Origin of the sequence: Roseateles flavus, from assembly GCF_039872765.1 — a bacterium.
GTDB classification, from domain to species: domain Bacteria; phylum Pseudomonadota; class Gammaproteobacteria; order Burkholderiales; family Burkholderiaceae_C; genus Roseateles_B; species Roseateles_B flavus.
Genome location: NZ_JBDPZC010000006.1, coordinates 1 through 56169, shown reverse-complemented (window position 1 = coordinate 56169; position 56169 = coordinate 1). Strand labels below are relative to the sequence as shown.

Genomic DNA, 56169 nt, shown 5'->3' with positions numbered 1-56169 from the left:
TGCCTTCAAGTTCCCGTGCTGGACCTTCGCGTCCTTGGACCGTACGAGGCCAAGCTGCGCACCGCCTGGCGCACTCGCAGCGACAAAAGCCGACCGTCGTATAGGCCGCGTGGCCTCAACGACAGAATGATCCCGACACCAGAAATGCAGACGAACAGGCGCTGGCCAGGCCTGAGGTCGGCGAAGTTTGGTGGCAGTGCCACCTTGCCACCACGCCCTACGTAGCTGAAGGACCAGTCGCACTGTGTTGCTCGCGACGACTTGCCTCTCACCGTCCGTCCGTCTTCCAAACCACGTGCGTTGATGGGGCTGACCGGTTTCTGTTTAGGAGTAGTCATAGCCCAGTGCAGTTCGGACGTAGGCGGCAACAGCCGTGGAAACTGCGGGATCACCGCGGCGCAGCACCTCAATTGGCGGAAGGCCTGCAAACAGGGGCGCTGAATTCGGTCCCCGCAGCCAGCGCTTGGCGAAGAACGGGTCGTTTGCAAACAGCTGGAGATCTGTGTGAGTTCGAGATAGTGCTGCAAGGCATTCCCGAGCGGCTTCGGAATCTGGCCTGGAGAGTGCCTCGATCGACTCACCCGGGGCTAGCCCCAGCATTTCCGACACCTCTGCGGGAGTCAGTTCCCAGTCTGGAATGACGTGGTCACGAAAGTACTCGAGTGGTGTCATTTTGCTTGTGCCTAGCTGGATATACGGCATATGAGCCGTGGTCAGTAATTCTATGGGCGGCGATTCTCTGCCGCCGTGAAACCCAGCGCCCCATCAATTGCTCCGCCGGCCAAACGCTCGACGTCGTTCGATCCCGACGTCGCCGCCGCCATGGGCCAAGTGATTCGGGCGACGCGGGAGGCGCTGGGGCATTCTCAGGATGGCTTTGCGCTCTTGGCGGGCGTCGACCGCTCCTACTACGGCAAGCTGGAGCGCGGTGAACGCCAGCCCACGGTGGGTCTGCTCTTGCGCGTTGCCAAAGCTCTGGGCGTTTCGGGTTCGGCCTTGCTGGCCGAAGCGGAAGCCCTCTTGGCCGCTCCGCCCAAACGCCGGCGATCATCAATTCGTTGATCCTGGATGCCGCCCGGCGGCGCCGTTCTGGCGCTGCACATGCGAAGTTGGATTCTCAAGCTGGCTCTTGAGTTGCTCCAGAAAGCTCAGAAAGTCCACGTCCATGGCCTGCAGCCAGGCCCAAAGCTCAACGACGTCCAGGCGGCGTTCGCCAGACTCCACCCGGCTGACAACGGCCTGAGACCGGCCCAAGCGGGCTGCTAGATCGGCTTGCCGCAAACGGCGGGACTGCCGCGTTCTGCGCAGCAGATTGAGTAGTGCGTCGTTGGACCGGCTATGGAGGGACTTGTGCATCGTTGACCTTCGGCGGCACCGTAGGCCCAGCGGGCAAATATCCAGAAAGCGCATCTATTGACAGCGCGGGCGCTGCGTCAATGGGCCTAGATTTGTCCCGTAGCAACTGACTGGGCAGAATTTTGACGGCATATGAGCCGTGTCCATCTCTACTCCCTTGCAACCGCCCCGTCCGAGGCGAGTGGCACACCTTGCCATCCCGGTCCGTGGTGACATTCGTAAGTGAGCTGTGGCGCTCCCAGGATTCCACCCCCGAGAGACCTCAAGGCTTGTCAACGTGGAGCTTGATGGCTCGGTTCTCGAGTTCGCCTTGGCTTGCATTGGAGGTCTACAACGGGCGCACTGTGGAGTCCATCCATAGCAGTGACCCTGACGATTTCCCAGGATGGATCCGTGTGATTGGCTCCAGGCAGGTCAGGAAGGTTTCCTTGTTGATGCCTGATCAACAGATGCCTCACAAGCAGTGGGCGCACGTACATGTTGTTGCTGTCTGGCAGGCCAGCGACACCCACGAGATCTACTTCGAAGACGCAGAAGGGGCCGCATGGCTTTCCTCCGGCGTGCGGTGTACCCCGCCCAAGCAGCATCGCGTTCAATGCCTGTGGAAGCGTGCTGTGCAAGTCAATCGCAAGAAGGTCCTTCAAGACACTTGACCTTCCCATGGTGTCAAGGAAGACATTGGAACCCTGTATCGGGAAGCCATAGGAGTCCAAGATGATTGCCTTTGAGGTGAACGACATGACTTGCGGCCACTGCGTCAGCACCATTACGAAGGCGCTGAAGGCCGTGGATCCCAGCGCGGAGCTGCGATTTGATCTTGCTGTCCATCGCGTGGAGATCGAATCAGGCGATGGTGAGGCCGAAGCATTTCTACAAGCCATAGAAGCATCGGGCTACTCGCCCGTCAGTGCAAAGGGGCCTGCCACTCGAACCCCTGCGCCCACTGGCGGCTGCTGTTGCCGTCGTTGAAGTGGCCCCGCTCGGCATAGGCATGCTGGCGGGATGCACATTCAATACAGTTGATTCCTCACGTACACTTTTGGGCATGAGCAAGTTCTGGCGGATCGTGTTGGCATGGTTGCTGGCCGCGGCGCTACCCATTCAGGGGTACGCCGCGCAGACCATGCTGCTTTGCGGTCCGGCCAATCATTCAAGCCGTCAGGTCTCTGGCTCCGATCATGTGACTGAGGAAGCTGCCGTCGTAGCCGGCGGTGCCCCTGACTGCCATCCGCAAGCTGGAACGGAGCAGGTCAGCCCGCATTGCGACAAGGCCTCACAGAACCACAGCAAGCATTCGGGCAAATGCAGTGTTTGCTCCTCGTGCTGCAGTGCTGCGGCGATCGTCTCCAGCGTCGTGACGATTGCCGTCGTGCATCCTGACTTGCTCGACGTTCCGACCGTCAAGGTCATCCGCGACCGCGTCATGGTCAGCGGGCTGGAACGACCTCCTCGAAGCCCACTACTCTGATGGGCCAGGGCCTCGCGCCCGCTCACCAACGCCTTGCCTCTTTTGCGTTGCGGCAAAACCGCTTTGCAGTGGCTTGGCATGGTGCGCCGCCTCGCCACCTCTGGCATTCCGGATCTCCTGTTTAGGGCTCGATCCCCGGCGAATCGCCCGTGGCCTAGGCGACCGCAAGTCACGTCCCCTCCCGGCTTTTGAAGCGCCGCCAGCTGCGACCAGTGTCTGCGCACTGGTATCGCGAGCCGCGCATTCCTCATGCAGTAACAGCAGGAACGACCTATGAATTTGAACCCCATTTCCATCTCTGCGGCTCTGACGCTGTCCCTCTTGGCCGGACTCAGCCACGCGGACGGCAAGCATGAAGACGAAATTGGCAAACCTGGTAGCGCGAGTCAGGTTGGCCGCACTGTGCAGATCGACATGAGCGACGCCATGCGTTTCACCCCCTCGAGCGTTGATGTGAGGCAGGGCGAAACGGTTCGCTTTGTCGTGAAGAACTCCGGTCAGGTCAAGCACGAGATGGTGCTTGGCACGGAGAAGGAGCTCAAGGAGCACTACGAGCTCATGAAGAAGACCCCCGGCATGGAGCACGCCGACGAGAACATGGTCACCGTGGCCCCCGGCAAGACCGGAGAGATCGTGTGGCAGTTCACCAAGGCGGGCCGGATTGAGTTTGCCTGCCTGCAGCCGGGTCACCTGGAGGCCGGCATGAAGGGGGTGGTCACGGTGGCCGGCAAAACCTCAACGCCCAAGGACGGCGGCCATGCTGATCACAAGCACTGAACGGAACTCCCCCTTGACGCGGCGCCAACTGCTGGCTGGAGGCGCCGCCTTGGCGCTCGCAGCCCCAGTTGGGGCTAAGGCGGAACCGGCCAGTGATGGGCCTCACCAGGTCCAGATCTGGAAAGGACCGAACTGCGGCTGCTGCAAGGACTGGATCAGGCATCTGGAGGCCAATGGATTCCAGGTGGTTTCGGTCAATGACAGCGGCAACACCGAAGCACGCAAACGTCTGGGCGTCGACCTCAGGTTCGGCTCCTGCCACACCGCCTTGGTGGGGGGCTATGCCATCGAGGGCCACGTGCCCGCGAAGGACATTCGCCGACTGCTGCGCGAGCGACCCAAGGCTGTTGGCCTGGCTGTGCCCGCCATGCCGCTCGGTTCCCCCGGAATGGACGGCCCGGAGTACGGCCGCAAGGATCCCTACGACGTGCTGTTGCTCGCCCAGGAGGGCGGCGCCCGCGTCTATCAAAGCTACCGTTGAAGGAGTACGACATGAATGCAATCAAGACAGTTGTTCTGGCCTCTTTGCTGGCGCTGGGCGGCACTTTCTCCGCTTCGGCGAGCGCCCAAACCATGGATCACAGTGCAATGCACGCAGGGGGCGCCTCAGCCCCCGCCGCGGACATGACCGATGGCGAGATTCGCAAGATCGACAAGGAAAGCAAGAAGCTCACCATCCGCCATGGCGAGATCAAGAACTTGCAGATGCCAGGCATGACCATGGTGTTTCAGGTCAGAGACCCCGCGATGCTCGATCAGGTGAAGGTTGGCGACAAGGTCCGCTTCAAGGTGGAGCGCCTCTCAGGCGGCCTTGTCGTCATGGAGCTGCAGGCGGCTGCCAATTGAAGTCCGCCGAGCGGTCCTTTGCTGCGGCGCAGAGATTGATGCGTGTCAATGTAGCGACGAGGCGCCCGGCGCAACATCGGCTTAGAGACAAGCGACTCGCTGGAGCATTCATTCCATGATGACCACGATTCAACGGACAACTAAGCGGCGGCTTGCGGCCGCGATGCTGTTCGTCTGGCTGTTCGCGCTGGTCTCCGGCATGGCCAATGCTTGCGCCTTGGGCGGCAGCAGTGCGGTTCTGGTGCTCGGTGAAGCGGTTTCACACCATCACGACGGTGCCGCGTCGTCACATGGGCATCACGATCATGACGACGACGAGATCGCCGTCGAGTCGAATGCTCCCGAACCGCAGGATCACGGCGAGGCCTGCCAGAAGTTCTGTGATGACGAACGCTCCACGGTCAACGTCGTTGCCAAGGATCTGGGCTCGCCGGGCAGTCTGCTGCCAGTGCTGATCCAGTTCACGACCTTAGCCTGGACACCTGGCGTCGCGCAGATCGCCGAGGTCTTGCCCGCAGATGTGCCCCCCTGCGTGACGGGGCCACCCATCCCGATCCGCCTGCTCAGGCTGACCATCTAGCCATCCGCCACCCAGCCTCTCGCATTCGTCGGGAGGCATTTGAAACCGCACGCTGTGACGCGCGTGCTGGTGGCGGGGCAGCACGCGTGCCTTCGACTTGGACCCCAGTCGGTCTTCCTCGCCGCAACCTTTCGGAGAGCACCATGAACAAGATTGCATTGATCACTCCTGCGCTGGTTTTGGCGGCAGGTCTCGCCGTCGCACAGAAACCTGTGGCCGCGAATGAACAGGATCACCAGGCGCACCATCCCGAGGGCACAGCCTCGTCTGCAGCGCAGCCGCCTGCCAAGCCGGTGCCAAAGGCCGCCGCAGCCCCTGGCAAGGAGTCGATGGCCGGGGACATGGGCGCCAAGATGAAGGCCATGCAGGAGATGCACCAGAAGATGATGGCCGCGAAGACGCCTGAGGAGCGTCAGGCGCTGATGGCCGAGCACATGAAGGCAATGCAAGGCGGCATGGGGATGATGAAGCAGATGTCCGGCAAGGGCGCAGGCGATGGCATGAAAGGCATGCCAACGGATCCGAAGGCTCGCATGGAGGCCATGGAGCAGCGCATGGACATGATGCAGATGATGATGGAAATGATGATGGACCGCATGCCCGCCGGTCCGGCCGCGATGACCAAGTAACCGGAGGGCTGTCGCCATGGAACACAACCATCAGCGTGCGCCCTTCTGGCGCTCCCGCTTCGGTTTGGGTTGGCTCGTGCTGGCCGGTGTGGCTGGCTGGTTCCTCTGGGAGGAGCACCGAGCCCACCTGCTGGGCGTCCTGCCCTATCTCTTTTTGCTGGCTTGCCCGCTGATGCATGTCTTCATGCACGGCGGCCATCACCACGGAGGTGGGCACCACCAGCATGGTGAGGATCGCGACGAAAGGAAGACGCCATGACACACGACGCTCCTGCCTACGGCTTGTGGTCCCTGGTGATCCTCAATTCGGCCGTCTTCGTGATGTTCGCGTTCAGCTTCTTCAAGCCCCAGACGGCGCGGGACTGGCGCAGCTTCAGCGCCTTCGCCGCCTTCATCGTCGCGTTGTTCGTCGAGATGTATGGCTTCCCATTGACCATCTATCTGCTGTCGGGCTGGCTGCAAACGCGCTACCCGGGGCTTGACCTTCTGTCCCACAACTCAGGGCATCTCTGGTCGACGTTGTTGGGCGAGAAGGGCGACCCGCACTTCGGCGCCCTGCACATCGCCAGCTACCTCCTCCTGGGCGGCGGGTTCTGGCTGCTGTCCGAGGCCTGGCATGTGCTCTATCACGCGCAGCGCCGCCACGCACTGGCCACCGTCGGACCGTATGCCAGGGTCCGACATCCGCAGTACGTGGCTTTCGTGCTGATCCTGCTGGGCTTCCTCGCTCAGTGGCCCACGTTGCTGACGCTGCTGATGTTCCCCATCCTGCTAGTGATGTACGGACGCCTGGCCATCACCGAGGAGCGGGAAATGGAGCAGCAGTTCGGCGCCGAGTACCGCCGTTGGGCAGCGCAGACGCCGCGCTTCATCCCACGCTGGTCAGCCAGCACCGCGCCGCCGAATCCGGAGGGCTGATCCAGCCAACCGTGGCCGGGCCGTCATGAGATGGGCCCGGCCGTGCATCGATCAAGGCCCAATCCAAGAGAGCCGCATGAATCACGAACACGAAATGAAATCAGACGCTGCCGCCCCGGCAGAGATGTACGTCTGCCCGATGCATTCGCAGATCCGGCAAGCGCAGCCTGGGAAATGCCCACTGTGCGGGATGACGTTGGTCTTGGCGGGGGCAACACCAGCAGCCGGCCATGATGCGCATGAGCACCGCCAAGGTCACCACCATGAGCACAAGCAGCCGGAAGCCGCGACGAAGCCTGCGCCTGCTTCGTCAGGCTCCGCCGAGCCCGCCGCACCCAGTTCACCCGGGCAGACAATCTACACCTGCCCCATGCACCCGGAAATCCGGCAAGATCATCCCGGCAATTGTCCGAAGTGCGGCATGACCTTGGAACCGCTCTTGCCTGAATTGGAGGAGGAAGAGAACCCGGAGCTCCTGGACTTCCAGCGACGGTTCTGGTGGACGCTCCCCTTCACGGTGGTGGTCACCTTGCTCGCCATGGTGGGGCACAGGCTGCAGTTGTTTGAAATGGCAACGCAGAGCTGGGTCGAGATGATCCTCACCTTGCCGGTGGCGCTTTGGGCCGGCTGGCCGTTCTTTGACCGCGGCTTGCAGTCGGTGGTGAACCGCAGTCCGAACATGTGGACCCTGATTGGCCTGGGAACCGGCGCTGCCTTCGTGTACAGCGTCGTAGCGACTGTAGCCCCGCAAGTGTTCCCAGCATCATTCCAGGCCATGGGTCGCGTGGCGGTCTACTTCGAAGCCGCTGCGGTCATCATCTCGTTGACGCTGCTGGGCCAGATCCTGGAATTGAAGGCGCGCTCCCAGACCTCAGCAGCCATCAAATCGCTGCTGGGTCTGGCGCCCAAGACCGCACGGCGCATCGACGAGCATGGCGCGGAGTCTGATGTGCCGCTGACCCATGTCCATGTGGGCGATCTGCTTCGCGTGCGGCCTGGCGAAAAGGTGCCGGTCGATGGCGTGGTCATCGAAGGGCGCAGCGCTGTCGACGAAGCCATGCTGACTGGAGAGCCAGTGCCGGTGGTCAAGGGCCCCGGCGACAAGGTGATCGGTGCGACCTTGAACACGAATGGCGCCCTGGTCATGCGCTCAGAGCGAGTGGGATCCGCCACGATGCTGGCTCAGATCGTGCAGATGGTGGCCCAGGCCCAGCGCTCGCGAGCACCGATGCAGCGCATGGCGGACCAAGTCGCTGGCTACTTCGTCGTGGCCGTGGTGGGGATCGCGTTGCTGACGTTGGTGGTCTGGGGTCTGTTTGGACCCGAGCCGAGCTGGGTCTATGGGCTGGTCAACGCCGTCGCTGTGTTGATCATTGCCTGCCCCTGCGCGTTAGGACTCGCCACCCCCATGTCGATCATGGTGGCCACCGGGCGTGGGGCGACCAGCGGGGTGCTCTTCCGGGATGCAGCGGCCATCGAGAACCTGCGCAAGATCGATGCCCTGATCATCGACAAGACGGGGACACTGACTGAGGGCCGACCTGCCTTTGATCGACTGATCGCCGCTCCTGGCGTCCAGGAAACTGAGCTTCTTCGCCTGGCCGCCAGCCTGGACCAGGGCAGCGAGCATCCGCTGGCGGAGGCCATCGTCAAGGAGGCGCGCACGAGAGGTCTGGTGCTGTCCAAGCCGGAGAGCTTCGAATCTGGCACCGGCATCGGCGTACGCGGCGTGGTCGAGGGTCGCCAACTGGCGCTGGGCAATACGGCGCTGATGGCGCAGTGTGGTGTCGACGTGAAGGTCCTGCTTCCCGCTGCCGAAGCGCTTCGGGCGGAAGGTGCCAGCGTCATGCATCTCGCGGCGGATGGGAAGCTGATGGGGCTGTTGGCGGTCTCCGACCCGATCAAGTCCAGTACGCCTGAGGCACTGACAGCGCTACGAGAAGCCGGCATTCTCATCGTCATGGCGACGGGGGATGGACTCACTACCGCCAAGGCTGTCGGCGCACGCCTGGGCATTGATGTGGTCCACGGCGAGGTCAAGCCTGCAGACAAGCTGGCCCTGGTGCAGAGCCTTCAGGACCAGGGGCGCGTGGTGGCCATGGCAGGGGACGGCATCAACGATGCACCGGCCCTGGCCAAGGCGGATGTAGGGGTCGCGATGGGGACCGGCACTGATGTTGCCATGAACAGCGCGCAGGTCACGCTGGTCAAAGGTGACCTGCGCGGCATCTCGACGGCGCGCGCACTGTCCGAGGCGACGGTGGGCAACATGAAGCAGAACCTCATGTTCGCCTTCGTCTACAACGCGCTGGGCATCCCCATCGCTTCGGGCCTTCTGTATCCGTTCACCGGATGGCTGCTGTCACCCATGATCGCGGCGCTGGCCATGAGCCTCAGCTCGGCCTCGGTCATCACCAACGCCTTGAGGCTGCGCCGCGGGTGAGGACCTTGTCCTACGGCGAGCACTACCAGGCCCAGACGGTGCTGTCTGCACCGGCCGAGGCCGTGTTCGCCTTCCTGGACGATCCCTTGCGTCTGGTGGCCCATATGTCGAAGCCAACGTTGATGATGGGCTATTCCACGATGCGCATGGAACTGGATGCAGCCGGTGGTCGCGCAGTGGGAAGCGTGATGCGGCTTCGTGGTCGCTTTCTTGCTTGGCCGCTGGCTGTTGACGAGGCGGTGATTGAGCGCAGGGAGCCCTGGGGCAAGGCTTGGGAGACGTCCGGTATTCCGAAGCTCATTTTGCTGGCCGGGTACAGAATGGGTTTCAAGGTCCAGGTTCAGGAAGGAAGAACGCATGTCACGATCTGGATCGACTACGCCTTGCCCACTCGTGGCCTACCGGCCTTCGCCGGGCGTTGCCTCGGAGCGGCCTACGCACGCTGGTGCGTCGACCATATGCTTCAGGATACCGCCAAGCACTTTGAACGGCCCCTTGCTGCTTGACCCAGCAGATCTCTGTTGTTGGAGCTAAAAAATGGAAAGACCAATTCACCGATTCTCGGAGCTGTTCAAGCAACTGGGGCTGCTGGCGGACGATGCGAGCATCGCGAGCTTCCTGATGCAGCATGCACCACTGCCTGGCGCCGTGGCCCTTGAGGATGCCCCGTTCTGGACGCCCGCACAGGCTACGCTGTTGCGCGAGGAGATCCTTCGAGACGCAGATTGGGCCGAGGTGGTGGATCAACTCAACAAGGCATTGCGTGCCGAGGAATGACATGATGAGACGTAGTATGGTGAGCATTGCCCTGGCTCTCGTCGGTGCTGCGGCGGTGCACGCCGCGGTGGCCGACGTGGTCGACATCCGCTGGGACTCGACGGGACGCTTCGAGCATTCCCAGCCCATCGCCGCCGGCAAGTTCGCAGAGGTGTGCGCCAAGCTCAGCAAGGGGCAGCGCGTCGCCTGGGCCTTCAAGTCCACCCAGCCCACCGCTTTCAACGTCCATTTCCACGAGGGAAAGAACGTGGAGTTCGCCGCCAAGGTGGAGGGTGCCAAATCTGCCGATGCGGTGCTGGAAGTGGCACAAGATCAGGACTACTGCTGGATGTGGTCCAACAAGAGCGGCGATAGTGTGAATCTGACCTTCTCAGTTCAAAAGCAGCCCTGAAATTCGTGCCCTCCTGAGGTGCGGAAGCCCATGGGCTGCCAGTGCCCAGTAGCCGCGCGAAGCCGCAGTTCAGCGAGTTCGCTTGACATAGCGCAATTGCGGCAGTTCTCTCCGAACTATTCTTGCACCCATGACCATTACGAGGCGTCTGCGTCGCTGGGTTTGCACCAGCGTCCTGATGGCGATGCTCTTCATGCAGCTCGCCACAGCCGCCTACGCCTGCCCACAGCTGGAGAAGGCCCGTCAGCATGCGGCCATGGTCATGGCCATGCCCGATTGCGATGGCATGCCTGGCTCGATGGATGACGAACAGCCGCAGCTCTGCAAGGCCCATTGCGACAAGGATGCTCAGACCACCCCGCTGACAACAGCGCCCGATCTGCAGCCGAACCCTGCAGCTGTCACCCTCATCTTGGGCATCGTGCAGCCGGTCCTGCCGGAGCTGCCGGCGAGTGTCCGCACTGGGCAGGCGGCACTTGCTCATCGGCCAGTTGGTGAGCCACCGCTGTATCTCAGCCTCTTGGTCCTCAGGAATTGAGCTGATCGCATGCCGCGCGCGCTCTGAGCGCGTGCCCCTTGCTGCGATTGCGACTTTTCTTGAGGACTCCCATGTCTACATGCCACATTGGCCGCCCCCTGGGGCTGCACTCTGCCTTCACACCTTGCCGGATCAGCGCGCTGCTGAGCCTTTGTCTGAGCTTTGTGCTGCCAGCTCATGCGCTGAGCTACGCAGAAGCGCGCCAGCTCGCCGAGCGCCAAAACCCCGGGCTTCATGCCCAACAATCGGCATTGGATGGTGCATCCGCGGCCCAGCCCGCGGCCGGCACGTTGCCAGACCCGCGCCTGTCCCTGGGCATCGAGAACCTGCCGACCAGCGGCATGGATCGGTGGAGCCTCACCCGGGACTTCATGACCATGCAGCGCATTGCCTTGATGCAGGAGGTCCCCAACCAGGCCAAGCGCGCTGCCCGGCTTGAGGGGGCCCAGGCCCGCACCGAGCGGGAGCGCGCAATGCTGCAGGTGCAGCGGCTGCAAGTGCGCCAGGCGCTGGATCTGGCTTGGATCACGGCACGAAGCATCGAGGACAAGCGGGCACTCCTGCGTGAGCTGCAGGCAGAGAACCAGCGCCTGCAGGACACACTGCCTGCCCGCATCGCTGGGGGCGCACCGGTCGCAGACCTGCTGATGGCGCGCCAGGAGGCGCTGGCACTGGCCGATCGCGCGGACGAACTTCAGCGTGATGCCGAGAAGGCACGGGCAGCACTGCGCCGCCTGCTGGGGCCACAGGGCGACGAAGTGCTGGAGGGCGACATCCCCCTGACGGAGCTACCGGCCGAGGAGTTCCGGACCCGGCTGAGCCACCATGCTGAGCTGGCCGTCTATCCCGCCATGCTGGCCATGGCCCGTGCAGAGTTGAACGAAGCCAATGCCGAGTCGAAGGGCGACTGGGCGTGGGAGCTGGCCTACAGCCGCCGCGGCGCGCAGTGGGGCGACATGCTCTCCTTCCAGCTGAGCTTTGAGCTGCCCTGGCAGAAGGACCGGCGCCAGCGCCCCATGACCACGGCCAAGCAGCGCGATCTGGAGCGCATTGAAGCCGAGCGCGAGGAGACCGAACGCCGCCATCGCCAGGAACTGGAGGAGGAACTGGCGGAGCTCCAGTCCCTGGGACGGCAGATCGAGCGGCTGGACGGCCACGCACTGCCGCTGGCTCAGGACCGCGTCGCGCTGGCGCTCAGCAACTACCAGGCAGGCCGCGCTGATTTGGCCGCCGTCCTTGCCGTGCGAAGCCAGGTGCTGGAGCAGCGCCTGCGCCGTATCGACCTGCAGGCGCAACGCAGCGGCTTGCTTGCCCGTTTGCACAGCCTGATCGCCGACTGAGGAAGGACACCCCATGAACACCAAGAACTTCATTGCAGGGCTCACTTTGCTTGCTGCTGGCATCGCCGCGGGCTGGGGTCTTTCAAGCTGGCGCGCCAGCTCCGTCAGCCACGACAACGTCTCGAAAGAGGCCAACGTGCCCGCCGCGAAGGCCGAGCGCAAGGTGCTGTACTGGTACGACCCGATGAGTCCGACGCAGCGTTTCGACAAACCGGGCAAGTCACCCTTCATGGACATGCAGTTGCAGCCCAAGTATGCCGACGAGGTCTCGGACCAGTCGCCTGGCTTGAGCGTGTCCGCGCAAACGGTGCAGTCCCTGGGCCTGCGGGTGGCTTCGGTCCAGGAGCGGCCGACGGCCGCGCGCGTCGAGGCGGTGGGGACCGTACAGCTCAATGAGCGCGACGTGAGCATCGTGCAGGCTCGCACCGGCGGCTTTGTCGAGCGCGTCTATGCGCGCGCCCCAGGGGACGTGATTGCCGCTGGCGCGCCGCTGGTCGACCTCCTGCTGCCCGAGTGGGTGGCGGCGCAGCGTGAGTACCTGGCCGTCAGGGCGCTTGGAGACGCCACGCTGACACAAGCCGCTCGGCAGCGCCTGCTGCTGCTGGGCATGAGCGAAGCGCTGGTGGCGCGTCTGGATCAGACCCACGAACCCAGCGCCCGCATCACCGTCACCGCACCGCAAGGCGGCCTGATCGCCGAACTGATGGTGAGGCAAGGCATGACGGTCGGCGCGGGCATGAGCCTGGCCCGCATCAACGGCCTGGGCAGTGTATGGGTGGAGGTCGCGGTGCCCGAGTCTCAGGGCGGGCGCGTCGCGGTGGGCCAGGCGGCTGAGATGCGATTTGCCGCCTACGGCGCCGAAATATTCAAGGCACGGGTGGTCAGCATCCTGCCGGAATCCAGCAAAGACACCCGAACGCTGCGCGTGCGACTGGAGCTGCCCAATCCCGGGCAGCGCTTCAAGGCCGGCATGTTTGCTCAAGTCAGCCTGCAGGGAGCACCTCAACCGCGCCTGCTGGTGCCCAGCGAGGCTGTGATCCGGACGGGCAAGCGTGCCTTGGCCTATGTAGTGGACGGCCCTGGTCGATTCCATCCGGTCAGCGTGGAGGTGGGCGAAGAGATCGAGGATCAGTTGGTGGTGCTCAGCGGCCTGAGCGCCGGACAGCAGGTCGTGGCATCGGCCCAATTCCTGATCGATTCCGAGGCCAGTCTCAAAGGGGTGACGCCTCCGATGGAGGCAGCCTCAGCCTCGCCGAAGACAGCCCCTGCTTCTTCTGCTGCCACGACAGCCGTAGATCACACCGCTCACGCAAGCTACAGCGCTATGGGCACCATCGAGGAAATCAGCAAGGACGAGGTCACCCTGTCTCACGGCGCGATCGAGGCCTTGAAGTGGCCAGCCATGACTATGGGCTTCAAGCTCGACAAGCCGGCCTTGGCGGTGGGGCTGAAGACCAAGCAGGCCGTGAAGTTCAGCTTCGTCAGGCGGGGTGATGACTACGTGATCGTGTCAATGGAGCCGGCGAGCCACGCCACTTCGGGAGCCCAGCGATGATTGCCCAACTCATCCGATGGTCGGTCGGCAACCGATTCCTGGTCCTGCTCAGCACCGTGTTTCTGCTCGCCTGGGGTGTCTGGGCCGTGCGCAGCACGCCCATCGACGCCTTGCCGGACCTCTCCGATGTGCAGGTCATCATCCGCACCAACTATCCGGGCCAGGCGCCTCAGATCGTCGAGAACCAGGTCACCTATCCCCTGGCCACCACCATGCTTTCGGTGCCTGGGGCCAAGACGGTGCGAGGCTTCTCCTTCTTCGGGGACTCCTTCGTCTACGTGCTCTTTGAGGATGGCACGGACCTGTATTGGGCCCGCTCGCGGGTGCTGGAGTACCTGAACCAGGTGCAGGGGCGGCTGCCGGCCTCCGCCAAGTCGGCGCTGGGGCCTGACGCGACGGGCGTCGGCTGGATCTTTCAGTACGCCCTCGTGGATCGGACAGGCAAGACGGACCTCGCCGGTCTGCGCGCATTGCAGGACTGGTTCCTCAAGTTCGAGCTCAAGAGCCTGCCCAATGTGGCGGAGGTGGCCTCGGTCGGGGGCATGGTCAAGCAGTACCAGGTGGTGCTGGATCCGGCCAGGTTGACGGCCTATGGCATCACGCAGGCGCAGGTCCGCGAGGCCCTCATGTCGGCCAACCAGGAGACGGGCGGTTCCGTGCTGGAGATGAGCGGCGCCGAATACATGGTGCGGGCCAGCGGCTATCTGAAGTCGCTGGAGGATTTCCGGTCCATTGCCCTGGCAGCGCGAGGCGGCATCCCGGTACGGCTGGGCGATGTGGCCACGCTGCAGATCGGCCCCGAGATGCGCCGCGGCATTGCTGAGCTCGATGGAGAGGGCGAAGTCGCTGGCGGCGTCGTGATCCTGCGCTCCGGCAAGAACGCGCAGGAGACCATCGCTGGGGTCAAGAAGAAGCTGGGCGAACTGCAGGCCAGCCTGCCCAAGGGCGTGGAGATCGTCACCACCTACGACCGCAGCGCGCTGATCGAGCGCGCCATCGAGAACCTGACGCACAAGCTGGGTGAGGAATTCCTGGTCGTGGCGCTGGTCTGCGCGGTCTTCCTGTGGCATCTGCGCTCGGCCCTGGTGGCCATCATCTCGCTGCCGCTGGGCGTGCTGGCAGCCTTCATCGTGATGCGCTACCAGGGCATCAACGCCAACATGATGTCCCTGGGTGGCATCGCCATCGCCATCGGCGCCATGGTGGATGCGGCCGTGGTGATGATCGAGAACGCGCACAAGAAGCTGGAGGCCTGGCAGCATGCCAATTCCGGCGGGACCTTGGCTGGCGCAGAGCGCTGGCGCGTGATCACCGAGGCGGCCGAGGAAGTGGGCCCGGCCTTGTTCTTCTCGCTGCTGATCATCACGCTGTCCTTCATCCCCGTCTTCACGCTGGAGGCGCAGGAAGGCCGGCTTTTCGGTCCGCTGGCCTTCACGAAGACCTATGCGATGGCGGCCGCGGCGGGGCTCTCGGTCACGCTGATCCCGGTGCTGATGGGCTACTGGATCCGCGGCCGCATTCCGGACGAGCAGAAGAATCCCATCACCCGCGCGCTGATCGCCATCTACCGCCCCGCGCTGGAATGGGTGCTGCGCCGGCCCAAAGCCACTCTGGCCATCGCCGTGGCAGCCCTGGCAACGACGATCTGGCCCCTGGCACGCCTGGGTGGCGAGTTCCTGCCCAGTCTGGACGAAGGCGACCTGCTGTACATGCCCTCGGCGCTGCCCGGGCTCTCGGCCCAGCGGGCGACCGAGCTGCTGCAGCTGAGCAATCGCATGATCAAGACCGTGCCCGAAGTGGAACGCGTGTTCGGCAAGGCGGGGAGGGCGGAGACGGCCACCGACCCTGCACCGCTGGAGATGTTCGAGACCACCGTCAAGCTCAAGCCGCGTGATCACTGGCGGCCGGGCATGACGCCGGAGAAGCTCGTCGAGGCGCTGGACCAGGCCGTCAAGATTCCGGGGCTGTCCAACATCTGGATTCCGCCCATCCGCAACCGCATCGACATGCTGGCCACCGGCATCAAGAGCCCCATCGGCGTGAAGGTGACGGGCAGCGACCTGAAGGTGATCGACCGGATCGCGTCGGAAGTGGAGCAGGTGGCCAAGACTGTGCCCGGTGTCAGCTCGGCGCTGGCGGAGCGGCTCACCGGCGGACGCTACGTCGACGTGGACATCGATCGCAACGCAGTGGCCCGCTACGGGCTCAGCGTGGCCGAGGTCCAGGCTATCGTGGCGGGCGCGATCGGCGGAGAGAACATCGGCGAAACTGTCGAGGGCTTGGCCCGCTTCCCTATCAATCTGCGCTATCCGCGCGAGTGGAGAGACTCTCCGGAGAAGCTGCGCCAGTTGCCCATACAGACCGCCATGGGCCAGCAGGTCACCTTGGGCGCCTTGGCCCAGGTGAACATCAGCGACGGCCCACCCATGCTCAAGAGCGAGAACGCGCGGCCCTCAGGCTGGGTCTATGTGGATGTGCGGGGTCGCGATCTGGCGTCGGTCGCCAACGATCTTCGCCAGGAGGTGGCCAAGAAGATCAAGCTGGAGCCCGGCATCAGCATTGCCTATTCCGGGCAGTTCGAGTACCTGGAGCGCGCCAATGCCAAGCTCAAGGTGGTGGTGCCAGCCACGCTGTTGATCATCTTCGTGCTGCTGTACCTGACCTTCAAACGCCTGGACGAGGCGGCCCTCATCATGGCGACGATGCCCTTTGCGCTCACCGGCGGCATCTGGTTCCTGTACCTGATGGGCTTCAACCTCTCCATCGCCACCGGTGTCGGTTTCATCGCCCTGGCCGGGGTGGCGGCAGAGTTCGGCGTGGTGATGCTGATCTACCTGCGTCACGCCCTGGAGGAGCGACTCGGCCGCGGCGAGGCATTGAGCGCCGGGCTGGTGCTTGATGCGATCCGCGAGGGTGCGGTACTGCGGGTGCGGCCCAAGGCCATGACCGTGGCCGTGATCCTGGCCGGCCTGATCCCCATCGTCTGGGGCAGCGGGACCGGCTCGGAAGTGATGAGCCGGATTGCAGCACCCATGCTCGGAGGAATGGTGACGGCGCCTTTGCTGTCGCTGTTCGTGATTCCGGCGGCGTTCCTCTTAATGCGGGGGACGCCCAGAACGAAGGCGTGAAACAGGCGCCGGCTCCGTGGCGTGCGGAGTCGGCTCTCCCAGCCGTGTTGGCGAGCCCGGGCTATTGCAGCAGTTGGGACAGCTCCAACATGGGCTTGAGGCCCGACCCGAACCGGGCGACGGCCTCTCGATGATGCTGCAGTTGGCTGTATGGCAGGTAGCGGATCCCAAGCTCCGCAACTCGAGAGAAGGCGGGACGACGCAGCTGCTGTTGCACATCGTCCCGACGGCTGTCCGGCGCCACCAAAAACAGGGTGCTCCCGGCCCCCACGGTGGTCCCCAGCGCCAAGTCGAGCATCCGCACGATGCCCGAATAGATCGAGGTGGAGTGTTCAACCTCAAACGCTGCATGGACCCGTTCTGAGCCACGCTCGAGCCAGATGACGTCGATGAGCCGCACAGACTCAGCACCACCGATACTACTCAGCGGCAGCTCCGTCAGACATCCGTCCCCCAGCTTGCCGTCTCCCAGCGGACGGCTGCGATCATTGCTGGCAATCCAAACGTCAAAGCCCAGCGCCTTGCCCAAGTCTCGCAGCCAGCCCTGGATCTGCGTGTGAGTGGTATCACTCTCGCTTTCCGCCGCCCACTGCTTGGTCAGTGCGGCAGTTTCTGCACGTACCTTTGCCAGGTCCTCTTCCCAGGCCTGCAGTTCTCCCGCAGCCGGCGTTCGGGGCGGCGCCTGATAGCGTCCGGCCCCAATCTCGAACAGCAGGCCCGCCAATGCGCCGAGATCATTGGAAAGCAGGGTCCTGTACTGCGCATTCAGGCGAATGGCACCTTCTCGCAGCGACAGGTAGTGGTCCCAACGTCCGAGCTTCACGTTGCTTCCGGTCAAGGCGTTATAGCCCTTGACGATGGCCGTGTTGAACGGCATCACCAGTGTCGGATGAATGAAGTACAGAAGGTTGGCCACGGCAGGGCCGAGCCCCTTGATCTGCAGCGCATCAATGCGCTGAATAGCTTCGATGACAGCCGGTGCGGTATCGCAACAGTCGCAGGCATGAAGCAGGCGCCCAAAGGCACGCTGGTTCTCGATGTTCTCGTAGATGTCGGGAATCCGCAGCTTGGGCTTCCACATGAAGGCGTGATCGGCGCCCTTAAAAATCTGGCGCTGTTCGGCCACCGATTCGACGACCGTCTCCAGGGTCGAGCCACGATAGGCGTTCCCGAACGTGCCGGCCTCGATGTCCCTTACCACCTGCCCAATCCCGCGGCGTATCGATCGGAAGTTCTTTAGACGCTCTTCCCAGAGAAACCAGCTGTTGTAGGTGCTGTGAGGGTCTGCTTTCCAGTGTTCGATCAACAGGGCAAGGCTGTCCGGCATGCGCGTCTCCTAGGTGGCCGGCATTATGGCGGCCATCGGAGGTGCGCATTAGCGAATCCCTGGTGCCTTGCTCAACGGCAAATCGTGAGGGGGAATGGTCCTTGGCCCCGACGAACGCCTAGCCTGACGCATCAAGTTTAGACAGTAGCGCTCATGCGCCGGCATTCCTCGGCGCAGCGACGACACATCTGCGCGCACGCCTGACAATGGTCAGCTGAGTGCTTGGCGCACTCCTGACCGCAGGCTTCACAGATGCTGGCGCATAGCGCGCAGACATCCCGTGCAAATGAGCTCCCACGTGCCATTGCCGCGGAGGCCAGCTGGCAGATTGCAGCGCAGTCGATGTCCAGTGCAATGCACGGTGCCATCATCTTTACGTCGGGCTCCGCCAAGCAGGCGGTCGCGCAGTGATTACAGGCAGCTGCGCATTCATCGCAGGCTTCTACACACTGAGCGTGTTCTTGATGAGACATGGTGGGCTCCTTTCAGCGGCATAGCAGGTCTGGCTGGCTGCATGGCAAGCGCCGATCCCGGCGGGGAATCCAGCGCGGACCACCGTGGGGGCGGTCGAACCGGGGGGAGCCGATGCCCCAGGTTCTCAAAACTTGCTGGATAATCCAACTACACCAACTTAACGAACCTATCGAAAGAGGTCGAATGATCGTCCTTAAGAGCGCACAGGATTCCATGCTGCAGGCGCTGCAAATTCTTGCTGGGATTGTTGAACGGTCTCATACGGTGCCGATGATTGAGATTATTCGGCGGCGCGAGTCCCCCTTGAGCTCTCTGAGCACCACACAGGCTTGCCCTGCGGTGCTGCCGAGCTATCAAGGCCCCCTGGCCATCAAGTACGCCCAAACGCGGCTCGATGCCGGCCTGGGTGGGTTTTTCTGCGCACGCAAGGTCAACGCACGCAACGCGCCCTGAAGTCTTCGAGCGAAGCCCCATGAAGTCCACCACTACAACTTCTTCCTCTGCCCGAAGCCCAGCCCGCGCTATGCGCGCGTCAACGGCGACATCGACCTACCTTTCCCCTGAGCAAACGCGAGCTTTGCTTGCAAGCAGCTTGGCTGCTCGCACTGAAAGGCTACAAGCCGGTGATATGTTGACGACCGATGAAGCGGCCGTGCTCGCCAGTACTACACGCGTGACCATCAACGCTTGGATTGCCAAAGGCCGCGCCATCGGCCTTACCCAGACCCGGCGAGGGTATCGATTGCCACGGTGGCAATTCGAGCCCGCGCTCTGGGCAGCAGTTCCCGAGCTTGCCAATGCCCTTGGCACAACCGAGGGTTGGTCGCTGTTGTCGTTTCTTGAGTCTCCACACGGGGGTTTGAAGGGACTGACGCCGCGACAAGCGCTCGAGCAAGGTGATACGGAGCGTGTATTGAAGCTGGCACGGGCAGAGGGGACCTGACGCCCCTTTGCATGAGACTCTCCGACCTTCCTTCCACTCCAACTTTTGAACTTGATGCGCCGCAGGCGCTCTATCGCGTCCAACAGATACGGTCCCGCAAGGGAACGCTCAGAATCGGGCGCGTGCGGCTCGCGCCACCGGGTTTGCTGGCCTGGCGATTTGATCTGAGTGACACGCCCGTCGGCTACTTCGCGCTTGCGCCAGTGACGGCTCTTTATGAAGCGGTATGCCGACGAGAGACGATGGGCGTCTCTCTGCAACTGCTGGCTGCCCGTTCCCTGGTGCACTTGAGGGTGTCGCAGCGTCTGCAGTTGGTAGACCTGCGCGCCATGAGTTCTGCCTGGCCAGTGCTTCAGTCCATGCGTTTCAGCCACACCCAGGAGCTCGCAGCTGATGCATTTGCACTAGGCTTTGCCGGCATCATCTACCGTTCAGCTCAGCAGGCCGACATGGACTGCATTGCCTTGTTTGGCACGGCGATCAGCACCCTGAAATGGATACAGACAGAGCCGCTGGTTGAGTCGGGCACGGGAGGTCTGCATGCGGTTGCAGCGGCGGCGCTCCGAGGCTCGCAAGTTCTTGTGTTGCCATGAGCCATCGCCAAGCCGTGATGCGCACCAACGCGTACCGGCTGCCCAGCGTTCTGGCGTGCGGGCTTGGCAACGCCTGACACGAACTGGGCAGCACGACTCCCCGAGCGGCTCAGCCCCAAGGGCGGCTCGGGCCGCCCTGATTCAAATAGTGGACCCTAAAGACACGTTCAAGCTCGGAAATCATGGCCGTGCGGGTCCTCAAGATGACTGCTACCTCTGGCGACGTCGGCGACTTCTTTTGAGGAGACTGCGACTCGAAGTCACCACCGGTCATGGCGTCCGCAAAAGCTACGAGGCAAAGCATCAAGGGCGAATTGCGCAAGAAGCTCGCACCAGGCAGCCGTTCGCATTCAACTTCCAGGGCTTCGATCCCCGCCTTGATCTCGTAGGCCGTATCGACCTTGCCGTCTATGTATTGACCCAGTGAAAACCTGCTCAGGTGTTACCGTCGAGAGGAAGACACCATGAGTACGTTGATGGACGAAGAGATCAAGCGCTGGACCGCGAAGCGCAAGACGGCATTGGTCCTGGAAATCATCCAGGGCAAGACCAGCGTGTCGGAGGCGAGCAGGACCTATGACCTGCCGCCCTCGGAGATCGAGAGCTGGATGGAGGATGGCCGCCGGGGCATGGAGAACGCCCTGAAGGCCAACCCGCAGGACGTGCGCGAGCAGTACGAGCGCCAGCTGAAGGAACTCCAGGAGGCCTACGGCGAAGCGATGCTGGAGCTGCGCGCCAGAAAAAAATTGCAGTCCCTGCTGGGCGAGGACGAGAAGTGATCGAGACGATCCGCCAGGGACTGCAAGCCGACGGCATCACCGTCTCGATCAGCAAGCTGTGCCGTTGGTTCGATGTGCCCAGGCGCAGCGTGTACTACCGGCCGGTGAAGGCCGCGCCGACGCTGCAGGAGCGCTTCGTTGCGCCGATCAAGGCCATGATCGAGGAGAACCCGTCGTTTGGGTATCGGACGGTGGCGCACCTGCTGGGCTTCAACAAGAACACGGTGCAGCGCATCTTCCAGCTTCGGGGCTGGCAGGTGCGCAAGCGCCCAGTGGGCTTCAGGCCTCGGATCCAGTCGCTGCCCTCGGTGGCCAAGGCGCCCAACGAGCGATGGGCTACGGACATGTGCCGGGTCTGGGCAGGGCGCGATGGCTGGACGACGATGGCGCTGGTCATCGACTGCCACAGCCGCGAATTGCTGGGCTGGCACCTGTCGCGCAGTGGGAAGTCCAAGACAGCGGAGTCAGCGCTGGAGCAGGCCCTGATCGCGCGCTTCGGCACGCTGGGCCGCGTGCCGGAGCCGTTCCTGCTGCGTTCGGACAACGGGCTGGTCTTCACCAGCCGCAGCTTCACGGCCCTGGTTCGGAGCTACGGCCTGCGCCAGGAATTCATCACGCCGCACAGCCCGGAGCAGAACGGCCTGGTCGAGCGGGTGATCCGCACGCTCAAGGAGCAGTGCGTGCATCGGCACCGGTTCGAATCGCTGCAGCATGCCAGTCGCCTCATCGGGGACTGGATCCACTTCTACAACCACCGGCGTCCGCATCAGGCGCTGAACATGAGAACACCCGCTGAGGCATTTGCATTAGCGGCATGACCTGAGCAGGATTTGCTGGGTCAATACATTGGACTCTATCCTGACGTGATTCCAGTCTCTCCCTGACGTTGCGTTAGGGTATAGCTCAAACTGACACTGTTTGCGAGATAGGCAAGCGCCTTGAATCAGCTTCGCCGCGTTGCCCTCTGCCGCGTCGAACGCAAATTGATAGTGAAAGCCACCACAGTGGTGAGCAGAACGACAAACTGCGCTAGGACCGTTTGCCACGACGGATAGATACCAAGCAAATCAATCCGAGGGATTGCAATCGGACTGGTATGCAGGAGTCCGGCCTCTTGCAGACCCGCAATGCCCTTGCCAGCCAGGATCACCGCGAGCACTGCTACCAGCATGGAACTCGCCGCAAAAAACTGCCCGATCGGCAATCGCGCACTGGTGCGCAGCAGTAACACTGCAAGCAACGCCAAAAGCGCCATGCCCGTACTCAGGCCAGCGAGCAGAGGCCATCCATTACCCTCTGTCCAAAGGGCGGCGTAGAACAGTACCGTCTCAAACACCTCGCGGTACACCGCGACGAATGCCAGCGAGAACAAGAACCACGCCGTGCGCTTGTTGAGGGCCGAGGATAGCTTTTCCTTGAGGTAAATCTGCCAGCGACCGGCGACGCTCTTTTGGTGCATCCACATTCCGACGCCGAGCAGGACCACAGCCGCAAACAGTGAAGAAAAGCCTTCCGTCAATTCCCGGCTCGCACCGCTGACGCCGACCAGATAGGTCGCCACGCCCCAAGTGATGCCACCTGCCGCCAGTGCGGCCATCCATCCTGCATGCACATAGACCGCGACATCCCGGCGTTCGGCCTTCTTGAGAAATGCCAGCATGGCGACGACTACTAGCAACGCTTCTAAGCCCTCCCGCAGCAAAATAGTCAATGCCCCGATAAAGGCCGCGACGGCATCGTTCTCCGAAGGGGCAAGAACTTTGTCTGCCTCATCGAGCAAGCCATGTAACCGTTGGTGCGCAGCCTGCACGTCGGCGGCAGTACCGTTTGCCACCAATGCTCGGTAGGACACCATTGCAGCTTCGATCTGCTCGAACAACGGGCGGTTGCGGGTGGCGAGCGCCGGTTCAACGGGCTCGAAACCATCAAGGTAAGCGGACAAGGCCAACTTGGCTGCGGTCGCACGATCCCCGTTTTGCAATGCAACCACGCTCTCGCCAAGCTTGGCCTTGGCTATTGCCGTGCCTTTCGGCTTGTTTGCGTCCAACGCACTCGGGTTAGCGCGAAGATATGCGGTCAGCGCTTTAGCTGAGGGTTCATCCAGCTTGTCCGCCAAGACATGCTCGGAGGTTTGCGTCAATGCTTCCAGATTGGCAACCGTTTGACGGGCTTGCCCATTCGTTTGCCAAAGCTTTGCCCCTGCGGTCTTGTCGCTCTGTACATAGGGCAACGTACCGACAAAGAATGCCAGCGCCCAGCGATCCTCGTCCGATAATGAGCCAAAGCCTTGCATGGCAGTCCCTGGGACGCCGTTGCTGATGATCTGATGTAGTGCGAACAAGCTGCGCTCCCGCGCCCGCAAGTGCTCGGCCAGCGCGGTTGGTTTGGGGTTCAGGGAGGTAGCCAAGGGGCCATCACCGTGCCCTTGCATGCCATGACAGGCCGCGCATTGCGCCTGAAACAACTGCGCACCCCGGGCCAAGTCCGGTACGGCGGCTGGGGCCACCGGGAATGGATACGCTTTTTGCACGGCGCTGGATAGCGCATGCGCCAGTTGCGCCACGATGGCTGGATCAGCTTTATTCGCTACTGCGCGGCGAAGCTCCGTAGCTTGTTGCAGCAAGCGCGCCTTGTCGGTCTTACTTGGTAGCTCGCCCAATTGACGCTCGGCGGTGGCGACGAACTCCTGCATCTCTGCATATTCCGACGCCTTCAGCACCGTGCCATTGGCTACGGCACCGCCGTAATCGACAGCCACATAGTCCAGAAGCTGCCAAATTTGCTTGGCTTTGGTTTCGGTGCTGTCGGCTGCGAGTGCTGGCCCGCTGATAAGCGCATAAGTCGCGAGCAACAGCGCCATCAACCAGCGATAAGGTGTTCGGCAAGGCATAGGAGAGTGTCAGAATAATTTATTGCAAATGATTATAGTTCTCAATTGGCTTTGCGTCCACCGCCCTGCCTTGGATCAGCCCGTTTATGATGAGCAAGACCGCCCCTGAGGTGATGGCAACATCAGCGAGATTGAAGGCAGGCCAGTGCGAGTGCCGCCAATGGAAGTCGAGAAAGTCCACGACCTGCCCGCGCAATAGGCGATCCGCGACGTTTCCAAGCGCCCCGCCGAGAATCAGGCTGTATCCCAGTGCTTCAAGGCTTGGCAACCGCTGTTTCAGCATGCGTGCCAGCCAAGCCGAGACTGCCAAACCAAGAGCGATGAAGAAGTAGCGTTGCCAACCGCCCGCACCTGCCAGAAAGCTGAACGCGGCCCCCGGATTCAGTACATGGACGAAATTGAAGAACGGCGTGACTTCGACCTGTTCGCCATAGGCATACGTGCGGACGATGGCGAGCTTGGCGAACTGGTCGGCCATGAAGGCGCAAACGGCCACCACGTACCAGACCGAGGCCGACGTGTGGCGAGCCGTCTGCCACGTGGGAGCGACAAGCGGTATCAGCCGTCCGGCAAGAACGGTGCTGCCCAATCCTAGACACCAGCCCGCCAGCACATCAGCCGGGAAGTGCATTCCAGCAGCAATGCGCGACCATCCGACCAAGACGGCATAAAGCACCAAACCGACGCGGCCACGGCGACCCATCAAAGGCCAAAGCGCGCCGATAACTAACGCCGAATAGGTAGCATGCCCACTGGGCAGGCTGTAGTGCCGCTCATGCTCACCGATGCGCACTAACTCGCCGAAAACGGCAGGCGGACGTGGGAAGTCGAGCCACAGCTTCAAGACAGTGGCGGCCAGCAAGGCCAGCAGGAAGGCGGTGCCAAAAACAATGAGCCGATGCCAAACTGCATCAGCGCGGGCTGAATTGGTTGCTGACTTCGACCACCACCCCAGACCCAGCAGCGTCAAGGGCGCTGTCCAGTAATTGCCCACGAGGCTGAAGAACCACGCCAGCGGCCCCAGCGTGGCAGGCGTCCCCGCATTGATGACCTGGAACAACGCGACGTTCAGACCATACCAGTCATAGAGAATGAATTTCCAGTTCATCGGCGCAACAGCCTCAAGCCATTGCCCACGACAAGCAAGCTGGCTCCCATGTCGGCAAACACGGCCATCCACATGGTCGCGTGACCGGTAAAAGTTAGCACGAGAAACACCGCTTTAATGCCCAGTGCCAGCACGATGTTTTGCATCAGTACCTGAGCCGTCGCACGTGACAGGCGCACAAAAGTTGGAATCTTGCGCAGGTCATCATCCATCAGGGCGACGTCCGCCGTCTCAATGGCCGTGTCGGTGCCAGCGGCCCCCATTGCAAAACCGATGTCAGCACGTGCCAACGCCGGGGCATCGTTGATACCGTCGCCGACCATGCCGACCTTGCCAGTCTGCGCCAGTTGTTCGACCTCGCGCAGTTTGTCCTCTGGCAGCAAATTGCCCTGCGCCCGATCAATCCCGGCTTGTGTGGCAATTGCCTGCGCGGTGTGCGGGTTGTCGCCAGTCAGCATCATGGTGTTGATGCCGAGCGCATGCAGCTCGCCGATAGCGCTCCTGCTGCTGTCCTTGATGGTGTCTGCCACCGCGATCAGGGCTTGCGCACTCTTTGTACTCACCAGGATCACTACAGTTTTGCCTTCGCGCTCCATCGCAGCGATGCGCTGCTCCAATTCAGGTGGACAATGCCCCAGCTCTTCGAGCATCCGATGGTTGCCAAGGTGATAGGTCACACCGTCAATGCTGCCTCGCACGCCACGACCGGGCAGTGCAACGAACTCGGCAACATCGTGTAGCGCAACCCCTTCGGCATGCGCTGCCTGCGCTATGGCTTTGGACACGGGATGGTCAGAGCGAGCCGCGAGACTGGCGGCAATGCTCCGGCTGCTGGCAGGTGACGCATCGCCCCACGCGACGAAATCGGTTTGCGCAGGTTTGCCGTGCGTGATCGTGCCGGTCTTGTCCAGTGCCAGCCAGCGCAGCTTGCGGCCTTCTTCCAGATAGACGCCACCCTTGATAAGAATGCCGTGCCGCGCCGCCGCCGCCAAGCCGCTAACGATGCTGACCGGTGTGGAGATTACCAGCGCGCACGGGCAGGCGACGACCAGCAAAACCAGCGAGCGGTAAATCCAGTCCAGCCACGCTGCGCCCATGAATAGCGGGGGCATCAGTGCGACCGCAACCGCCACACCGAACACGATTGGCGTGTACCAACGTGCAAACTGATCGACAAAGCGTTGTGTGGGTGCGCGGCTACCTTGGGCAGCTTCCACCGCGTGGATAATGCGGGCCAATGTGGAGTTGCTGGCCGTGGCCGTAACGCGATACTCAAACGAGCCGGATTCGTTGATGGTGGCGGCGAACACCAGATCACCAGGCGCTTTTTCAACCGGCAGGCTTTCACCAGTGATCGGCGCTTGGTTGACCGTAGAGCGTCCTTCCAGCACTTCGCCATCGAGAGCGATACGCTCACCCGGCTTGACCCGAACCCGGCTGCCGATGGCGACCTGCTTGGCATCCTCTTCGCGCCACGAGCCATCCGGCTGCTGCACCGTGGCTTGTTCCGGGGCAAGGTCGAGCAGGCCACGAATGGCGTTGCGAGCACGGTCCAGCGACTTTGCCTCGATCACTTCAGCGAGTGCAAACAGCACCATCACCATCGCTGCTTCCGGCCAGTGACCGATCAACATGGCGCCCGTGACGGCTATTGACATCAGGGCGTTCATGTTGAGATTGCGGTTCTTGAGCGCAATCCAGCCCTTCTTGTAGGTGGGAAGGCCGCCCGCGAAGATGGCGACGAGCGCCAGAACGACGACCGACCAATGGTTGCCGTTGTGGAACCAGTAGACGGCTTCCGCAGCCAATGCAGCCGCCAAGGAGATGCCAAGCGGCCCCCAGTTGGTAGATGCGAGCGTCGATATCGCCGGTGAGGCGTTGGCTTCCTCCGCATTGAGCACTTGCGCCTCGAAGTTCAGAAATTTCAGCGCGGCCAATACTTCCGGCAGGGTGTGGGCAGCATGGCGCACCGACAGGGTGCGCTGCATCAGGTTGAAATCGAGATTGGTCACCCCGGCTACCGTGGCAAGCTTGTTGCGGATCAGCGCTTCTTCGGTTGGACAATCCATCTTGGCGATGACCAGCTTGGTCGTCTGCTCGCCAGAAGCTTTATCCATGCGCACGGCCTGCATGCCGATGGCCTTCAAGGCTTGCTCGACCGGAGTCAACGATGGCAGTTCATGCCGCACGGCCAAGGTGCGCTGCATCAGGTTGAAGTCAAGCCCGACCACGCCCGCCAGCGCGGCCAGCTTGCTTCGGATCAGCGCCTCTTCCGTGGGGCAATCCATGTTCTCGATGCGGTAGACCGCTTGGGCCGATTCAGCCGTTAGCTGGGCTTGCGCAGGGGGCTGGCTGATCGGCACGGTCGAGCAGCCGCACCCTTTTGAACCGCATTCGCTCATGACAATTCCTTTACGTTGATTTCTGTATTGCGCATTAAAGACCCTATAGCTACTATAGAGTCAAGTTTTAAATGAGGATGAAATATGGAAATCAGGATTGGTGAACTTGCCAAGCGGACAAGGTGCGAGATCGTCACCATCCGCTATTACGAGAAGGAGGGGCTATTGCCAAAGCCAGCGCGCAGCGGCGGCAACTTCCGGCTATACGGTGACGCTCACGTCGAGCGCTTGCAGTTCATCCGCCATTGCCGTTCGCTCGATATGACGCTGGGAGAAATCCAGGCATTACTGGACCTGCGAGATAACCCGAATCAGGATTGCGGCGAGGTCAATGCGCTACTGGATGGCCATATCCAACAAGTAGAGGCCCGCGTGGAAGCGTTGTTACAGTTGAAGAAACACTTGGCCATTTTGCGCGAGAGGTGCTCAGGCGCTCGACAGGTAGAAGCATGCGGCATCTTACAAGGGCTGGCAGATTGTTGTAGCCAGGCCGTTTCCGCCTCAAATGCGCCTGTGGCGTGATCTGCCAACTGCATGATCGAGCTTTCGCTTAGCGTGCTTTATTTTCCGTTTTCTGAGGCGACCCCATCATGGACTTGGTCCGCGGCCCCAGCTTCGATGAGATCGAGTTGAAGTACTGCTCGTTGCTCTGTTCCCGGGCACCGTAGGCGGCCCGGTCCAAGGTCGAGAAGGCCGGCAGCTCGTAGCGGTGCCGCACCAGCTCTTCGAGCATGACATTGATGATGTCTGCGACCGAGTGCTTGACCTCGGCCGCCTGCTCGGCGACATGCTTGATCCAGGCAAGCCCTTTCTCGCCCAAGGGTTTGACGTCGAGGAACTCGCGCAGCTTCTTGATCTTGAGGGCTCGATTTCCCGAACGCTCGAACCGCCCCAGTTCCTTGAGCGACGGCGAGCGCGCAAACGTGAGGCAGCGTGCGATGTGGTCGCGGACCTGCTGCGGTACCTCGGGCAGTTTGAGCATGCGGCCCATGATTTGCAGCATCTTCAGGTGAACCATCATGGCCGTCTGTGGCGCAGGCCCGCTCACCAGGCCCTGGACGAACGTCAGTTCCTCATCGGTTGGCGAGTAGTTCCGCTCCAGGTCGCTGGACGAAATCTGCGCCTTGAAGTCCGGATAGGCGGTGTCCTTGAGGCGGGTCATGCGCCCGCGCCCCCAGCCTGGGCGCCCGGATCAATCCCAGCTGCTGTCCGTGTCGGGCTCGTGCAGCGAGGCTTCCAGCATGCATTCGTTGGCGCTGGCCACCCGGTACAGCTCGTCGAGCAGGTCCAGCAAGATGTCGTCCAAGGCATCGCGATCATGAAAAGGCACCCGAAGTTCAAAACGTCTACCGTTTCGGTCGAGCTGCCGCGCTGCGAACTTCTTGAGGTGCACTGACTCGATCTGCTTGAAGGCGCGCTCCGTGCCGCGCCGAGCGCCACCGGGCTTGGTGAGCAGCAGGCGCAAGTGGACGGTAGCAAACTGCTCGGTGGCGGCAGGTGCCTCGGCACCGGCCTGCGGCGCGGTCGGTTCGGGGGACTCCGCCACATCTTCCGGCGCCGACGTACTGTTGGCCAGGCCTCGCTCGAATTTCGACTTCATCGCGTCCTGCGGAATGTCGATGTAGCGCATCGCTGAGCCGACGTCACGCCAGCCGACGTGTTCCATCAGCTCCTTGAGGTCCCAGCCGTTGGCGCTGGCCCAGCCGGCGAAGCCGCGACGCAGCGAGTGGCTGGAGTAACTCTCGGCCTCCTGTGTTCCCGCGTCCTTGAGGATGCGCCGCAGCAGCGGCAACACCGCCTGACTCATCATGGGCTGCTCGGAGATGTTGCCCCAGCGATCGATGCCCGGAAACACCGGGCCGGATTTGCGTCCGCTGACCTCCAGCCAATCGAGGTAGGCGTCCACCGGGCACAGCCTTGAGAGCGCCGGGCAATGGAAGGCGCGGTCCTCGTCTTCATTGGTGGTCTTGGTGCGTCTGGGGCGACAGGTTAGGCCCTTGCCGCGCTCGGCCTCGACCTCCTCGATCCTCATATTGGCCAGTTCATCGGCCCGAAAGGCGCGCCAGAAGCCCAGCAGCAACAGCGAGCGGTCGCGGCTGCGGCGTAGCTGCTCCGTCCTTCGGGCGTGCTTGCCAGCGGAAATCTGTGTCTTGAGAAGCCAGTCGGAGACCCGCTCAAGCACCTCCAACTGCAGCGGCCGGGCGCGGCGCTGCGGGGTAGCGTGTGTGGCGCGGATGCCGCGCATCACCTTGTGCACCAGTGGCGAGCGGGTCGGATCGGCAAAGCCGTTGTCGGCGTGCCAGCGGGCCAGCGCGGCCAGATGAAGCCGCAAGGTGCTGATGCGGTAGACCGTTGCGTGCTCGGCAAGATAGCGCGCGACGGTATCGACGGTGGCGGGCAACAGGCCGTTCCAAACGGTCTCGAAGTGGCGCAGCGCAGAGGCGTAGGTCTTGACCGTGTTGTCACGGTCGGCCGCGAGGACGTACGTTTGGACCTCGGCTGTCATCGGACTGGGGCTTCCACACAGACCGCTGCTTGTGCGGGCAGACCGGAGAGTCGCAGCGCGTTCCAAAGCCACAAAGCGGCTGTCGGCTTGAACGCATCGACCCACAGTTCACGCATGAAGTTGTCAGCAATTGGTTTTTGACCGCCGGTTGCAAATGATACCTACGAAGCATCTCGCCTCGTGGTCTGGGTTAAAGAATCGCGCGTTCCGCGATACCGTAAACCAATGCGCGAGCGATCAACGCCCGACCGCTACACGACGACACCGTCCACGCCACGCTTCGGGATATTCCCATTCCGGTGATTGGCGCCTGATTACCATCAACAGTTGGAACCACTGTCGCACAATCGGACAGGACGATGCTCAGCGTTACGCCGCAAGGCAGCCAGCAGCCACGGGGAGGCTTGGCGAGCAAAGGCTTGGCCGACGGTGTGTCGGCACCGAACAAGATGGCGGCGGCAAACGCCGCAGCAACGCCGGGTTCAAACCTGAATTGGGTCCGCCACATCGTCCGCCAAAGGCCTTGTTTCGACGCTGATCCCTTCCGCATAGGCCCTCGGGTGACGTGCCGTACCTCTGCAAGTAGGCCAAAGCGGTGACCTTCTGCAGGGCTTCCGGGCAGTAGTCAAGGCCGCGCCTATCTGGGGCGTGACCCGGAGCGCGTCGTCGTGGCTCTTCCGGACTTGCCAGCAATTCGCCGCGCGGCCCTACGGTCCGCACGCCGTTTGCGATCCCGAAGGGCAAAAAAAAGAGACAGCGCCGCCACGACGATCAATCCGATGCAAGCGACTGCGATCATGAAGTCTCGCCATGGGCTGTCCCGCATCGCTTGAAGGTCCATGGCGAGCAACCCCGTTAAGGCTTCCGGTCTCGGCTCAGACAGCGAACTGCCTTTCAGTGGCGCCCCCCGCGGTGACCGCCGCGATGGTGAAAGCCTCCATGGCCTCCGTGGCGGCTGCCGATCACGTAGACACTTGCCCCGCCGTAATAGTGCAGACCGGCGTAATAGCCGAGGTACGGGTAGCCGAAATAGCTCGCACCGGCATAGCTGGGAACCCAGTAGCGACCACGCTGAATGCGCGCCGCAAGCGCCTGTTCCGCCTCCGCCCGACCTTGCAGGTAACGAAGCACGCCGTCGCTGACGCCAGCCTCGCGCTGCGCGGAGACGTCCTGCGGGGACAGTACGAAGGCGGCACCGCGCTGGGCCAGTTGGGCGATCACTTTGTCGTCACTTGCGCCAGCCTTCGACATGGCAACCAATTCGTCCAATCGCATTGGCACAGGAGCAGTTTGGACAGGTATGGACGTAGCGCATCCAGCGAGCGGCAAGAGCAGGCTGAACAGCAGACCGAGGATGAAGTACTTCATGGCAGCACTCCCGCCCACGCGAATTCGTGGGGCTAGCACAGAGTCTGCGCCGACCGGTTCCAGGTGGCAAGTCATGGTCGCGCAGCATTGTGAGCGCCCTGCCGACCGAACAGGCAGGAGTACCCGGGAGGACAGAACATCCTGCACAAAATCGCTGCGCCGCAAAGAATCGAGCAAGCTATTTCGACTCATGGCTACGTCCTCAGATTTGCGACAAACCCTTGCGGAGCAACCGCGTTGAGCGGTGCACCGCGGCCGACGAATCACACTCCTTGTGCAGCGCCTGTCTCCGGCGCCGGCGCTGCACCAGCCTCTCGCGCGCCCCTGCGCGAATGAGCCCATCGATAGAGGACCGGCAGAACCAGCAAGGTCAACGCGGTTGACGACAAGATGCCCCCGATCACGACGGTGGCCAGAGGTCTCTGCACTTCCGCGCCCGTTCCTGTCGCCAATGCCATGGGCACAAATCCCAGCGAGGCCACCAGGGCTGTCATCAGCACTGGCCGCAGGCGCGTCAGTGCTCCTTCTCTCACTGCTCCCTCAAGAGCCATGCCATCCTCGCGCAGGGAGCGGATATACGAGATCATCACCAAGCCGTTCAGCACCGCCACGCCGGACAGCGCGATGAAGCCCACCCCCGCCGAGATTGACAGGGGAATGTCGCGCAACCACAAGGCCACGATACCGCCGGTCAGGGCAAAGGGCACGCCGGTGAACACCAGTAAGCCATCCTTGACGTTGCCGAACATCGCGAACAGCAGCATGAAGACCATCCCCAGAGCAACTGGGACCACAATCTGCAGGCGCTGCGTTGCCGACTGGAGCTGCTCGAAGGTGCCGCCCCAGGTCGTCCAGTAGCCGGCCGGAATCTTCACCTTCTGCGCCAATTGTCCCTGCGCTTCACGGACGAAAGAGCCGATGTCGCGACCACGCACATTGGCCGTGACCACGACACGGCGCTTGCCGCTCTCGCGGCTGATCTGGTTGGGACCAGGCGCGATGTCGAAGCTGGCCACGTCTCCCAGGGTCACAAACGTCGACGTACCGCCATTCGTTGGTAGCTTGATCGGCAGGCGTTTGAGCATCTCGATGTCGCTGCGCACCGTATCGGGCATACGAACAAGGATGTCGAAACGCCGGTCGCCCTGAAACAGCGCGCCCGCCTCCTGGCCGCCAATGGCGGTGCCCGCCATTTCCTGCACGTCAGCCATGCTCAGTCCCAGGCGCGCAAGCTTCGCGCGATCGATCTGCACAGTCAGCATAGGCAGGCCGGTCGTCTGCTCAACCTTGACGTCCGCGGCACCAGGAACCGTTTCCAGAACTTTCTGGATTTCAGCTGCGCTGGTCTCCATCACAGCCATGTCGTCGCCGAAGATCTTGACCGCCACGTCACTGCGCACTCCCGAGATCAGCTCATTGAAGCGCATCTGGATCGGTTGCGTGAATTCGTAGTTGTTCCCTGGCACCTTGGCAACGGCTTCCTGCACGGCCTCTACCAGCGACTCGGCGCTGCGCTTGGGATCTGGCCACTCCGACCTAGGCTTGAGCATCAGGAAGGTGTCAGCCACATTGGGCGGCATCGGGTCCGTCGCCACCTCGGCAGTGCCAAGTTTGGCAAATACGCGCTCCACCTCAGGAAACTGCTTAATCACCTTCTCCAAGGCGACCTGCATTTCGATTGCCTGCGTCAGACTGGTTCCAGGGATCCGCATGGCATGAAGGGCGACGTCGCCTTCACTCAGGCTCGGGATGAATTCGCTGCCCATGCGGGTGACGAGCAAGCCGCTCAGCACGACCGAGACAGCCGTGACGACCATCACCAAAGGCTTGTTGAGAAGTGCCCAGTCCAGCATCGGCGCATAGCCGCGCTTCGCCCAGCCCATCAGGCGGTTTTCCTTCTCGCCGACGTTCTTGCCAATCATCAATGCGACGGCGGCAGGGATGAAGGTCATCGACAGGATCATGGCGCCGATCAGTGCTGCCACCACGGTGAAGGCCATCGGATGGAACATCTTCCCTTCGACACCGGTCAGCGCAAAGATCGGCAGGTACACCACCATGATGATCAGTTGCCCGAACAGCAGCGGACGGCGTGCCTCACGTGCGGCGGCGAAGACTTCATGAAAGCGTTCATCGCGGGTCAGCGGGCGGCCGGCGGCGGCCTGCGCATGCGCCAGTCGCCGGACGCAGTTCTCCACAATGACCACGGCGCCGTCGATGATGATGCCGAAGTCCAACGCCCCCAGACTCATCAGATTGGCGCTGACCTTGTTCGTCACCATGCCGGTAAAGGTGAACAGCATGGCCAGTGGAATCACTGCCGCGGTGATCACGGCTGCGCGGATGTTGCCGAGGAACAGGAACAGGATCGCGATTACCAGCACTGCGCCTTCGATCAGGTTCTTCTTGACCGTGGCGATCGCCTTGTCGATCAGGATCGTGCGGTCATAGACTGTCTGTGCGATCACGCCGGGCGGCAGGGTCTTGTTGATCTCCTGCAGCCGCGCGTCGACGGCCTGAGACACGACACGGCTGTTCTCGCCAAGCAGCATGAAGACGGTACCGAGCACGGTTTCTCTGCCGTTCTCGGTGGCGGCGCCGGTGCGAAGTTCCTTGCCCAGGCCCACATCGGCCAGGTCGCGAACTCGCACAGGCACGCCCTGCGGCGTCGCGACGACGACATTGCCTATGTCTTCGATGTTGGCTACCTGGCCCGGCGCGCGAATCAGGTACTGTTCGCCACGCCGCTCGATATAGCCGGCCCCGACATTGCCGTTGTTGCGCTCAAGCGCCTCCACTACATCCTTGAGGGTCAGGCCATAGGCCACCAGCTTTTCCGGGAATGGCGCAACCTGGTACTCCTTGGCGAACCCGCCGATCGTGTTGATCTCAGTCACGCCAGGCACATTGCGCAACTGCGGCTTGATGATCCAGTCCTGAATCTCGCGCAGGTCCATGGGCGTGTACGGCGAGCCGTCGGCCTTCAGGGCCCCTGGCTTGGCTTCCACCGTCCACATATAGATCTCGCCCAGGCCGGTGGCAATGGGTCCCAGCGTCGGCGCAAGGCCGCCGGGCAACTTGCCCTTGGCCTCCTGAATCCTTTCGTTGACCAGTTGGCGGGCGAAGTAGATGTCGGTACCGTCCTTGAAGACGACGGTAACCTGGGACAGGCCATAGCGCGACAACGAGCGCGTCTGTTCCAGATTCGGCAGTCCGGCCATTGCCGTCTCGATCGGATAGGTGACGCGCTGCTCGGCTTCCAGCGGTGAGTAGCCCTTGGCCTGGGTATTGATCTGGACCTGGACGTTGGTGATGTCGGGCACGGCGTCGATCGGCAGACGCTGGTAGCTAAAGATGCCCAGGGCGCCCATGCCAAGGACGCACAGCAGCACCAGCCATCGCTGCTCGATGGCAAAGCGGATGATTTTTTCAAACATGGGAGTTCCGTTTCATGCGGCTCTTTGCGATGTCAGCACGGCTGTGGTTCAGACAGCGTCGTTGCCACGCTCGCCGCTGTGCAGGCGAACGATGTCGACGACCTCGGTGACAGCAACAATGCCGTCGCCGGACTGACCCGTCCGGGCGGCTTTCTCGATGGTCTGCATGAGCTCGGCGACATGCTCGTCCGCGCAAAACATCAGCAGGACCAGCCGGTCGTGATGGTCCGGATCCCATTCATCGGCAATGTAGGCATGTCCGGTGCCGTGGCCACGCGGATGCCCATGGGCCTTGAACACCGTGAAGCCGGGGAGATGCGGCAGCCGGTGCAGCGCCTCTTCGAGCTTTTCAAGCCGGTGCGGCTGAAGGATGGCAGTGATCTGCTTCATGGCTTGCTCCTCAATGCTCGTGGCTCGCGCCGGCTTTGCCGACTTCGGCCTTGACCAGAAAGCTGTTCTTGGCGGCATATCGTTCACCGGCCTGCAGTCCCTTGACCACTTCGACGAAGCGTCCATCGCTGCGTCCCAGTGTCAGCGGCCGTGCCTCGAACTGCTTGCCATAGCGACCGAAGACCACCGTCGATTCACCGACCGATTGCACGGCGTCCACCGCCACTGCAACGGGCACATCGACCTCGCCCGAGGTGAGGTCAACCGTAACCGGCAGGCCGGGGCGCCATTGCCCCTTGGGATTGGCAAGCACCAGGCGTGCGGTGGCGTTACGGCTTTGTTCGCCCACCAGAGCGCCCACATAGGACAGCTTGGCGTTGGCCTGTGCCTCGAAAGCGGTGGCCTTGACACTTGCGGAGTCGCCTATCTTCAGTGCATTCACATCCTTGGCCGGTACGGTCAATTCCACCCAGACGGTGCCAAGGTCTGCCACTTGGAAGATCGGCGCGTCGTCCTTCAGAACTTCGCCGACGCTTATCTTCTTCTCCGTGACCACGCCGTCGATCGGCGAGCGGATTTCGTAGCGGGTCAGTCCCTGCGACGACTCGGTCGCGCTGGCCCCCAGGCTGCTCAGCTTCTGTCGGGCGCTCTCGGCCGAGATTTCAGCTTCCTGGAAGGCGTGCTTTGCAGCAAGATAATCCTGCTCGGCCGAAATCTTCTCTTCCCACAGACGCTTTTCGCGTTCGTAGGTGGTCTTGGCCAAGGCCATGCGCTTTTGCGCGGCAAGCAACTCACCGCGCTGGTCGGCAAGCGCCTGACTTGAGATCACGGCAAGCACCTGTCCACGCTTGACCTTGTCGCCGGCGTTCGCGCGCACCGACTCGACGATGCCCGCCAGGCGCGGCGTGACAAACAGCGTTCGATCCTGATTCAGCTTCACCTCACCCAGCAACGCCAGGCTGCTGCGGATGCGCGCCGGGCCAGCCGTCGCGATCTCCACGCCGTTGCTCTTGAGCTGCTCATCGCTCAACTGCACGCGGCCCTCAGCCTGTTCGAACTTGAACTCGTGCTTCTGGTTGCCGAACTGGACGTCGATCGTGCCATCGAAGGAGTGAGGCTCATCGACGGTCGCCGAACCCTTCAAATAGTCCTTCTCCGGCGCGAAAGCGTAGACCTCAGGCTTGCGGCCCAAGCGCTGCAGGGTGATGCCAACTTTCGCCTGCGTTGGCGCCAACGGCTTGCCATCCTTGAACAAGTAGAGGCGGAACTGCGGCTCCGCATTGTTCTCGACGATGGTCATCTCCAGCCCGAAGCCGTTGTTGGTGAACAGCCTTCCTCCGTGAGGTCCTTTCGTCGGCGCCGCGGCTTCCTCGTGGTGTTCCTTGTCGGCATGATCCTTGTGGTCGGCATGGCTGTCGGCGGCCTTTTTGCCATGGTGCTCTGCATCGGCGTGTCCCTTGGCTTCCTCATGGCCATGGCCGTGTTCCTCGCCAGCCGGCGCCGATTTGTCAGTCCGCAATATTGCGACGCCCAACACCAGGCCGAGCACCAGCACCACGGCAATCGCCACGGCGGATTTCTTCTTGGGTTCCATCAACATATGTGACTCCTGAATCAATTCGTGGACGCGCCGGCCTGCGCTTCGTCGCGACCCAGCAAACGGTCGAGCTCGGCCGCAGCGCGATAGGCCTCGGCGGTGCCGCGAAGTACTTGTTGGCGCAGCTGGAACAGCGTCCGCTGCGCGTCCAGCACGTCAATGAAGGCAAACTTACCCAGCTCGTAGCCCTTGACGGCCGCGTCGTAGGTGGTCTGCGCAAGCGGCAGGACGTCCGAGCGCAGCAACTTCACCTGCTCGCGCGTCAGCCGCAGGCGCTCGATGGACTGCGACACCTCGGCTTGCACGCGCACCGACGTGGCGTTGAGCACCTCGCGCGCCTGCTCTTCGCGACGCAACGCTTCCAGCAAGTTCCCCTGATTTGTGTCGAGCACGGGCAGTGGTATCGAAAAGCCCACCACCGCCTGTGTGCGACCAAGTTCGGCAGCGCGCTTGGCGCCCAGGGTCACCGTCAGGTCAGGCACACGCCTCGCTCGTTCGGTGTCGGTGAGCGCCTGGCGGCGGGCAATTTCCATCCGGGCAATGCGGATGGCTGGTGCGTTGGTCAACAGCTCCCCTATGCGCTGGTCGCTGAGCAGTTCGGGCAGGCTTGCTTCGTTGCCGTCCGCGCGATCAAACGTGATCTGGCCTTGCCCCCAGAAGGCGGCCAGCCGCTGGCGAGCGAGCAGCAGATCGCTCTGCGCCTGCGCCAATTCTGCGCGGACGCCGGCCTCGGCCACCTGCGCACGGGCCTGTTCCAGCGGGGGGACTTTGCCGGCTTGCACGCGCTTGCCGGCGATCGAAGTCGCGTTGTAGGCGAGATCCAGGGAAGCCTGTGTCAGGCGCACCTGCTCCTGCGCGCCAAGTACTTCAAAGAAGGCGCTGGTCACCGATGCACGCAGTTCCGCCTGCTTGGCCTGCAAGGCGGCGCCAGCCTGCTCGCGTGCGCGGGCCGCAGCAGCCAGGCGCGCGGACCGCTTGCCGCCGAGTTCGATCGCCTGGCTCCATTGCAAGGTGGTGGTGCGTGCAGCGCTTCGTGTGTCCTCGACCAGTACGCCAACTTCTGGGTTCGGGCGGGCACCGGCTTGAATTTCCGCTCCTTCCATCGCCTGAAGTTCCAACCGCGCTGCTGCCAGTTCCGGGTTCTGCGTCATGGCAAGCCGAACGGCTTCACCCAAAGTCAAGGCTTGCATCGACGCTGCGCTTGAAGAGGGGGCGGTACTGGTCGTCGCTGCCGACAAGGGCGCTTGAGCCTGTGCGAGCGATAGTGGGTAAGAAAGTACAGCCAGCGTGAGCGGTACCAAGCAATGGGCGAAAGAGCTTCGCATCGAACACTCCGAGATAGATGGGACAACGGGTGGATTGGTTCGTCAGGGCATCGTCCCCGCAGCAACGAGCGCGCGAGAGGGTAGACGGCGTGCCATGTCAGGCGCACTGCCGTTCAGGGCGATCCAGACCGTCGGGAATATGCGAGCTCCAGCATGACGTGCCACTGTGTTGGGCGCCCCAACCGTCGTCAATGCTGAGCATCGGGTTTACGTCGTACCAGACTGCTATCTGGGCAAGATCGCAATGGCCATGGTAGAGATCGATGACCAGTGCCAGGCCCTCGGTGCTTGACTTCTGTCCAGCCGGAGCCTCTTGCGCCTTGATGGGCGTCGGCGCCGAGTCGGTGGAAGTTCGGCCGTGGTGCACGAAGCGGCTCATCTCAGCGTCATTCGCTTCGTGCACGTAACGGGGCGCCGCAGCCGCCCATCCGGATTGAGCCGACAAGAGAACAACGAGCAGGATGATTAACCGATGGCGCATGGCTGGTACGGAAGTAGCACGCATCAGCGCAGTCTTTGCACTGATGTCGCCACTGTATGAATCGTCCGCGAACAGGATTCAGACCTAAAGATGACAAATTTGTAATCTTGGGAGCGGCGCGCTGGAGCGACGCCCGGCCACCGAGCAGCGTTTTCGGCGCCGTACTCGTCCCCTTGATCGTTAGGGCCCCTTTCCACTGTCTGCCTCCTGTGGCTACACTGATCCACATGCGTCGCTACATCGTCCTCGTGATGCTGATCGTGCTGCCACTCCAGTTCTGCTGGGCGGCTGCAGCGATCTATTGCAGCCACGAGAGCGCCACGTCCGTCACGCACTTTGGGCATCACGGTCATCAGCACCAGGCGGGCAGTCAAGGTGAAGCTGGCGCAACCGTGAAAGCCAAGGTCGGGTCGCTGGTCCTGGACGAAGACTGCAGCGTGTGCCATTCCTGCGCAGCGTCCGGGGTTCTTCCGAGTCAGCTGTCGCATGCGGAGTGCTTCGGCTCTGCGCCGGCGCTTCCCACCACGCTTCTGTTCGAGTCTTACGTCCCGTCAGGTCTTGAACGACCTGATCGAAGCATCGCCGCCTGATTCGGCGATGTCTTGAGAATCCATCGCGCCCCGCCGGGCGCTGAAGACTCGCCGAGTTCGTCCCCGTTGTTTTCACAGCCCGGAGAATTCGATGCGATTGAAGACGCTGCTAGCGGCAGCCGCGATGGCGACGACGCCATGGGCGGCGACAGCCCAGCCCGCCAAGACCGTTGAGGCCTCCCACCTCGCTACTCCGCTGCGCCTGGAAGACGCGCTGGTGTTGGCCGAGCAGGCCAATCCGGCCTTGCGCTCCCGCCAGGCTCAACTCGTTGCCACTCAGGGCGCGCGCACGGACGCGAATGCGCTGCTGTACAACAACCCTCAACTCGTGCTCGAGGGCACGCGACGCGAGGTCCCGCAAGTTGGGTTGCCAGAAGAGCGTCGCAAGGAGTGGAGCGCCAGCCTGTCACAGACTCTGGAGATTGCCGGGCAAGCTGGCCATCGTCGAAACGCTACCGCTGCGGCATTGACTGCACTGACTGCGGAGATCGAGGATCTGCGCCGCCAGGTGCGCGCTGATGTGGCTCGACAGTTCTACCGGGTGCTTGCATTGCAGCAACGGCTTCAGCTGGAGGCTCAGGCGGTGCAACTTTTCGACAGCACCGCTGCCGCCGTGCAAAAGCGCCGGGCCGCTGGCGAAGACACCAAGCTCGACGCCAATGTGACTGCTGTCGAGGCTGAACGGGCGCGAAACCAACTGGCGCAGGTCGAGGAACAGTTGACGGAGGCTTGTGGGGAGCTCGCAGAGAAGATTCAGCTGCCTCCTGCGCGCACATGCGTGGTCAAAGGCGATCTGGCCGCCATGACTGACTCCTTGCCATATGGTTTGGATTCATTGCTTGCTAGGGTGCTCGACCAGCCGCGCTTGGCCGCCATCGCCGCCCGCGAGGAGAGCGCTCGCGCCAAGCTGAAGCTTGAGCAATCCAGCCGCTATCCAGACGTCACGCTGGGCGTGAATGTCGGCCGCGAAGGTCCATTGATGGGCCGTGAGCGCTTGACCACCCTGACTGTCTCACTGCCTTTGCCTTTGTTCAAGAGGAACGCAGCAGGTATCGGTCAGGCCGCGGCGGAACTGGGACAAGCGGAAATTGAACGCGCGGCGGCGATTCGCGACGTGCAAGCCCAGGTGCGCATCCTCTGGTCCAAGCTCGATAGTCTGAAGCGACGGGTGGCACGCCTGCGCGACGTGGTGCTTCCGGCACTGTCCGACAACCAGCAGCTCTCGCTGAAGTCTCAACGGGCCGGTGAGATTGGCCTGCTGGAACTCATAGTCTTTAACAGGCAAGCGCTGGATGCCCGCCGCGACCTCATCGAAGCCCTGACTGATCTCCATGCCACCCGAATCGCGCTGGAGTTGGCCGCCGGCTGGCAGTCCACGCAAGGAACTCAACCATGACAATGACACGCACGCTGCGCTCCGGCGAACTGCTCTTTATCGCGTCCGCGTTGACTGGCTTGCTATGGACGCTAGGTGGCTGCAGCGGCGCCGAAAAGCCGACCACCGAATCGCCTGCTGCTCTCAACACGGCCAAGGCGGCCTCGGGTGCTGGTGGCCATGATGAAGGCCCAGCGATCAAGCTGGCTCCTGAGGAGGTCGCGCGCTCCGGCATCAAGCTGGAGAAGGTCACGCCCCAGGCCGTCATCGACACGGTGACCGTGACGGCGACGATTCGGGCGAACCAGGATCGAATGGCGCGCGTTGCCCCCCGCGTGGAGGGGCGCATCGCAACTTTGCACGCCAATCTGGGGGACAAGGTCAAGCCTGGCCAGACCCTGGCGGTGCTTGACAGTCTTGCCGTTGGTGAGGCTTCCGCCGCCCTCATCCAGGCGCAATCGGCCGACCGTGTCGCAGAAGCTGATCTCAAACGAGCAACCGCCCTCAATGCCGAAGAGATCATTCCGCAAAAGGAGTTCCTGCGCGCTACCGCTGAGCACGAGAAGGCTCAGGCCAGCTTGCGTGCCGCAGAAGATCGCCTGCGGTTGCTGGGCGTGTCCCCCAAGCTGGTGAACCAGCGAGTCGTCTCGACCTTTCCCGTTGTCGCCCCCTTTGCCGGTACGGTGATCGAGAAGAAGGTCACTGTGGGCAGCCTGGCCAGCCCCAACGAGCCGATCTTGGTGGTGGCTGACCTGTCAACGGTGTGGATCGAGGCCAACCTCGGGGAAACCATGCTATCCAAGGTCCGTGTTGGCGCCAGCGCGACTGTCACGCTCGACGCGTATCCCGGCGAAACCTTTGCCGGGCGCGTGACCTATGTGGCAAGCCTGCTGGACAAGGACTCGCGCACCGTGCAGGCGCGCATTGAGATGGACAACAAGGATGGCCGTCTCAAACCAGAAATGTTCGCGAGCGCCACGATCGCCAGCGCACCGAGCAAGGCGGGGAATGGAGGCCGGTTGCCGGAGGCGATGAGCGTGCCGGACGCCGCCATTGTCCTGCTGCAAGGCCAGCCCACGGTGTTTGTCTTTGAACACGGTGGGTATGAGCCGCGAGCCATACTGCCCGGCAGCAAGATGGCCGGGCGCACCATCGTGAAATCCGGCCTCGTGGCCGGAGAGCAAGTCGTGGCGGCCGGCAGCTATGCGCTCAAGGCCAGACTGTTGAAGTCGCAGATCAGTGACGAACATTGAGTCAAGGACCCCATCATGCTCAATGCCATCGTCGATGCATCCTTGCGCTACAAAGTGCTGGTGCTGGTCGCCTTCCTGGTTCTGATCGGGCTTGGGGTGCAGGCCTTTCGTCAGGTGCCCGTGGATGCCTTTCCGGATGTGACCCCAATCCAGGTCAACATCTATACGGAGTCCCCCGGCCTCGCAGCGGAAGACGTTGAGAAGCTGCTGACCACGCCTATTGAAGGTGCGATGGCCGGTCTGCCCGGCGTCGAGGAGGTGCGGTCGGTCTCGCTGTTCGGCTTGTCCTATGTTGGCATCTACTTCCGGGACGATGTCGACATCTATTTCGCGCGCCGTCTCGTAGGCGAGAAACTGCAAGAGGCCAAGGGCAGGCTGCCGCAGGGCTACGGCGACCCGGTGCTCGGTCCAAACAGCTCCGGCCTTGGGCAGGTCTTCTGGTACACGATCGAGTCGGCCGACCAGAAGCTCAATGCCATGGATCTGCGCACATTGCATGACTGGACTGTGCGGTTGATCCTGCGCACCTCGGCAGGCGTGGACGACGTCATTTCATGGGGTGGTGACGAGAAGCAGTTCCAGGTTCAGATCGACCCACGCAAGCTAATCAAGTACGGACTTTCCTTCAAGGCCGTGATGGACCGCCTGACCGCCAACAACAAGCAGGTCGGCGGCCAGTCCATTACGTTGGGTTCTGAACAGTACCTGGTGCGTGGCCTCGGCCTGGTGAGCAGCACCACAGACATTGCCTCGATCGTCGTGGCTGAGCGCAACGGCTCGCCCATCTTTGTGCGAGACGTGGCCGAGGTGAAGGAAGCCGCTGCTCCACGCTTCGGTGCAGTGACCCGCGACGGCAAGGAAGCGGTTCTGGGCATTGCCCTGGCCCGTGTGAACGAAAACGCCAAGAACGTCGTGGATGCGGTCAAGGCCAAGATGGTGACGGCGCAGGCTGCCCTGCCCAAGGGTGTGAAGCTCAATCCGATCTACGACCGTACCGAGTTGGTCGATAAGGCGCTCAAGACCGCACAAAACTCGTTGATCGAAGGAGCGGTGCTGGTCGCCATCATCCTGTTCTTGTTCCTTGGCGAGTTCCGCTCCGCGATCGTTGTCATCGTCACATTGCCGATGGCGATGCTGATCGCCTTCATTCTGATGCAACAGTTCACCGTCTCGGCAAATCTGATGTCGCTGGCGGGGCTTGCAATCGGCACCGGGATGATGGTTGACGGCGCGGTCGTCATGGTCGAGAACGCGTTCCGGCTGCTGGCCCATGCCCGCGAATCCGGGAAGACGATCCACAAGACGCGCCTGATCCTGGAGGCTGCCCGCGAAGTGGTGAACCCGATCACCTTCGCCATCCTGATCATCATCGTCGTCTTCATGCCGCTGTTCTCCCTGACGGGCCTGGAGGGCAAGCTTTTCAAGCCGATGGCATACACGATCACCTTCGCGATGATTGGCTCGTTGCTGCTGTCAATCACCCTCGTGCCCGTGCTCGCCGCCATGATCCTGAAGCCCAAGGAGGAGCGAGACACCTTTCTTGTACGTTGGTGTAAGAAAGGCTATCTGCCTTTGCTGGACTGGGCGCTCGGTCGCAAGAAGCTGGTGATCAGCGCCGCAGTGCTGCTCCTGATCGGGTCTCTCGCCTTGTTTCCTTTCCTCGGCAAGGAATTCATGCCCACTTTGCAGGAAGGCACGATCCAGTTCCGAGTGACGGGCATTCCCTCTGCGTCTTTGGACGAATCGATCCGTGTCTCAAGTGTGGTCAGCAACGAACTGCACAAAACGTTTCCGCAGGTGCGGTCGGTGCTTGCGACCATCGGGCGCGCCGAGGGTGGCGAGACCACCGACGTGAACTACATGGAGATCAACCTCGACACAAAGCCGCAATCGGAGTGGCCGGAGAAGATCAGCTACCCCAAGCTCGCCGCCGAGATGCAGGAGGCCATGGAGAAGGTCGTGCCTACCGCCGTGTTTGGCGCCACCCAACCAATCCAGTCGCGAGTGGAGGAACTTATATCGGGAGTGCGCGCCACCCTTGCGCTGAAGCTTTACGGCGAAGACTTGGAAACTTTGGATCGCCTGAGCTCGCAGATAAAGGGCGTGCTGGACAAAGTGCCTGGCGCAGCAGACCTGTCGGCCGAAGCCAACAAGGGCAAGCCACAGCTGGTCATCAAGGTCAACCGCGAGGCAGCGTCCCGATACGGCATCAACGCCGATGAAATCCTGGAGGTTGTGCAGGCCGGCATCGGTGGACAGACGGTCTCGACCCTGATAGACGGCACGAGACGCTTCGACATATCGGTGCGGCTCGCCGATGGTTTCCGGATCGATCCCACGGCGATTGGCGCCATCCCGCTGCGCACTGGTGAGGGCGCGCTGGTGCCGTTTTCGCAGGTTGCCTCGATCTCGCTCGACGAGGGCTACTCGTTTGTGCGGCGCGAGTCGCTGCAGCGCTATTCGGTGCTGCAGCTGGATGTGAAGGGGCGCGATGTCGACAGCTTCGTCAAGGAGGCCAACGAGAGGATCAGCGCGCAGGTCAAACTGCCTGCAGGCTATTGGATCGAATGGGGTGGAGCATTCGAGAACCAGCAACGTGCGATGGCCCGACTCGGGGTGATCGTGCCGCTGACCATCGGCCTGATCTTCATGCTGCTCTACACCGCCTTCAACTCGGTGCGGCATGCCGCGTTGATCATTGCCAATGTTCCATTTGCCATCATCGGTGGCATCGTCGGCCTGTTCATCAGCGGACAGTACCTGTCCGTGCCCTCGGCGATCGGCTTCATCGCGGTGTTTGGCGTGGCGATGCTCAACGGCATCGTGATGGTCAGTTTTCTCAACGATCTGAGACGGCGCGGCCGACCCGTGCGGGAAGCCGTTCGGGAAGGTGCTGCCTTGCGGCTCCGCCCGGTGCTCATGACCGCGTCGGTTGCCATCCTCGGGCTGATCCCAATGCTGCTCTCGACCGGCGTTGGCGCGGAAACACAACGTCCGCTGGCGACGGTGGTGGTCGGCGGCCTGTTCACCTCGACCGCGCTGACGCTCTTGCTGCTGCCACTGATTTACGAGTGGCTGGAACTGCGCGCCGAGAGCAAAGCGCGTCACCTCCCGCCGGAAACATCCGCCCCGCCACCCGCTGAAGGAGCCCCGTCATGAAAGAGATCAAGGCCTATGTCCATCGCAATCGCATCGGTGATGTGATCAGCGCCCTCAAGAGCACTGCAGCCTGGTCCGTAGCCGGCAACGGGGCGCACAACCTGACCGTCTACATGGTCAAGGGCTCTCTCGTTCCTCTGGACGACGACGAGCGCCACTACTCGTTGGATCTTGGCGACGAGGTCGTCAATGAATACAAGCTGGAGTTGCATTGCGAGGACGCACATGTCGAGGACCTCGTCGATGCGATTCGCAGCGCTGGCCACACGGGTCAGCCCAACTCGGGCTGGATCTACGTGGCAGATATCGCAAGCACCGTCGAAATCCAGTGACCGGCTCTTGACAGTCCATTCCTGTCCTTCGAAGTGACATCAGAAATCTAGAGCGATGAGCGACAAGCATTCCCACGCTGTGCCTGCGAACAAGAACGAAGCCACCCTATGGGTAGCGCTCGCACTCACCTCCACATTCCTGGTCGCCGAAGTAGTCGCGGGCGTGATGCTTGCCAGCCTGGCCTTGCTGGCCGACGCTGCACACATGTTTACGGACGCCGCCGCCTTGGGTGTGGCCCTGGCGGCCGTGCGCTTTGGTCGCCGTCCCGCCGACGGTCGGCGCACCTATGGCTACTACCGCTTCGAGATCCTGGCCGCAGCGTTCAACGCCATGCTGTTGTTCGCCGTCGCCCTGTACATCCTCTATGAGGCCTGGCAGCGATTCAACCACCCGGCGGAGGTTCAAACCACCGGCATGCTGATCGTGGCGGTGCTTGGCTTGCTGATCAACCTGGTCAGCATGCGGCTGCTCAGCAGCGGCAAAGATGAAAGCCTCAACCTCAAGGGTGCCTACCTGGAGGTCTGGAGCGACATGCTCGGCTCGCTGGGCGTGATCGCTGCCGCGGTCCTGATCCGCTACACCGGCTGGGTGTGGGTTGACACGGTGGTTGCCATCGGCATCGGACTGTGGGTTCTGCCGCGGACATGGATCCTGCTAAGGGATGCGTTGAACATCCTGCTCGAAGGTGTTCCCGAGGGCGTTGACCTGGTCAAGATCGAGCAGGCCGTTCGGACGTGCGGCGGTGTGACAGACCTGCACGACCTGCACATTTGGTCTCTGAGCAGCGGCAAGCACACCCTTACGAGCCATATCGTCTACGACCGCAACAGGGTCGACGCGGACAACCTGCTGGTCACGCTCCATGTCCTCTTGTCCCGTGATTTCGGGATCCATCATGTCACCTTGCAGCTCGAATCGAAGTCTTGCGAAGAGGCTGAGGCAGCGCACACCTACCAGCCCGCCGTTCGGCAAACCAGCTAGGAGAACCTCATGTGGCAACGACGTTCATGGATCCTGAGAGCATGCGGCAGCTTGGGCGCATGGAGTTCGGTCGTCTTCCTGGGCGGGTGCGCCAGCCAACCGCCACGCAAGCTCAATGCCAGCGGCCAAGCATGCTTGGTGCTGCAGCGTCCGCGCCGCTTGATCTGCAGTGATGCGCCGGCACCTTCGGTCGAGGCCGAGAGGGACATCCGGGAACTCGGGCCCGTCGCCGATGCAATCTCCGTCTACCTGATCCGAAGACGTATTGGCGATGTGGGCGGTGCCGTACCCATATCAATTGACGGACTTCGCAGTTTGACGGTTCCGCCGTTTTCGATGGCCAGATTGCGCCTCTCGTCAGGAAGGCACCGGCTCTTGCTGACATGGCAGGGCGAGGAAGCGGCGCTGGAGATCGGGGGGCAGGCTGGCAGCGTTCGCTTCATCGAGCTGTACCGCAGCTCTGGATTCTGGACTTCGCACGGCCGCTACAACTGGCGGCTGATTGAGAAGGAAAACATGGCAGACCTCGCGCTGGATTGCCGAGTAATCGCAGACCTTGATGTGCGGAGCCCCCCTTCCACGCGAGTTGGTTGATCGTTACATGACTCATGACTTGACCCACTGGCGCGACAAGCACCCCAACATGGTTGCCTTCATGGTCACTGCCGTCGTGATCGGCTTGGTCGTTGGCATCGCCTATTTCGGCTACCTCCATTTCCGCAATCGAAAAATCCGCGAGCTGCGCCGTGTCCAAAACCGCTCGCGCGACCGAACACGAAGCAGGAAGAATCGCAAGCGAAGATAGCGATGTCGCCAAGCCCAGAAACTCTGGGCAAGCGCGCCAAGTCTGCCCGCCCAGATGACAAGTTTGTCATCCGCGACGTAGGCCCTGACGTAACAATGTCGATATGAAGCTGCTAGTCATCGAAGACGAAGTAAAGCTCGCTGAGTACCTGCACAAGGGTTTGAGTGAGGAGGGCTATGTCGTGGACCTTGCCCATACCGGTATCGACGGCCTGCATCTGGCCTCGACGGGGGACTACGATCTGCTCATCCTGGACGGCATGCTGCCCGGCATCGACGGTTTGGCGGTTCTGACCGCATTGAGACAAAGCAAGCAGACGCCAGTGCTCATGCTCACCGCCCGAGGACAGGTCGAGGACCGAGTCAAGGGTTTGCAGACGGGGGCGGATGACTACTTGGTCAAGCCGTTTGCATTTTCCGAACTGGTGGCTCGCATTCAGGTGCTGCTGCGCAGGAGTCAGCCGTCGCGCACAGACGCCGAACCGACAGTGCTTCACCTGGCGGACCTTGATGTCGATCTGATCCGGCGCAAGGCCACTCGCGCGGGTCAGCGTCTGGACCTCACCGTGAAAGAATTCAACCTGCTTAGTCTGCTACTGCGGCGCCAAGGTGAGGTGCTGTCCAGAACCGAGTTGGCCGAGCAGGTCTGGGACATGCACTTCGACAGCGAGACCAACGTGGTCGAAGTCGCCGTTCGGCGCCTGCGCAACAAGCTGGACTCGCCGTTCGAGCGCCCGCTGCTGCACACAGTCCGGGGCATGGGCTATGTGCTGGAAGCGCGCCAATGACGGTGCAGCGTTCTGCCCTTGCGCTTCGTCAGCGCCTGTCGCGATGGTTGGCCCTGCAGACCTTCATAGGTCTGGGCCTCGTTTGTACAGCCGTTTACATCGTCACGGCGGCAACTCTGAGCAACCGGCAGGACGACACGCTGAATCAGAAGAGCGCGATGGTGAAGCACTTGCTCCAGGAGGGGCGCATGCCGGTGGGTGATCCGCGGCTCAAACATCAACTCAATGATTTTCTGGCCGGGCATGAAGAACTCGCCTTGCGTCTGCTCGAGAAAACTGGCCACTCGCTGTACGCATCATCTTCTTCACAGCCAATGCTGCCCCCCTTCAAGAAGCGCCACTTCGAAGTGGTGGTTCCGGACGATCCTCGGGGTGTCGCTCAGGCCGAGTTGACGCTGAGCACGCGCGCCGATGAGGTCTTGCTGCGGCAACTCGGCATCACGCTGCTCGCCGCCGCAATCATCGGCACCGCTGCCGTCTCCATTGGATGTATTTGGCTGGTGCGACTGGGACTGGCTCCGCTGCGACACCTGGTCGAACAGACTCGCCATCTGACGGCCAGCCAACTCGACAAGCGCTTGGACGGCTCCGAGCAGCCTCGTGAACTACAGCCCTTGATTGAGCAATTCAATGCGCTGCTTGAGCGCTTGAACCACGCATATCACCGCATGGAGGGATTCAATGCTGACGTCGCGCACGAGCTCAACACTCCCCTGGCGACCCTGATCAGCAGCTGTGAGGTGGCCTTGCGCAAGTCGCGTTCGGCGGACGACTTGCGCGAGGTACTTGCCTCGAATCTGGAAGATCTGCACCGCATCGCTGTCATCGTCAAGGACATGCTGTTTCTGTCGCATGCAGATCAAGGCTCTAGCGCACGCCGCTCCGAAGTGCAGAGCTTGGCATCATTGGCGAACGACGTGGTGGAATTCCACGAGCCCGCGATGCAAGAGGCCTCGTTGAGGGCCGAAGTCATCGGCGACGCGTCAGGCATGTTCGATGCAGGTCTGCTTCGTCGTGCCTTGTCGAACTTGCTGGGCAACGCCACACGTTACGCGACAGCGGGTAGCAAGGTACTTGTCAACATCGAGCAAGTACCCTCAGGCGCCGTTCGACTGGTCGTGCTCAATCGCGGCCCGACCATTGAACCGGATCACTTGCCGCGTGTGTTCGATCGCTTCTACCGCGGCGACCCCGCGCGTGCGCATGGCGACATGAATCATGGGTTGGGCTTGTCCATCGTTGCTGCGATCGCGCAGATGCACGGCGGAGAGCCCTTCGCTGAGTCCGAGGCAGGGGTCACTCGAATCGGTATCGAAATACCAGTCAGGTGACCCTGCTTGTTCATCGCAAGAGCGCCGGTGGACGCCGCCTGATTAGTTGTGCCCAGCCTCGCCGCGCAGCAGCTGTATGTCCACCGGCGCCAAAGGAGAGACCGAAAGCGCGGGACTATCAAGCGGCGACGTCGAAACAAGAGGTGGCTGCCATAGCAGCTACCGACCTATCTAGGAAAGTGATATCGCAATGAGCCAATCTCAGAAGCTTCGCCTGGATCTACCCCTGCTGCTGCCAGACATTCCGGATACCCAGGATGCCTGCGTCATCCGGCTGCAAGAGCGCATGACCGGACGACCCGGCGTCGCGCAGGCCCATGTGGTCGGCGTGGCTGAAGGCAAGCCCCAGCTCTGCGTTCACTACGACCCTGCGGTGATCTCGGTGGCCAGGCTGCGTGAGCTGGTGATCTCCTCCGGTATTGAGATCACTGACCGGTATGCCCATTTCATAGGAACGGTGCCCGGTCCCTTGCATGCGCGTGCGGCCGAACGCATTGCCAGCCAGCTTCGTGCGCTGATCGGCGTGATCGAGGCCGAAGTGTCAGCAGCCGGTGCCATGCGCATCGAGTACGACCGAACAGCAGTCGATCTTGCTGACATGCACAAGAGGCTCAATGCACTTGGTGTTGCCGTGAGTGCTGTTGAGAAGCGTTCGGAAGGGGCCGGCAGCTCTTCAACGGTTCGCAAGGCTGACGCCGGGGACGATCACAAAGAGGACCACAAGGGCCACAAACACGACAAGGACCACGTCGAGGGTGAAGAGGGCCATGACCATGGCGGCCCCTTCGGCGAGAAGTCCGAACTCATCTTTGCTGCAATCGCTGGCGCTTTGCTGCTGGCTGGGTGGCTGTGTGGTCGAAGCATGCTGTTCCCCAGCTGGCTGCCGACTGCTCTTTGCGCTGCCTCCTACTTCTTTGGCGGCTTCTTCACGGTCAGGGAGGCCATCGAAAACTTGCGCGCTCGGCGCTTTGAGATCGATACCCTCATGCTCGTCGCTGCTGCCGGTGCCGCGGCTCTGGGCGAATGGGGCGAAGGAGCGCTGCTGCTCTTCTTGTTCAGCCTTGGGCACTCGCTGGAGCACTATGCAATGGGTCGTGCTCGGCGGGCCATTGAGGCCTTGGCCAAGCTGGCACCTGAAACCGCCACCGTCCGTCGCGGCACGAGCACTGAAGTCGTTCCTTTGAACCAGCTGCAAGTCGGCGACGTCGTGATCGTGAAGCCCAATGAACGCCTGCCGGCTGATGGCGCAGTCGTCGTGGGGACCTCGAGCATCAATCAGGCACCTGTCACTGGGGAAAGCGTACCCGTCGACAAGAAGCCGGTAGAAAATGGTCAAGCCGCAGTCGAGGGATTCGAGCGCTTGCCGGCAGAGAACCGGGTGTTTGCGGGCACGATCAATGGCGCCGGCGCCATTGAGGTGATGGTGGCTCGCAAATCAGATCAATCGACGATGGCTCGCGTGGTCAAGATGGTCACCGAAGCTGAAGCTCAACGTTCGCCCACGCAGCAATTCACTGAGAAGTTCGAGCGCGTCTTTGTACCTATGGTGCTCGCCCTGGTCGTGCTGCTGATGTTCGCCGGGCTCGTGGTCGATGAGCCGTTCTCAGCAACCTTCTATCGGGCGATGGCTGTGCTGGTTGCAGCCAGTCCGTGCGCGCTTGCGATCTCGGTGCCCAGCGCGGCTCTCAGTGGAGTGGCGCGAGCCGCGCGCGGCGGCGTGCTCGTCAAGGGCGGCGGACCCTTGGAGAACCTGGGCACGCTCACATCCATCGCTTTCGACAAGACTGGCACGCTGACCGAGGGCAAACCTAAGCTCACTGACGTGGTTCCAGCTCAAGGGGCGCCCGAGGCCGAGCTGCTGGCAGTGGCCCTTGCCGTGGAAGAGCACAGCGACCACCCATTGGCGGCCGCGATCGTCAGCGGCGCCAAGGCGCGGCTGGGCGACAAGGCTGAGCTTCTGCAGGTCTCCGACGTCAAGAGCATCATTGGCCGCGGCGTGCAGGCCCAGCTGGGCGGCGAGACGGTGCATATCGGGAAGCCGGTCCTGTTCACCGAGCTGCCGGATTCCAAGGTGCCGGGCGACGTCGACGAGGCGAACGCCAAGCTGGTGGCCGCTGGGCGCACGACCATGATCGTGCGCAAGGGCGGGCGCTTCTTGGGTGTCATCGGCGTCATGGACACACCGCGCCCTGTCGCCGGTCAGGTGATGAGCGAGCTGCGCAAGCTCGGCATCGAGCGGCTCATCATGATCTCTGGCGACAACCAGAAGGTCGCTGAGGCTGTGGCGCAGACCATGGGCCTCACCGCGGCTCGCGGTGACCTGATGCCCGAGCAGAAGGTCGAGGAGATCAAGAAGCTTCGCAACGAGCACGGCAAGGTTGCAATGGTGGGCGACGGCGTCAACGACGCGCCCGCCATGGCCAATGCAACTGTGGGCATCGCGATGGGCGCCGCCGGATCCGATGTGGCCCTGGAAACCGCCGACGTGGCACTGATGGCGGACGACTTGGCGCAACTGCCGTTTGCAGTGAGCCTGTCGCGAAGCACGAGCCGGATCATCAAGCAGAACCTGTGGGTGAGCTTGGGCGTCGTTGCCGTGCTGATTCCGGCCACGATCCTGGGGTTGAACATCGGGACCGCCGTGATCTTCCATGAAGGGTCCACGTTGCTGGTGGTCGTCAACGCGCTGCGTTTGCTGGCCTACAAGCCATTCGACAAGAGCACGAGGCCGGTCGAGCCAGCCGGCGAGCCCGTGAAGGCGGCGTGAGGCGGACATGACCTCGAACGACAACGAACAGCCGCCGGCACAAGCGGTGCAGGCCATTGATGACGACGGCGACTTGACGGACATGCTGGGCGAGTTGCGAGGGCTGCTGCCGACCGCGCAGCTGCTGTCCGCGTTCTTGATCGCGGTTCCCTTTGCACCCGGATTCCGGAGCATCGTCCAGGCGGAAAGGAACGTCTTCTTGGCGACGTTCATGCTGTCGGTCGCTAGCCTGGTGCTCTTCACCGCGCCTGCTGTCCAGCACCGGTTGATGCGGCCATTGCGCCAGCGTGCCAGCTTCAAGGCGCGTGCCAGCAAGCAGATGCTGGTCGGCGTGGCTTTGCTGGCGGCTGCGCTGGTACTGGCAACCCAGTTCGTGCTGTCCGAAGTGCTTGGGCACGCCGTAGGCAATTTGGCCGCCGGCGGCGTCGGTGCGCTCATCAGCACGATGTGGTTGCTGGTGCCGCTGGCCTGGAACCGAAGGCAGGCTGCATGAGCGCGCAACCCTGCAGAGAAAGGCTCTTCATGTTTGAACTTCGCCGGCTAGCACTTGGAGGGATGCTGCTCGCATCCTGGGCAATGGCGAGCGCCTCAGATTCGCGCAGCCCGGCAAACTGCGTCGCCTTGCCAGACTTGGCTGCCATGCACCAAGTCGGCAATGCGGTGCGCGCCGCCTACCCCTATGACTTAGATCCCAAATCGCCAGAAGCGGTCAAGGCCGCAGACCGGATCATGGTCGTTGATAGACGGAACACGGAGCGCCTGCGCCCGTGGCTGCAGCGCTGTGGATGGCCCGATGCCAGGAAGGTCGGCGAAGCAACGGAGGGCATGGTCTGGTCCTTGGTGCAGCACGCCGACCAGGATCGTCCATTCCAGCAGATGGCGAGCAGTCTGCTCAAACGCCAGGTGTTGCGAGGAGGTGCGCCCGCGATCCATCTCGCTTACCTGGAAGACCGAATTGCCATCGGGACAGGCCAACGGCAACTCTATGGCACGCAACTTGAGATGAACGGTGAGTGTTCGGTCGAACTTTTTCCGATCGACAGCCCGCTCAAGGTTGACGTTCGACGCAAGGAGGTCGGCATGGAACCGTTGAGGGTCTACGTGGCACAGGTGCGCGCCACTATGCTGCCGGAACAGTGCCGCACAGTGGCGCGACCAGCGCCATGAACCGCTCCGGTTGGTCGAACATGCGGGCACTGGGTTGCTCGTTCACCGTCCTTCGGCTGCAACGCGTGCATATCGGGACTTTGCCGATGAGTTCGCTGAGAACTCTGGCACTTGAAATGACCCGCCGCCTGTTGCGACTTCGAATAGAAAGCCGAAGTAGGCTTCAACGAGAGGTTCCAGGTTCTTGAAGGTCTCGCCGATGAGCGTCGACCACAGCCGAGCAAAACGAGCTGAGCTCCGGTCTTTGGGGCGTCGCCGGACAGTGCTTCCGCGCCTCAATCCACATCACATTGAATAACAGCATATTAAGCAATGCCAAAAAATGGCAAACAGTCCCGCGTTGACTTGAGTATCGTTTCACGTAATATGCGCGATACGTAACACATACGAAATTGGTGGCAGACATGGCTCGTCCCGGCATCCGCAAGCACGAGGTCCAGAAAGCAAGGCTGGCTCTCATCAGGAGCGGGAGACACCCCTCTATCGACGCCATTCGCATTGAGCTCGGAAACACCGGTTCCAAGGCCACGATCTCTCGGTACCTCAAGGAGATTGAAGCCGATGAAGGGGGCGCTGCGCTGCCGCAGGCCTCCATCAGCGCCGAACTGCAGGCCATCGTGGCAACTCTGGCCGCTCGCCTAGAGCTGGAAGGCCAGGAGCGCTTGGACCTTTTGCGCACGGGGCACGCCGAAGAGGTGCGCCAGCTGCGCGAGGCCATGGAACAGGTGCGCGGCGACGTCCGGGCCGCAAAGATGGAATCCGAGCACCGTCAAACCGAGTTACTGCAGGAACGGACCGCTCGGCAGCGGGTCGATGCGGAGCTGGAGGAGCTGCGCCTGGAACACCGCGAGTCGCTTGCGCAGTCCAGCGCGCAGCTGGCCGGCATGCAGGACCAGCTCAAGTCCGCCGAAGCCCATATTGCGTCCCTCGATGCAACGCATGCCAATGCACGGGAAGCGTTGGAGCACTTCCGCACCGCGTCCAAGGAGCAGCGCGATCGCGAGGCCAGGCAGCACGAGCAACAGCTGCAGTTCCTCCAGAAGGAGCTGGCAACCACAGCAGACGCTCTGTCCACCAAACAATCCGAACTCCGGGCTGCGTTGCAGGAAAAGGCCGAGGCCCTAGCGCAGTTGGGCACGGCCCGCGCCGAGAAGCGGCTGGTGGAGGAGCAACTGCGCGAACTCAAGCCCACAGCAGAGCGCCTCGCATCGCAGGCACAGGCGATCGAGGTGATGCGAGGGCAAGCGGAGCTGGCCAACCAGCAGTATGAGACGCTGCGGGCCCGCGCCAACGAGCTAGAGCAGAGGAACTTGGAGCTGGAACGGCAGCTGGCGGCCCGCAGCGCCTCCGCTCAGACGCAAGACCAGTTGCTTCACGAGGTGTTGGCCCGCATTGGTCAAGCCGAAAAGCAGGTCGGCGGAAAGCCTAATCGATCGAAGCGTACGGAGCTGAAGTAGTTCTGTGTCCGGCGCTGAACTGGGCCCACAGCTCGTCGCTGACATCGCCGGACGCTGCCAGGCCCACGCGAGCTGCCCCAGCCAGCAGCTGCGCCTTGGCCATGGGCTCCTCTTCGGGCTGGCAGTGCAGCAGGTATTCACGGCCCGATGAGGTGGTGAGGACGCGACGAGCGGGATCAACCGACCGCACCGCGCTTGTGTTTCTCACGACACCGGGTTCCCGCAGCATCAGCAGATGCAGGTGCCCTGACGAAGTTCGGAGGGCTCTCCAAGAGAGGACATGGACGCTGGGCTGCTCACTCAGCGACGGAGCGTCTCGCTCATTCATGAAGACAAAAACACCAACGGGGTTGAGTTCAGGACAGGGCATGGCAGCGTGGGCGAATGTAGTCTTTCAGATCAAGAACGAAGCGGCAGCAGGTCAAAGCTTTGGCCCAACTCCAGCACTTTGGCGAGTGTGGATTGACGATTGGTGTCGTCGACAACTACAAGCAGCCGGCGTGGCCAGTAAGGCGCTGGGCTAAGCCCCCGCGGCATCGTCGGCACCAACCGCACCTTTGTCATCACGGTTTCCCCATAGGTTTGACCGAAGAGCACGAACTCGACCTCATCAATTTCGGCGAGAAGGTGGTCGCGGAGGTCCGCTGGAAAGATGGTCGTGTCCATTGTCGAACTGACATAGTTAGCAAGGCCCGCCATCTTGTGTAGCGGAAGGCACCGCCGTCAAACCAAACTGTTTCGTTTAATTCAGAGCAGGCGCGCCGCCCGGATTCGTGCGCTGGTCAACCCATGCTGCTGTAGACACGGATCGAAGCAGGACGCTATGCGGTACCGGACACAGGCTGAGACGGTGCAGGGGATGCTCGATTGAATGCGCTCGTCGGCAGTACCGGTTGCGCCATCAGGGCGCCGTCAGAAAGAGACCTGGTGAAAGCCGCTCGCGTTGCGAGCGCTGAAGAACTCCCGCCACACGTCGGCTTGAGGCAAGCAGGAGAAACTTTTAGGGCCGAAAAGTGCTTGTATCTCAAACACTTAGGTCAATTTTTGGAGGAAATTTCCTGAATCTCGGCCAACCCTCCTTCAACGGCAAGTTCCTCGACGTGTGCTTGAACGAGCACTGGTTCGAGAGCCTGCCGCAGGCGCGCTCGACGATTGCGGCTTGGCGGCAGGACTAGAACGAGGTGCGGCCGCACAGCAGCCTGGGGCGCATTCCACCGGCGGAGTTTGCGCAGCGCCATCGCAGCAAGAACTCGCCATCACCGGCTTCAAGCAAAGAGATCAAGTAACCTTCAACCCGGACTTCCGCCTCGGTGGTACGGCGGGAGGGGGCAGGTCAAGCGAGACGGCGTCTCGACGGCGGAGTGTCAGCGCATCAAGGAGCTGGAGCGAGGCGCAAGGCCAGCGAGATTTTGACGTTGGCCAGCGCGTTTTTCGTCCAGGCGGAGCTCGATCGCCGCATCAAAGCCTGAAAGCGTTCATCGACCAGCACTGCCAGCAGCTTGGGGGCGAGTCGATCTCCCGCGTCTTGCAGGTCGCCCCGTCGGCGTACTGGCGCCATGCCGCGTGTCAGCGCAGCCCGGCCTTGCGCTCTTTGCGAGCCCAGCGCGATGTGTAACTGCTACTGCACGCATAACGCGCTTGGCAGGCCAACCATCAGATCTACGGCGCGGATAAGTGTTGGCGCCGATCTAAATTTGACCCACCCTGCCGATTGAACTTTGACCCAGGGCTTGGGGCCGACATCGGCTGATGCCGGCTGTGGACAACTGTAGCGCGGCGCTTGTTCAGCTCGCTTCGT

53 protein-coding genes, 2 pseudogenes and 1 other annotated feature are annotated in these 56169 nt (G+C 62.3%); of the genes and pseudogenes, 40 read left to right on the top strand and 15 right to left on the bottom strand.

Translation table 11 applies throughout. The annotated features are described in order from the left end of the window. Nucleotides 1-747 precede the first annotated feature (747 nt). Nucleotides 748-1062 carry a helix-turn-helix domain-containing protein gene (locus ABDJ40_RS13570; RefSeq protein ID WP_347610522.1) on the top strand — a complete coding sequence of 105 codons (315 nt, stop codon included), beginning with the start codon at nt 748-750 and terminating at the stop codon, nt 1060-1062. Here ABDJ40_RS13570 and ABDJ40_RS13565 read toward each other — a convergent pair. Next, complete coding sequence (locus ABDJ40_RS13565) at nt 1051-1356, bottom strand: helix-turn-helix domain-containing protein (RefSeq protein WP_347610520.1); 306 nt, start codon at nt 1354-1356, stop codon at nt 1051-1053. The two genes, ABDJ40_RS13570 and ABDJ40_RS13565, sit on opposite strands and share 12 nt — an antisense overlap. Before the next feature lie 714 nt (nt 1357-2070). On the opposite strand from ABDJ40_RS13565, the gene ABDJ40_RS13560 reads away from it, so the two are divergent. From ABDJ40_RS13560 to ABDJ40_RS13480, 17 genes are all read left to right on the top strand, one after another. Beyond that, a complete protein-coding gene (locus ABDJ40_RS13560; RefSeq protein WP_347610518.1) occupies nt 2071-2325 on the top strand; it encodes a heavy-metal-associated domain-containing protein in 255 nt (84 codons plus the stop codon). 76 nt (nt 2326-2401) lie between these two features. After that, nucleotides 2402-2824 carry a hypothetical protein gene (locus ABDJ40_RS13555; RefSeq protein WP_347610516.1) on the top strand — a complete coding sequence of 141 codons (423 nt, stop codon included), beginning with the start codon at nt 2402-2404 and terminating at the stop codon, nt 2822-2824. A gap of 273 nt (nt 2825-3097) precedes the next feature. Continuing rightward, nucleotides 3098-3601 (top strand): cupredoxin domain-containing protein, encoded by a 504-nt coding sequence (locus ABDJ40_RS13550; protein ID WP_347610514.1) that lies wholly within the window; start codon nt 3098-3100, stop codon nt 3599-3601. Further along, nucleotides 3582-4082 (top strand): DUF411 domain-containing protein, encoded by a 501-nt coding sequence (locus ABDJ40_RS13545; protein WP_347610512.1) that lies wholly within the window; start codon nt 3582-3584, stop codon nt 4080-4082. Before ABDJ40_RS13550 ends, ABDJ40_RS13545 begins: the two co-directional genes overlap by 20 nt. A gap of 11 nt (nt 4083-4093) precedes the next feature. After that, nucleotides 4094-4447 carry a copper-binding protein gene (locus ABDJ40_RS13540; RefSeq protein WP_347610510.1) on the top strand — a complete coding sequence of 118 codons (354 nt, stop codon included), beginning with the start codon at nt 4094-4096 and terminating at the stop codon, nt 4445-4447. Between the two features lie 115 nt (nt 4448-4562). Then, nucleotides 4563-5027, top strand: a complete 465-nt coding sequence (locus ABDJ40_RS13535; RefSeq protein WP_347610508.1) for a hypothetical protein — start codon at nt 4563-4565, stop codon at nt 5025-5027. A 143-nt stretch (nt 5028-5170) separates the two neighbouring features. Then, nucleotides 5171-5656, top strand: a complete 486-nt coding sequence (locus ABDJ40_RS13530; protein WP_347610506.1) for a hypothetical protein — start codon at nt 5171-5173, stop codon at nt 5654-5656. 16 nt (nt 5657-5672) lie between these two features. After that, nucleotides 5673-5915, top strand: a complete 243-nt coding sequence (locus ABDJ40_RS13525; RefSeq protein WP_347610504.1) for a DUF2933 domain-containing protein — start codon at nt 5673-5675, stop codon at nt 5913-5915. Continuing rightward, nucleotides 5912-6574, top strand: coding sequence for a methyltransferase family protein (locus tag ABDJ40_RS13520; protein WP_347610502.1), 663 nt, complete (start codon nt 5912-5914; stop codon nt 6572-6574). The genes ABDJ40_RS13525 and ABDJ40_RS13520 overlap by 4 nt, the downstream gene beginning before the upstream one ends. Nucleotides 6575-6650: 76 nt before the next feature. Further along, the gene (locus tag ABDJ40_RS13515) at nt 6651-9017 is read left to right on the top strand and encodes a copper-transporting P-type ATPase (protein ID WP_347610500.1); all 2367 of its coding nucleotides are present in this window, start codon (nt 6651-6653) and stop codon (nt 9015-9017) included. Nucleotides 9018-9022: 5 nt separating this feature from the next. Beyond that, nucleotides 9023-9523, top strand: a complete 501-nt coding sequence (locus tag ABDJ40_RS13510; RefSeq protein ID WP_347610498.1) for an SRPBCC family protein — start codon at nt 9023-9025, stop codon at nt 9521-9523. A gap of 31 nt (nt 9524-9554) precedes the next feature. Next, on the top strand, nt 9555-9794 hold the full coding sequence (locus tag ABDJ40_RS13505; protein ID WP_347610496.1) for a DUF2789 domain-containing protein: 240 nt from the start codon (nt 9555-9557) through the stop codon (nt 9792-9794). A 4-nt stretch (nt 9795-9798) separates the two neighbouring features. Continuing rightward, nucleotides 9799-10185, top strand: a complete 387-nt coding sequence (locus tag ABDJ40_RS13500) for a hypothetical protein (protein ID WP_347610494.1) — start codon at nt 9799-9801, stop codon at nt 10183-10185. A gap of 178 nt (nt 10186-10363) precedes the next feature. After that, on the top strand, nt 10364-10723 hold the full coding sequence (locus tag ABDJ40_RS13495; RefSeq protein WP_347610492.1) for a hypothetical protein: 360 nt from the start codon (nt 10364-10366) through the stop codon (nt 10721-10723). Nucleotides 10724-10974: 251 nt separating this feature from the next. Further along, nucleotides 10975-12063, top strand: a complete 1089-nt coding sequence (locus tag ABDJ40_RS13490) for a TolC family protein (protein ID WP_488473453.1) — start codon at nt 10975-10977, stop codon at nt 12061-12063. 13 nt (nt 12064-12076) lie between these two features. Then, the gene (locus ABDJ40_RS13485; RefSeq protein WP_347610488.1) at nt 12077-13618 is read left to right on the top strand and encodes an efflux RND transporter periplasmic adaptor subunit; all 1542 of its coding nucleotides are present in this window, start codon (nt 12077-12079) and stop codon (nt 13616-13618) included. Beyond that, nucleotides 13615-16746, top strand: a complete 3132-nt coding sequence (locus ABDJ40_RS13480) for an efflux RND transporter permease subunit (protein WP_347610485.1) — start codon at nt 13615-13617, stop codon at nt 16744-16746. Before ABDJ40_RS13485 ends, ABDJ40_RS13480 begins: the two co-directional genes overlap by 4 nt. A 61-nt stretch (nt 16747-16807) precedes the next feature. Here the strand turns inward: ABDJ40_RS13480 and ABDJ40_RS13475 are convergent, their stop codons facing one another. Together ABDJ40_RS13475 and ABDJ40_RS24790 are read right to left on the bottom strand one after the other, a co-directional pair. Continuing rightward, a complete protein-coding gene (locus ABDJ40_RS13475; protein ID WP_347610483.1) occupies nt 16808-18073 on the bottom strand; it encodes a type II restriction endonuclease in 1266 nt (421 codons plus the stop codon). Nucleotides 18074-18210: 137 nt separating this feature from the next. After that, nucleotides 18211-18546, bottom strand: a complete 336-nt coding sequence (locus tag ABDJ40_RS24790; protein WP_347610481.1) for a four-helix bundle copper-binding protein — start codon at nt 18544-18546, stop codon at nt 18211-18213. A gap of 184 nt (nt 18547-18730) precedes the next feature. On the opposite strand from ABDJ40_RS24790, the gene ABDJ40_RS13465 reads away from it, so the two are divergent. The 5 genes from ABDJ40_RS13465 to ABDJ40_RS13445 all read left to right on the top strand — a co-directional run bounded on the left by ABDJ40_RS13465 (nt 18731) and on the right by ABDJ40_RS13445 (nt 21680). Next, nucleotides 18731-19000, top strand: a complete 270-nt coding sequence (locus tag ABDJ40_RS13465; protein WP_347610479.1) for a hypothetical protein — start codon at nt 18731-18733, stop codon at nt 18998-19000. Between the two features lie 175 nt (nt 19001-19175). Beyond that, nucleotides 19176-19490 (top strand): MerR family transcriptional regulator, encoded by a 315-nt coding sequence (locus ABDJ40_RS13460; RefSeq protein ID WP_347610477.1) that lies wholly within the window; start codon nt 19176-19178, stop codon nt 19488-19490. A gap of 11 nt (nt 19491-19501) precedes the next feature. Further along, nucleotides 19502-20083 carry an RES family NAD+ phosphorylase gene (locus tag ABDJ40_RS13455; RefSeq protein WP_347610475.1) on the top strand — a complete coding sequence of 194 codons (582 nt, stop codon included), beginning with the start codon at nt 19502-19504 and terminating at the stop codon, nt 20081-20083. A gap of 464 nt (nt 20084-20547) precedes the next feature. Beyond that, the gene (locus ABDJ40_RS13450) at nt 20548-20862 is read left to right on the top strand and encodes a DUF1153 domain-containing protein (protein WP_183106904.1); all 315 of its coding nucleotides are present in this window, start codon (nt 20548-20550) and stop codon (nt 20860-20862) included. Then, nucleotides 20859-21680 carry an IS3 family transposase gene (locus ABDJ40_RS13445; protein ID WP_347610471.1) on the top strand — a complete coding sequence of 274 codons (822 nt, stop codon included), beginning with the start codon at nt 20859-20861 and terminating at the stop codon, nt 21678-21680. The genes ABDJ40_RS13450 and ABDJ40_RS13445 overlap by 4 nt, the downstream gene beginning before the upstream one ends. 125 nt (nt 21681-21805) lie before the next feature. Here the strand turns inward: ABDJ40_RS13445 and ABDJ40_RS13440 are convergent, their stop codons facing one another. From ABDJ40_RS13440 to ABDJ40_RS13430, 3 genes are read right to left on the bottom strand one after another with little or no spacing between them, the layout of a single operon-like run. Then, nucleotides 21806-23722 carry a cytochrome c/FTR1 family iron permease gene (locus ABDJ40_RS13440; RefSeq protein WP_116750442.1) on the bottom strand — a complete coding sequence of 639 codons (1917 nt, stop codon included), beginning with the start codon at nt 23720-23722 and terminating at the stop codon, nt 21806-21808. Between the two features lie 49 nt (nt 23723-23771). Next, nucleotides 23772-24860 (bottom strand): signal peptidase II, encoded by a 1089-nt coding sequence (gene lspA / locus ABDJ40_RS13435; RefSeq protein WP_116750443.1) that lies wholly within the window; start codon nt 24858-24860, stop codon nt 23772-23774. After that, nucleotides 24857-27262 (bottom strand): heavy metal translocating P-type ATPase, encoded by a 2406-nt coding sequence (locus ABDJ40_RS13430; protein ID WP_116750444.1) that lies wholly within the window; start codon nt 27260-27262, stop codon nt 24857-24859. The genes lspA and ABDJ40_RS13430 overlap by 4 nt, the downstream gene beginning before the upstream one ends. A gap of 84 nt (nt 27263-27346) precedes the next feature. On the opposite strand from ABDJ40_RS13430, the gene cadR reads away from it, so the two are divergent. Then, on the top strand, nt 27347-27784 hold the full coding sequence (gene cadR / locus ABDJ40_RS13425) for a Cd(II)/Pb(II)-responsive transcriptional regulator (protein ID WP_116750445.1): 438 nt from the start codon (nt 27347-27349) through the stop codon (nt 27782-27784). A 28-nt stretch (nt 27785-27812) separates the two neighbouring features. Here cadR and ABDJ40_RS13420 read toward each other — a convergent pair whose 3' ends face one another. The 8 genes from ABDJ40_RS13420 to ABDJ40_RS13385 form a co-directional block, all read right to left on the bottom strand. Next, nucleotides 27813-28424, bottom strand: a complete 612-nt coding sequence (locus tag ABDJ40_RS13420; RefSeq protein WP_347610466.1) for a DUF4158 domain-containing protein — start codon at nt 28422-28424, stop codon at nt 27813-27815. Between the two features lie 30 nt (nt 28425-28454). Next, nucleotides 28455-29768 (bottom strand): site-specific integrase, encoded by a 1314-nt coding sequence (locus ABDJ40_RS13415; protein WP_347610463.1) that lies wholly within the window; start codon nt 29766-29768, stop codon nt 28455-28457. A gap of 894 nt (nt 29769-30662) precedes the next feature. After that, nucleotides 30663-31136, bottom strand: a complete 474-nt coding sequence (locus tag ABDJ40_RS13410) for a hypothetical protein (RefSeq protein WP_347610461.1) — start codon at nt 31134-31136, stop codon at nt 30663-30665. A gap of 263 nt (nt 31137-31399) precedes the next feature. After that, a complete protein-coding gene (locus tag ABDJ40_RS13405; protein ID WP_347610459.1) occupies nt 31400-34573 on the bottom strand; it encodes an efflux RND transporter permease subunit in 3174 nt (1057 codons plus the stop codon). 48 nt (nt 34574-34621) lie between these two features. Further along, the gene (locus ABDJ40_RS13400) at nt 34622-34963 is read right to left on the bottom strand and encodes a P-II family nitrogen regulator (protein ID WP_347610457.1); all 342 of its coding nucleotides are present in this window, start codon (nt 34961-34963) and stop codon (nt 34622-34624) included. Nucleotides 34964-34973: 10 nt separating this feature from the next. Next, on the bottom strand, nt 34974-36563 hold the full coding sequence (locus tag ABDJ40_RS13395) for an efflux RND transporter periplasmic adaptor subunit (protein WP_347610455.1): 1590 nt from the start codon (nt 36561-36563) through the stop codon (nt 34974-34976). Nucleotides 36564-36577: 14 nt separating this feature from the next. Then, the gene (locus ABDJ40_RS13390; protein ID WP_347610453.1) at nt 36578-37750 is read right to left on the bottom strand and encodes a TolC family protein; all 1173 of its coding nucleotides are present in this window, start codon (nt 37748-37750) and stop codon (nt 36578-36580) included. Nucleotides 37751-37982: 232 nt separating this feature from the next. After that, the gene (locus tag ABDJ40_RS13385; protein WP_347610451.1) at nt 37983-38264 is read right to left on the bottom strand and encodes a hypothetical protein; all 282 of its coding nucleotides are present in this window, start codon (nt 38262-38264) and stop codon (nt 37983-37985) included. 329 nt (nt 38265-38593) lie between these two features. Between ABDJ40_RS13385 and ABDJ40_RS13380 the strand changes: the two genes are divergently transcribed. The 14 genes from ABDJ40_RS13380 (at nt 38594) to ABDJ40_RS13315 (ending at nt 54371) form a co-directional block, all read left to right on the top strand. Beyond that, a complete protein-coding gene (locus ABDJ40_RS13380) occupies nt 38594-38956 on the top strand; it encodes a hypothetical protein (RefSeq protein WP_347610449.1) in 363 nt (120 codons plus the stop codon). Nucleotides 38957-39047: 91 nt separating this feature from the next. Beyond that, nucleotides 39048-40352 carry a TolC family protein gene (locus ABDJ40_RS13375; RefSeq protein ID WP_347610447.1) on the top strand — a complete coding sequence of 435 codons (1305 nt, stop codon included), beginning with the start codon at nt 39048-39050 and terminating at the stop codon, nt 40350-40352. Then, nucleotides 40349-41584, top strand: a complete 1236-nt coding sequence (locus ABDJ40_RS13370; protein WP_347610445.1) for an efflux RND transporter periplasmic adaptor subunit — start codon at nt 40349-40351, stop codon at nt 41582-41584. The genes ABDJ40_RS13375 and ABDJ40_RS13370 overlap by 4 nt, the downstream gene beginning before the upstream one ends. A gap of 15 nt (nt 41585-41599) precedes the next feature. After that, nucleotides 41600-44743: an efflux RND transporter permease subunit gene (locus tag ABDJ40_RS13365; protein ID WP_347610443.1), complete on the top strand. Its 3144-nt coding sequence runs from the start codon at nt 41600-41602 to the stop codon at nt 44741-44743. After that, nucleotides 44740-45075, top strand: a complete 336-nt coding sequence (locus ABDJ40_RS13360; RefSeq protein ID WP_347610441.1) for a P-II family nitrogen regulator — start codon at nt 44740-44742, stop codon at nt 45073-45075. Before ABDJ40_RS13365 ends, ABDJ40_RS13360 begins: the two co-directional genes overlap by 4 nt. 55 nt (nt 45076-45130) lie before the next feature. After that, the gene (locus tag ABDJ40_RS13355; protein WP_347610439.1) at nt 45131-46057 is read left to right on the top strand and encodes a cation diffusion facilitator family transporter; all 927 of its coding nucleotides are present in this window, start codon (nt 45131-45133) and stop codon (nt 46055-46057) included. Between the two features lie 9 nt (nt 46058-46066). After that, the gene (locus ABDJ40_RS13350; protein WP_347610437.1) at nt 46067-46651 is read left to right on the top strand and encodes a hypothetical protein; all 585 of its coding nucleotides are present in this window, start codon (nt 46067-46069) and stop codon (nt 46649-46651) included. Between the two features lie 7 nt (nt 46652-46658). Continuing rightward, nucleotides 46659-46862 (top strand): hypothetical protein, encoded by a 204-nt coding sequence (locus tag ABDJ40_RS13345; protein WP_347610435.1) that lies wholly within the window; start codon nt 46659-46661, stop codon nt 46860-46862. Between the two features lie 103 nt (nt 46863-46965). After that, nucleotides 46966-47649, top strand: a complete 684-nt coding sequence (locus ABDJ40_RS13340; RefSeq protein WP_347610433.1) for a heavy metal response regulator transcription factor — start codon at nt 46966-46968, stop codon at nt 47647-47649. Continuing rightward, complete coding sequence (locus ABDJ40_RS13335) at nt 47646-48980, top strand: heavy metal sensor histidine kinase (RefSeq protein ID WP_347610431.1); 1335 nt, start codon at nt 47646-47648, stop codon at nt 48978-48980. Before ABDJ40_RS13340 ends, ABDJ40_RS13335 begins: the two co-directional genes overlap by 4 nt. 190 nt (nt 48981-49170) lie before the next feature. Continuing rightward, nucleotides 49171-51747, top strand: a complete 2577-nt coding sequence (locus tag ABDJ40_RS13330; protein WP_347610429.1) for a heavy metal translocating P-type ATPase — start codon at nt 49171-49173, stop codon at nt 51745-51747. A gap of 7 nt (nt 51748-51754) precedes the next feature. Further along, a complete protein-coding gene (locus tag ABDJ40_RS13325; protein ID WP_347610427.1) occupies nt 51755-52240 on the top strand; it encodes a DUF6328 family protein in 486 nt (161 codons plus the stop codon). Nucleotides 52241-52269: 29 nt separating this feature from the next. Beyond that, entirely contained in the window at nt 52270-52914 is a 645-nt protein-coding gene (locus tag ABDJ40_RS13320; protein WP_347610425.1) for a DUF6624 domain-containing protein, read from the top strand. 404 nt (nt 52915-53318) lie between these two features. Further along, nucleotides 53319-54371, top strand: a complete 1053-nt coding sequence (locus ABDJ40_RS13315) for a DNA-binding protein (protein ID WP_347610423.1) — start codon at nt 53319-53321, stop codon at nt 54369-54371. Between the two features lie 399 nt (nt 54372-54770). Here the strand turns inward: ABDJ40_RS13315 and ABDJ40_RS13310 are convergent, their stop codons facing one another. Next, entirely contained in the window at nt 54771-55037 is a 267-nt protein-coding gene (locus ABDJ40_RS13310; RefSeq protein WP_347610421.1) for a hypothetical protein, read from the bottom strand. Nucleotides 55038-55447: 410 nt separating this feature from the next. On the opposite strand from ABDJ40_RS13310, the pseudogene ABDJ40_RS13305 reads away from it, so the two are divergent. Both ABDJ40_RS13305 and ABDJ40_RS13300 read left to right on the top strand, forming a co-directional pair. Beyond that, nucleotides 55448-55657 (top strand): annotated as a pseudogene (locus ABDJ40_RS13305) (integrase core domain-containing protein); the annotation flags it as partial. Nucleotides 55658-55762: 105 nt separating this feature from the next. Continuing rightward, nucleotides 55763-56058: pseudogene (locus tag ABDJ40_RS13300) on the top strand (IS3 family transposase); the annotation flags it as partial. After that, nucleotides 55795-55911: a sequence feature (AL1L pseudoknot), on the top strand. It overlaps the preceding pseudogene by 117 nt. Nucleotides 56059-56169: the final 111 nt, after the last annotated feature.

What these genes read in the sequence shown, in the direction of transcription:
- ABDJ40_RS13460 (WP_347610477.1), top strand. Translation starts at nt 19,176, where the DNA reads ATGTTGACGACCGATGAAGCGGCCGTGCTCGCCAGTACTACACGCGTG.
- ABDJ40_RS13315 (WP_347610423.1), top strand. Translation starts at nt 53,319, where the DNA reads ATGGCTCGTCCCGGCATCCGCAAGCACGAGGTCCAGAAAGCAAGGCTG.
- ABDJ40_RS13560 (WP_347610518.1), top strand. Translation starts at nt 2,071, where the DNA reads ATGATTGCCTTTGAGGTGAACGACATGACTTGCGGCCACTGCGTCAGC.
- ABDJ40_RS13370 (WP_347610445.1), top strand. Translation starts at nt 40,349, where the DNA reads ATGACAATGACACGCACGCTGCGCTCCGGCGAACTGCTCTTTATCGCG.
- ABDJ40_RS13545 (WP_347610512.1), top strand. Translation starts at nt 3,582, where the DNA reads ATGCTGATCACAAGCACTGAACGGAACTCCCCCTTGACGCGGCGCCAA.
- ABDJ40_RS13330 (WP_347610429.1), top strand. Translation starts at nt 49,171, where the DNA reads ATGAGCCAATCTCAGAAGCTTCGCCTGGATCTACCCCTGCTGCTGCCA.
- ABDJ40_RS13385 (WP_347610451.1), bottom strand. Translation starts at nt 38,264, where the DNA reads ATGAGCCGCTTCGTGCACCACGGCCGAACTTCCACCGACTCGGCGCCG.
- ABDJ40_RS13465 (WP_347610479.1), top strand. Translation starts at nt 18,731, where the DNA reads ATGATCGTCCTTAAGAGCGCACAGGATTCCATGCTGCAGGCGCTGCAA.
- ABDJ40_RS13405 (WP_347610459.1), bottom strand. Translation starts at nt 34,573, where the DNA reads ATGTTTGAAAAAATCATCCGCTTTGCCATCGAGCAGCGATGGCTGGTG.
- lspA (WP_116750443.1), bottom strand. Translation starts at nt 24,860, where the DNA reads ATGAACTGGAAATTCATTCTCTATGACTGGTATGGTCTGAACGTCGCG.
- ABDJ40_RS13395 (WP_347610455.1), bottom strand. Translation starts at nt 36,563, where the DNA reads ATGTTGATGGAACCCAAGAAGAAATCCGCCGTGGCGATTGCCGTGGTG.
- cadR (WP_116750445.1), top strand. Translation starts at nt 27,347, where the DNA reads ATGGAAATCAGGATTGGTGAACTTGCCAAGCGGACAAGGTGCGAGATC.
- ABDJ40_RS13450 (WP_183106904.1), top strand. Translation starts at nt 20,548, where the DNA reads ATGAGTACGTTGATGGACGAAGAGATCAAGCGCTGGACCGCGAAGCGC.
- ABDJ40_RS13325 (WP_347610427.1), top strand. Translation starts at nt 51,755, where the DNA reads ATGACCTCGAACGACAACGAACAGCCGCCGGCACAAGCGGTGCAGGCC.
- ABDJ40_RS13335 (WP_347610431.1), top strand. Translation starts at nt 47,646, where the DNA reads ATGACGGTGCAGCGTTCTGCCCTTGCGCTTCGTCAGCGCCTGTCGCGA.
- ABDJ40_RS24790 (WP_347610481.1), bottom strand. Translation starts at nt 18,546, where the DNA reads ATGTCTCATCAAGAACACGCTCAGTGTGTAGAAGCCTGCGATGAATGC.
- ABDJ40_RS13340 (WP_347610433.1), top strand. Translation starts at nt 46,966, where the DNA reads ATGAAGCTGCTAGTCATCGAAGACGAAGTAAAGCTCGCTGAGTACCTG.
- ABDJ40_RS13320 (WP_347610425.1), top strand. Translation starts at nt 52,270, where the DNA reads ATGTTTGAACTTCGCCGGCTAGCACTTGGAGGGATGCTGCTCGCATCC.
- ABDJ40_RS13355 (WP_347610439.1), top strand. Translation starts at nt 45,131, where the DNA reads ATGAGCGACAAGCATTCCCACGCTGTGCCTGCGAACAAGAACGAAGCC.
- ABDJ40_RS13430 (WP_116750444.1), bottom strand. Translation starts at nt 27,262, where the DNA reads ATGAGCGAATGCGGTTCAAAAGGGTGCGGCTGCTCGACCGTGCCGATC.
- ABDJ40_RS13310 (WP_347610421.1), bottom strand. Translation starts at nt 55,037, where the DNA reads ATGGACACGACCATCTTTCCAGCGGACCTCCGCGACCACCTTCTCGCC.
- ABDJ40_RS13520 (WP_347610502.1), top strand. Translation starts at nt 5,912, where the DNA reads ATGACACACGACGCTCCTGCCTACGGCTTGTGGTCCCTGGTGATCCTC.
- ABDJ40_RS13475 (WP_347610483.1), bottom strand. Translation starts at nt 18,073, where the DNA reads ATGCCGGACAGCCTTGCCCTGTTGATCGAACACTGGAAAGCAGACCCT.
- ABDJ40_RS13525 (WP_347610504.1), top strand. Translation starts at nt 5,673, where the DNA reads ATGGAACACAACCATCAGCGTGCGCCCTTCTGGCGCTCCCGCTTCGGT.
- ABDJ40_RS13345 (WP_347610435.1), top strand. Translation starts at nt 46,659, where the DNA reads ATGACTCATGACTTGACCCACTGGCGCGACAAGCACCCCAACATGGTT.
- ABDJ40_RS13400 (WP_347610457.1), bottom strand. Translation starts at nt 34,963, where the DNA reads ATGAAGCAGATCACTGCCATCCTTCAGCCGCACCGGCTTGAAAAGCTC.
- ABDJ40_RS13485 (WP_347610488.1), top strand. Translation starts at nt 12,077, where the DNA reads ATGAACACCAAGAACTTCATTGCAGGGCTCACTTTGCTTGCTGCTGGC.
- ABDJ40_RS13500 (WP_347610494.1), top strand. Translation starts at nt 9,799, where the DNA reads ATGAGACGTAGTATGGTGAGCATTGCCCTGGCTCTCGTCGGTGCTGCG.
- ABDJ40_RS13530 (WP_347610506.1), top strand. Translation starts at nt 5,171, where the DNA reads ATGAACAAGATTGCATTGATCACTCCTGCGCTGGTTTTGGCGGCAGGT.
- ABDJ40_RS13455 (WP_347610475.1), top strand. Translation starts at nt 19,502, where the DNA reads ATGAGACTCTCCGACCTTCCTTCCACTCCAACTTTTGAACTTGATGCG.
- ABDJ40_RS13410 (WP_347610461.1), bottom strand. Translation starts at nt 31,136, where the DNA reads ATGAAGTACTTCATCCTCGGTCTGCTGTTCAGCCTGCTCTTGCCGCTC.
- ABDJ40_RS13495 (WP_347610492.1), top strand. Translation starts at nt 10,364, where the DNA reads ATGGCGATGCTCTTCATGCAGCTCGCCACAGCCGCCTACGCCTGCCCA.
- ABDJ40_RS13540 (WP_347610510.1), top strand. Translation starts at nt 4,094, where the DNA reads ATGAATGCAATCAAGACAGTTGTTCTGGCCTCTTTGCTGGCGCTGGGC.
- ABDJ40_RS13440 (WP_116750442.1), bottom strand. Translation starts at nt 23,722, where the DNA reads ATGGCGCTGTTGCTCGCGACTTATGCGCTTATCAGCGGGCCAGCACTC.
- ABDJ40_RS13515 (WP_347610500.1), top strand. Translation starts at nt 6,651, where the DNA reads ATGAATCACGAACACGAAATGAAATCAGACGCTGCCGCCCCGGCAGAG.
- ABDJ40_RS13350 (WP_347610437.1), top strand. Translation starts at nt 46,067, where the DNA reads ATGTGGCAACGACGTTCATGGATCCTGAGAGCATGCGGCAGCTTGGGC.
- ABDJ40_RS13480 (WP_347610485.1), top strand. Translation starts at nt 13,615, where the DNA reads ATGATTGCCCAACTCATCCGATGGTCGGTCGGCAACCGATTCCTGGTC.
- ABDJ40_RS13365 (WP_347610443.1), top strand. Translation starts at nt 41,600, where the DNA reads ATGCTCAATGCCATCGTCGATGCATCCTTGCGCTACAAAGTGCTGGTG.
- ABDJ40_RS13535 (WP_347610508.1), top strand. Translation starts at nt 4,563, where the DNA reads ATGATGACCACGATTCAACGGACAACTAAGCGGCGGCTTGCGGCCGCG.
- ABDJ40_RS13555 (WP_347610516.1), top strand. Translation starts at nt 2,402, where the DNA reads ATGAGCAAGTTCTGGCGGATCGTGTTGGCATGGTTGCTGGCCGCGGCG.
- ABDJ40_RS13415 (WP_347610463.1), bottom strand. Translation starts at nt 29,768, where the DNA reads ATGACAGCCGAGGTCCAAACGTACGTCCTCGCGGCCGACCGTGACAAC.
- ABDJ40_RS13360 (WP_347610441.1), top strand. Translation starts at nt 44,740, where the DNA reads ATGAAAGAGATCAAGGCCTATGTCCATCGCAATCGCATCGGTGATGTG.
- ABDJ40_RS13390 (WP_347610453.1), bottom strand. Translation starts at nt 37,750, where the DNA reads ATGCAAGCCTTGACTTTGGGTGAAGCCGTTCGGCTTGCCATGACGCAG.
- ABDJ40_RS13565 (WP_347610520.1), bottom strand. Translation starts at nt 1,356, where the DNA reads ATGCACAAGTCCCTCCATAGCCGGTCCAACGACGCACTACTCAATCTG.
- ABDJ40_RS13380 (WP_347610449.1), top strand. Translation starts at nt 38,594, where the DNA reads ATGCGTCGCTACATCGTCCTCGTGATGCTGATCGTGCTGCCACTCCAG.
- ABDJ40_RS13420 (WP_347610466.1), bottom strand. Translation starts at nt 28,424, where the DNA reads ATGACCCGCCTCAAGGACACCGCCTATCCGGACTTCAAGGCGCAGATT.
- ABDJ40_RS13505 (WP_347610496.1), top strand. Translation starts at nt 9,555, where the DNA reads ATGGAAAGACCAATTCACCGATTCTCGGAGCTGTTCAAGCAACTGGGG.
- ABDJ40_RS13375 (WP_347610447.1), top strand. Translation starts at nt 39,048, where the DNA reads ATGCGATTGAAGACGCTGCTAGCGGCAGCCGCGATGGCGACGACGCCA.
- ABDJ40_RS13550 (WP_347610514.1), top strand. Translation starts at nt 3,098, where the DNA reads ATGAATTTGAACCCCATTTCCATCTCTGCGGCTCTGACGCTGTCCCTC.